Below are 57,671 nucleotides of genomic sequence, written 5' to 3'. Positions count from 1 at the left end.
GCGTGGATGTTCGTGTAAAATCGGAAGTTATCGCAATAGATCCTGAAGAAAAAACCGTCACGGTAAAAGATCTGAAAACGGCAGCCATATATAAGGAAGGATACGATAAGCTGATCCTTTCTACCGGTGCGCAACCCGTAAAACCGGCAATCAGCGGCATAAAGAATGAGAACATCTTCTCGTTGCGCGATGTGCCAGATATGGATCGGATAAAATCCGCAATCACCGGAAAAAAAGCAGCATCGGCGGTGATTGTGGGAGGCGGGTTTATCGGACTTGAAATGGCCGAAAACCTAAAAGAAGCCGGCCTGTCGGTGTCGGTGGTCGAGCAGGCCGATCAGGTGATGGGAACGGTTGACTACCCCATGGCGGCTATGGTGCATCACTATCTCCGTTCACGGAAAATAGACCTTTTCCTCAATGAAAATATTATAGCGTTCGAATCTGATAATGGGCGTGTCAAGGTGCATTTGGCAAGCCAAAAATCCCTTACGGCTGATATGGTTCTCCTGAGTATCGGCGTAACGCCTGAGAACAGCCTGGCCAAGGGCGCCGGACTGGAAATCGGCCGTTTGGGAGGGATCGTGGTGAATGACTATATGCAGACGTCCGACGCGGATATCTATGCGGTGGGCGATGCCGTGGAAGTGAAGAACCCTGTCACCGGGAGTCCCACACTTATCCCGCTTGCCGGCCCGGCGAACAAACAGGCGAGAATCGCCGCTGACAACATCATCACGGGAAACAGCAGGGTTTACAAAGGGACGATCGGAACTTCCGTCGCCAAACTATTCGACATGACCGTCGCTTCCGCCGGAGCTTCGGAAAGATTGCTTTCGCGGGAAGGAATAAAGTATATGACGTCGATCAGCCATGCGGGATCCCATGCCGGCTATTACCCCGGCGCCTTACCGTTGTCGGTCAAAATCAACTTCGCTCCCGACGGGAAACTTCTCGGGGCACAGGTGGTCGGATTCGGCGGGGTGGATAAACGCATTGACCTATTGGCGCAGGTGATCCGTAACGGAGGAACTGTTTACGATTTGCAGGAGATAGAGCATGCTTATGCCCCTCCTTTTTCTTCCGCGAAAGATCCGGTGAATATGGCGGGATTTATTGCCGAGAATATCCTTGCCGGACGGGTAAAGATTGTCCACTGGAATGATATGGACAAGGTGGGAGCAGATACTATGATCCTTGATGTGAGGACCAAGGAGGAATTTGACTCCGGGCATATCGACAAGGCTGTCAACATTCCCCTGGATGAATTGCGGGGCAGGCTTTCCGAAGTTCCCGCCGGTAAACCGATTTATATTTACTGCGCGGTGGGATTGAGGGGCTATATAGCCTCACGCATCCTTTCACAGCACGGATATACGGCGGTTTATAACTTGTCGGGAGGGTATAAAACCTATTCATGCGTTCTTCACGATCAACGGAATAGTACCGGAAGAGAGTGTGATTCCTTTCCTGTGATCCGGGATGACGGTGAAACAAGGGGCTGAATAGTGAGGGATTTGAAGCGTGCGACGGTGGCGGATGGCAATCGTTCGCATCCACGTGGATCAACGCGAAACATTCCTATAGGGAAAGAAAATTTAAGATCCATGCCGTTTTTTCCTTTGTGTAAACCAGTGGTTTTTTATATCTTTGTCTCTGGATCAAATGTAACATATTTCAGCGGATTTTAGTCAGATGAGTATACCTAAATTTCTCTTTGTTTTCGTCACCTGCATTTTTATTGGAGGCTTTGTTGCGAAACAGTCAGTTCTCTTGGCGCAAGAAGCGCCGATGTCGAGTAGCGACAAGGTTTTTGAAGAACCCGATATAATGCCGATATATCCGGGAGGAACTCCGGAAATGCACCGTTTTATTGCGAACACGTTGAAGTATCCGGAAGATGCGAGAGCGCGGAATGCCCAGGGATTGGTGGTATATACCTTTGTGGTGGAGAAAGACGGTACACTTTCCAACTTCAATATTATCCATCGTGCTGACTCGTTGCTGAATCAGGAGGCGCTGCGTATTTTGGAGGCTATGCCGCCCTGGCGTCCAGCCAGGCATAAGGGAGAGATCGTGCGTTCCGAAACCTATGTCCCCATGTATTTCAGGCTCAATCAGCATGCGGTAGCGTCGGGTAACCCAGTCCAGGTTACACGTAATTATTCCAAAACGAACCCTGAGGTAATTGAGAACAACACGATCTACACCATAGTGGATAAGATGCCGCAATATACCTATGGGGAGTCGGGATTGTCTGCGTTTATCGCGCATAATATCCGTTACCCGCGTGAAGCCAGACAGGAAGGTATCGAAGGACGGATCCTCTGTTCGTTCATAGTAGCCAGTGACGGCTCCATCTCAAATATAGAGGTGGTGGAAGGATCGAATAAGTCTCTCAATGAGGAAGCGATCCGCGTGTTGGGTCTTATGCCGAAATGGATACCGGGTGAGAATAACGGTGAAAAGGTACATGTGAAATGTCTCCTACCCATCGACTTTGTGATAGATGAGGATCCTATCCCGGGAATCCCGGGGTAACCCACTTTGGTGGGACAAGCGCGGGGGAGTAAAAAGAACCGGTTTGTTATTGAATAAGCATAGAAATAAGGAAAGCTGCGGATAAAATTCGCAGCTTTTATTTTAATTCCAGCTCAAATATACGAATTCCGGTATAGGTGTTGATAAAAAACCGGAAGGGGACTGGAGAACTCTCTGCCCGCTCCCGCAAGTCCGTGAGAAGGAAAGAAGCATGCATTATCTTGGGATATCCCGGAGGATCATCGTTTGAAGAATGGCTGAAATAGAGATCTACCGATGTGGAAGAATGATCACGGAACAGGGCCACGCTGTGTGATTCTCTAAGGTATTCTATTTCCATGACCAGATTCAGGTAATCTCCGCCGACCCACACACTTTGGATTTTCACCGGATCATCTGAGTAATTTTGCGGGAATCCCTCCGCTTGAATAATACCTGTGAATATATTGGATACAAAATTAATTTTGATGGCGTCTCCCTCCAATGGCGTGTAATTGAGAATGACGCGTTGACCCTCTTTCCCGGAGTAGTCTTTTACTGCTTCGGGAATAAGCAACCTGCCATTGTCGAGTCTAAAACGGTAGTTTGAGTTTTCTTTTACTACCGTGGCAAATTCCACCAGATAGTCGTCCATCCTTCCCCGATCCTTTTCACATGCGGAAAGAAGGAGGATCAGCAGAAATGCCCAAAGAGTAGCCGTAAAACCTCTCATTGCGCATTTATTGTGCTAGCTGATTGTTCTTAACCGTGTTCCCGTACATCCCGATGATTTTCTCACGCAGGAAATCATCGTCTCTGTTGGGGATGTTTATTTTGTCGATCTGCTTCTGCAGATATGTGTTGAAATTCGACAGGTCTTCGTCGGTATATTCCGATGAGAACCGTCCGGTACCGGTCATCAGGTCGTATGCCACGTAATTGAACGGGAAAAAGGTGTAATTGCGATAAATCTCCCGGTCGATAAGGGAAGCCGCTTTTTCGAGTAACTCATTCCTGCCAACGGTTTCGGGAATGTCACCGACTGCCCGGTCGATGCAGGTGCCGAACCTGAATGCGACACGTCCCTTGAAACCCATGATGCCGGTGTACATATTTTCAATGTCGTCGGCCTCGGTTTTTTTGTAGTCCGGATTATCTCGTTTAAGCTGGAACTCTTTGGCCTTGAGATAATCGCATGGATCCAGTTCATAGGAAATGGAAAGGGGAATGATGTGCAGGTCTTGCAATGCCCGCGCCGGATTGGTGCTATCGTGCAGAGTGAGCATTTTAAGGAGGCTTACTTGTGTTTTATCGTTCGAGTCTTTTGCCCGCCCCTCGCATTGTGCAATCCATGCCGGTTGTGCCCTCCGGTTCACCGTGTCATGGATATATTCCGAAAGATGTTTTGACACCTCCAGCTTCTGGCGTACAGACACACTCCGTTTTACGGTGAAGCTTTTGTTAAGGCGTACCAATTCTTCTATCCAGGGGTAAATAAGGAGGTTGTCTCCTATCGCTATCTCTGTGGTAGGTTTATCCTGATCGATCATGAGTATATTCAGGAAAGCGGCATCCAGTACAATATCACGATGGTTGGAGATAAAAAGGTTTCCTGTGCCTTCGGGAATATTTTCCCATCCGGCACCACGCATCTCGGCAGTGGTTTTGGCGATCAGTTGCTTCATGGCCGGATAGATGACGTGACGCTGAAAATCGTTCTTGGTCCTGCATTGACCCATGATTGCCGTAAACTCCTCCCACGGAAGGGGTTTTACAAAGGGTTCGGCCGCGCGCCTGAAATAACTGTTGGCCATGAGCCTCTCAATCGTCTCCGGAACTTTGCTGTCGGGAATGGGACTGATATCGTTGAATCGATTCATTCTTTCTGTCATAATATTGTTACGGGTTAAAAGTATACCTGATTCATTTCTGTTTCTATTATCTCAGAGATAATATTTGTCATGGAGAGTCCGGCAGTATTTACCTGTTGAGGAATAAAACTGGTGGCGGTCATTCCCGGTGTGGTATTCACTTCCAGGAGAACAGGCTCATCGCCTGTCAAGATATAATCGACCCGGATGATCCCTTTCGCACCGATCAGGTGATATATTCTTTCGGTCTGCTGCTGAATAGCCTGGGTGATTTCTGCGGGAAGCCGCGCCGGGGTGATTTCTTCCACCTGGCCATTGTACTTGGCGTCAAAATCGAAAAACTCATTGGTGGTAACTACTTCCGTAACGGGTAACACCGTCATTCCTTTATCGGTCTTGAAGCAGCCGCAGGTCACTTCTCTCCCCTGCAGGAAGCGCTCGACAATCACTTCGGATGCTTCCCTGAAAGCCTCTTCCACAGCTTCTGAGAGTTGAGCGCTCTCCTTTACTTTGGTGGTGGCAAAACTGGAACCGCCCAGATTGGGTTTTACGAAGACGGGTAATCCCAGCCTGGAGATGATCTCATGGGGGTGACAGGGATCATTTTTCCGCAGGAGTATCGAATCGGCCACCCTGATTCCGAAGTTTTTCAGGAAACTGTTACAGGTGAATTTGTTGAACGTCAGCGCTGAGGCCAGCACTCCACAGTTGGAGTAGGGAATAGCCAGCATATCGAAATAACCTTGGAGTGTTCCATCTTCGCCGGGTGTGCCGTGGATGGTGATATAGGCGAAATCGAACAGGACACTTCTGCCGTTGCCATCCCTGTAACTGAAATTATTTTTGTCGACCGGATAAAAACCCTGATCTTCCACTTCCCATGAGGTGCGGTCTATCCTGACCTTGTAGACGTCGTATTTCTCCTTGTCGATAAAGGAGTATATGCCGGCAGCACTCTTTTCGGATATCACTATTTCCGAAGAGTAGCCTCCCCACACAATGGCGACATTTTTTTTCATTATTTCAAGATTCAAAATTTAAGATTTAAAATTCAAGATTTGGCTTACACCGATTGCAAATTGACTCCGTCGATTGTTAATTGACTCCGTCGATTGTTAATTGACTTCGTCGATTGATAATTGACTTCGTAGATTGCTAATTCAGATCCCAAATTCTAAACCGTCAGATTATAAAACTGTTAAATCAACAAACCTTCCCACTTCCCACCTTTCCTTCGAATCATCGGGCCACACTGCCATAGGCTCTCCACTTGTCGATGACCGATTGCATGTCTTCCGGGATATCGCTTTCAAAATAGAGCTCTTCTCCCGTGTTGGGATGTACAAAACCTAATGTTTGCGCGTGTAGACATTGCCGGGGACAGAGCGCGAAGCAATTGAAAACAAACTGCTTGTATTTCGCAAAACGGGTGCCGCGAAGGATTTCATTGCCTCCATAGCGTTCATCATTAAACAATGGATGTCCTATCTGTTTCATGTGAACACGGATCTGGTGTGTGCGCCCTGTCTCTAACCGGCATTGTACGAATGTTACATAACCGAATCGTTCCAGTACGCTGTAGTGGGTGACAGCCGGTTTGCCGTGATCACCGTCGGGGAAGACACGCATACGCATACGGTCGTTCGGGTCACGCCCGATATTACCCTCTATGGTTCCGTGGTCGCCCGCCGGATTCCCCCATACCAAAGCGGCATACATACGTTTTGTCTCTTTCCGGAAAAACTGTCCGCAGAGGTTTGTTTTGGCCTCAGGGGTTTTGGCTACCAGCAGCAGGCCTGACGTATCTTTATCGATCCTGTGCACAAGGCCCAGTCTCGGATCATCCATGTCACGGATATCATCCCGGTTGAGATGATATGCTACGGCGTTGACCAGTGTCCCGGTATAATTTCCGTGACCGGGGTGTACTACCATGCCGGCGGGTTTATTGATCACCATCAGCACATCATCTTCATAGACAATGTCAAGCGGGATGTCTTCAGGTATGATCTCCAGTTCGCGCCTGGGACGATCCATCACGATAGAGATCACATCGAGCGGTTTTACCTTGTAACTCGATTTTACCGGTTGTCCGTTCACCAGGATACAATCAGCGTCGGCTGCTTGCTGAATACGGTTTCTGGAAATCCCTTCTATCCTGACAGACAGAAATTTGTCGATTCGCAGCATAGTTTGTCCCTTATCCGCCACAAACCGATAATGTTCGAATTTCCGATTTTCTTCCCGGGACCCTTCTACTATTCCATCGTCATCCTCAGATAAAAAATCGATGTCGTCCAAATTCTGTTCCGTCACAAGTAATCTGTTAGAAAAATGAATCGTCTATTGCCCCGTCGCTTCCCGATTGAAGGCCATTGCCGTTGCCTCTCCTTGCGGGCGGTACGATGTATTCATTATCGATCCTTAATGAGTCGGCAAGGACTCCGCTGGTGACAACCAGTGTAAGTGCCGAGCCGGCAGGGATCTTTTCTTCGGGGGCCAGTCTTTTACCCCGGTATTCCACGGCTACCACCAGGCCGGAGTATTCTGCCGGTACCTCCTGAATCGATAGCTGGGTGAATCCCAGCGAATTGAGTAGCGCGGAGGCCTGACGGATGGAGTAGTCCGTTAATTCCGGTATGGCGATCATCTGAGGATTCTTGGCGTAGATCGTCAAATAGATGGCGCGTCCCTCCTTCACTTTATTTCCGGCTTTGGGCCTCTGATCAATGATTGCTCCCGGCGCGGCATCACGTTGATAAATGGAGTCCACGATCTCGGCCTGTAGGCCTTTGGCTCTGAGGATAGTAGTTGCTTCTTCTATCTGGAGGCTTTCCAATGAAGGCACAACCACATTTTGTCCGTGTCTTGTATAAACGTTCAGTAATAGCAATGCCAGCACGACAAGCAGTACACCGCATGCTATAATCATCAGCAGGTTTTTTACAATGTTGCTGCTGAGGATGGATTCTTTAGTTTGTCCTTTACTCATAACAATCGAGCGTATAAGTGTATAAGCATATACGGAATACAAAAGTACAAAAAATAATGAGAGTGGGAGAGCAGAGATAGGGAAAAAGAAAAGTGAAAGTGCGGTCAGGGGTGTGCTGGGAAAAACAAAAAACAGGAATGGGCAATGCTATTCCTGTTTTTTTAAAGATAATGTTTTTAATATTCGTCTGACACGGATAATTTAGCCCTGCCTTTTGCGCGACGGGCGGCAAGCACTTTCCTTCCGTTTTTGGAAGCCATTCTGGAACGGAATCCATGTTTGTTTTTTCTCTTTCTGTTAGAGGGTTGAAATGTTCTTTTCATACGATTATTTTATTTTTGTTTCTTATTTTTGTCTTCTGTATTATATATGGAGTAAGTACGGTTAGTTCCAGGTTTTTTGACGCCCGATTCTTGCCGTTCCCCTTACCTTAATAATTTCCCCTTACCTTAATAATTGAAACCTTGTTTTACGGGCTGCAAAATTAGATAAAATATTTGAAAGAACCAATTGGGTATAATATAAAAATAGTTTTTTTCTCTTTTCCAGCCTTTTGAACAGATCTGGGAAGAGAAATGAAAAGAAAAATGAAGAAAATTAAAAGAAAAGTTTTGTGCTTTCAGAAAAACGTTCTATATTTGCACCCGCAATTGAGACAGCAACATTTTTAACAATAGGGTTCACGCCCGAAAGGGCCCATTCGTCTATCGGTTAGGACGCAAGATTTTCATTCTTGAAAGAGGGGTTCGATTCCCCTATGGGCTACAATTTATTTAGAAAAATTTAAACATACGCGTCAACAGAAATGGCAAATCATAAATCATCTGTAAAAAGAATCAGACAAACCAAAGCGCGTCGTCTGGCAAACAGATACGTGTCACGCACTGCCAGAAATAAAGTGCGGGAATTACGTGCGATCACTTCCAAAGAAGAGGCTCAGAAGATGTATCCCGAAGTTTGTTCTATGCTTGACAAGTTGGCCAAGAAGAATGTGATACATCAAAACAAGGCCAATAACCTCAAGTCGAAACTGGCTTCTCATGTGAACAGCCTGAGTTAAGATGATAAAACATCTGGTATTCTTTAAGTTGGCCGGAGAGGCCGAAGGGAATGCTAAAACGGAAAACATTCTCCTGGTTAAGGAAAAGCTGGAAGCGTTAAAAAAGGTGATACCCGTAATCAGAAAGATAGAGGTCTTCGCGAATCATCCTCAGGCTTCCTCCGAAAATTATGATGTTGTGCTCGACAGTGAATTTGATTCACTGGAAGATCTGAAAATGTATGCTGAACACCCCGCGCATATGAAAGTGGGGGAGTTTATCGCCAAAGTAGGCATCGGTAGGGCAGCAATCGATTACGAGTTTTAGACTGCACACTCTACTCTATATCATTATATCACAAAGGCGGACTTATTGTCCGCTTTTGTCGTTTATGGGCTTTTCCCGAAAAACGTAACCGTTTTCAGCTTCACGCGACCCTTTACTAAAGCGAGTCGTTCGCTCGCTGTGGCATATTCAAGCGCCCTTTAGTGGTTTTTTCGCTCAACATAATCAAAACTTGTTTTGCTTCAGTTTTCGCTTATTGAAAACATACGAACCGGTTGGGCTTTCTGCTCATTTGGCTTCAAGCGAACGTTCTAAAAAAACAAAAAGAGGTTGGAAAAGTGACTGTTTTTTCGTATTTTTGTTCAGTTTTGGAAGAATGGGTAAATCCATTATAAGTATTTAATTCACAGGTAGTTTTAATATATATTGAAAGAAATGTCAGAAGAAGAGAAAAAAAATGCAAGCGGAAATTATTCTGCTCAAAATATTCAGGTGCTCGAAGGGCTTGAGGCGGTACGTAAACGTCCGGCGATGTATATCGGTGACGTAAGTGAAAAAGGATTGCATCATTTGGTCTCTGAAGTAGTGGATAACTCGATCGACGAGGCATTGGCCGGTTACTGTACGGAGATAAATGTGACCATCAATGAAGATAATTCAATCACTGTAAAGGATAACGGACGCGGTATCCCGGTCGATTACCACGAGAAGGAGAAGAAGTCGGCCCTTGAGGTGGTGCTTACCGTATTGCATGCCGGGGGAAAGTTCGACAAAGGTACCTATAAAGTGTCGGGTGGGCTTCATGGGGTGGGGGTTTCCTGTGTGAACGCCCTCTCTATCTATCTGAAAGCCGAAATACATAAGGATGGGAAGATTTATGTGCAGGAGTATTCGCAAGGCAAGCCTTACGCCGACGTGAAAATTGTGGGGGAGACCAAAGAAAGCGGCACGATTATCACTTTTAAACCCGACGACACCATTTTCACCACAATGGAATACCGGTACGATATTCTGGCGACCCGTCTTCGCGAACTGGCATACCTGAACGCCGGCGTTACGCTTACTTTGACCGACAAACGGGTGGTGAATGAGGAAGGTGCGTTCAAAACAGAACGTTTTTACTCTGAAACCGGTCTCAAAGAGTTTGTCCGTTATATCGACAAAAACAAGGAATCGCTCATTCAGGATCCTATCCATATTGTCACCGAGAAAAATGGTATCCCTATCGAAATAGCGCTCACCTATAACGATACTTATAACGAGAACATCTACTCTTATGTGAATAATATCAACACCATTGAAGGTGGAGCGCATCTCACGGGTTTCAGGCGCGGCCTTTCGCGTACATTGAAAAAGTATGCCGAAGATTCCAAAATGCTCGATAAGGTGAAAGTGGAAATCAGCGGTGATGATTTCCGCGAAGGTGTTACAGCCGTGCTTTCTGTAAAAGTGGCAGAGCCGCAGTTTGAAGGGCAGACCAAAACAAAACTGGGTAACAGTGAAGTGATAGGAGCCGTGGATCAGGCGATAGGAGAGGCCCTGAGATATTATCTGGAGGAACACCCCAAAGAAGCCAGGGTGATTGTGGAAAAAGTGATCCTGGCAGCCACCGCCCGCCAGGCTGCCCGCAAAGCACGTGAGATGGTGCAGCGCAAGTCTCCCTTATCGGGTGCGGGGTTGCCCGGGAAACTGGCCGACTGCTCCAGCAAAGATCCGGCACAGAGCGAGATATTCTTGGTGGAGGGAGATTCTGCCGGGGGGACTGCCAAGCAGGGACGTAACCGTATGTTCCAGGCTATCTTGCCCTTGCGCGGCAAGATTCTCAATGTTGAAAAAGCGATGCCGCATAAAGTGCTGGAAAGCGATGAAATCAAGAATATATATACTGCTTTAGGTGTTTCCATAGGAACCGAGGAGGATTCCAAAGAACTCAATATCGAGAAACTGAGGTATCATAAAATCATCCTGATGACCGATGCTGATGTGGATGGAAGCCACATCGACACGCTCATTCTTACTTTCTTCTTCCGTTATATGCGTCTGCTGATAGAAAGCGGATATGTCTACATTGCCACTCCACCCCTCTATCTTTGCAAGAAAGGAAAGATTGAAGAGTATTGCTACAACGATCAGCAACGGCAGGCTTTCATCAACAAATATGCCGATGGTAACGAGAATGCTGTTCATACGCAACGTTACAAAGGTCTTGGAGAGATGAACGCCGAACAGCTCTGGGCGACCACAATGAATCCGGAGAACCGCACCCTGAAGCAGGTCACGATTGAGAATGCCGCCGATGCGGATATTATCTTCTCCATGCTGATGGGAGAAGAGGTAGCCCCCCGCCGGGAATTTATTGAAGAGAATGCGACCTATGCCCATATCGATGCATAGAGGGGATAAATTAACAAGATGAAGCGACCGCCGTCACTGCAGTTCAACGATAGAGCCGTCATCCTCTCTCCTGCGGGAAAAATTGACGGATATGTGGTGCGGGACGCGGCCGCTGTCTTGGATAGCTGGGGACTATGTCCGGAAATCAGTGAAAACGCCTTGGGCGACATAGGGCGATTCAGCGGCTCGGTGGCACAGCGACTTTCTGATCTGCAAAAAGCGTTCGATGATCCGGAGGTGAGACTTGTTTTCTGCTCTCGAGGCGGTTATGGCACGGTCCATTTGCTTGGAAAGCTTGACTTTTCGGGGATCAAACGAAATCCGAAGTGGGTTGTCGGTTATAGTGATATAACCCTACTTCATGCCGCGCTGCAAACCTACGGCATAGCTTCCCTTCACGGGCCGATGGCCCAACATTTTTCCGATGAAGGGGCGGAAGATATAGCTGTGCGTCACACAAAAAGTATCTTGGCGGGGCAGCCTGTGAAATACCGGATTCCTGTGGGAGAGAAAAATTCTCATTTGAACAGAAAGGGAGAGGCTACAGGGAGATTGTTCGGGGGAAATCTGTCGGTTTTCTGCGGCCTGTTGGGATCTAAATATGCGAGAATTCCCAATGGAGGCATATTGTTCATCGAGGATATTGGCGAAGTGCCTTATCGTGTGGACCGGATGATACATCAGTTGAAACTTGCCGGAATATTCAGAAGGATCAGTGGCCTGATTGTCGGTCAGTTCACCGGTTATGAAGAGGACAACCAAATGTATTCCCCACTGTCGGAATCTATCAGAGAGGCAGTCAGTGAATATGATTTCCCGCTCTGTTTTAATTTCCCGGTGGGACATGTGAAATTGAACTTCCCGCTGATTATGGGGGGGATAGCCGCATTGAGAATTGAAGAAGATTTTATTTCACTCATACAATAAAACTATCATAAAATGACGATAAGCCCTGAATTATTGTTATTAGTAGGATCTATTCTATTTTTTATAAGCATGCTGATTGGGAAAGCAGGCCATCGTTTTGGTGTTCCCATATTGTTGCTTTTCCTTGTGGTGGGAATGGTTTTCGGATCGGATGGATTCGGTCTGGTTTTTGAGAATGTGCAAACTGCCCAAACGATCGGCACGATCTGTTTGACAGTAATTCTGTTTTCCGGTGGATTGGATACTAAATTCTCTGACATCAAGCCGGTTATCTGGCCCGGAGTGATGCTTGCCACCTTAGGGGTGTTTATTACCGCCCTTCTGACAGGCCTGTTCACCTATTGGTTGTCCGGTCATATGTTTCCGGCCTCGGGAATCAGCCTGGTGGCGGCCATGTTGCTTGCATCCACATTCTCATCGACCGATTCGGCATCGGTATTCGGGATATTGCGCTCAAAAGGACTTTCACTTAAAAATAACCTCCGGCCATTGCTGGAGCTGGAGAGTGGAAGCAACGACCCGATGGCGTATATGCTTACCATTGTGTTTATGGGAATCATCCAGTCCGGAAGCGATCCCGATATCGGCATGGTGATCCTCACCATCGTGATACAACTCTCTGTCGGCGCGGGAATGGGTTATCTGCTGGGGAAGGGATCGGTGATTATCATTAACCGTATTCGTATGGATAACAGTTCTTTTTATCCTATTCTTTTATTGACCCAGGGAATATTTATTTTTGCAGCCACCTACTATCTGAGAGGAAACGGATACCTTGCCGTGTATATTGCCGGACTGGTGATAGGAAATGCCAAGTTCTCGCATAAGCGAACCTCTATGAAATTTATTGATGGAGTGGCCTGGATGAGTCAGATATTGCTCTTCCTTACTCTCGGTTTGCTTGTCAATCCCGGCGAACTGGTTGAAGTAATCGTGCCCGCCTTGATTATCTCCGCTTTCCTGATTTTTATCGGACGTCCGCTCACTGTATTTCTTACATTGATCCCCTTCCGTAAAATAGGTTTCAGGGACAACCTCTATATTTCTTGGGTGGGGCTGAGAGGCGCAGTGCCTATCATTTTCGCTATTTTACCGTTGGCCGCGGGAATTCCCGATGCACGGTGGATTTTTAATATTGTTTTTGTGATTACCATTGTCTCGTTACTTGTGCAGGGTACTTCCCTCCCGATGGTGGCAAGATGGCTCAATCTGGCCGAAAAACCGCAAAAACATAAGGCGTTGGAGGATTTTGATGTGGAATTTGCGGAAGAGATCAAATCGGCCATGACTGAAATACTTATTACAGAACAGACCTTGAATTATGGTAAGAATCTGATAGAGATGCCTTTGCCGGATAAGACGCTGGTCGTTATGGTGAAAAGAGGGGATCAATTTTTCGTGCCGACCGGTCAAACCGAACTGCATGCGGGAGATAAGTTGTTGGTTATCTCCGACAATGAAGAGGCGTTGAGAGAGACTTATCAAAATATAGGGATTTCGAATTTTTCTTATCAGAGGAATCAGTGATAATTCGTGGATTGGAATTGGAAATTGAGAACTTAGAACTTAGAACTTGGAACTGAGAACTTAGAACTGAGAACTTAGAACTGAGAACTTAGAACTGAGAACTGGGAACTTATAACTGAGAACTTGGAACTAAGAACTTAGAACTTGGGACTAAGAACTTAGAACTGGGAAGTAGAGAGGTTGATGATTTCACTAGGCCGATTTTGGCTCCGCCGAACGTTGACCCAATTCAAAATTCTGAATCTGGGATTTTAGAAACTGTTTTGAATTTTACGAGTAATTATTTTACGCATATTTTTCCACTCTTTCATATTGTTTTTGCCCTTTTTCGCGCCTTTGAACTTTCATTTCTTTTAAGTGGCCCGCCACATTTCAATCAATGAAAATCCAAATCCATCAAAAAATGGCTAAAAAACAATGGATGAAAAAATTCAAAACAGCTTCTTAAAATTCAAATCAGCGCAGTCAAATCTTGAAATAAACAAATTATATGCAACGTGCGGGTAGTTTTTTTCTGTTGATCCTGTTAATAGCCGGAGTGCTGTTTTCCATATCATGCAATTCCTGTCAATCCAATAAGAATATGGTACAGCTGGAATTATACCGGCAAATTTCTCCTGAATTCGATGCTGACAGTGCTTATGCGTTTGTGGCGAAACAGGTGGGTTTTGGCCCCAGGGTGCCCGGCTCGCCGGCACATAAAGCCTGTGGTGATTATTTAACGGGAAAACTGGCCGAATTCGGAGCACAGGTGATAGAACAAAAGGCCGATATTACCCACTACGACGGTGAAAATCTGACGATACGCAACATCATAGGGAGTTATTATCCTGAAAAAGAGAAAAGAATTTTACTTTTCGCACACTGGGATTCCCGCCCTTTTGCCGACGAGGAATCGGTGCCTGACAAGCAACGACAACCCATTGCGGGTGCCGACGATGGAGCCAGTGGGGTAGGGGTTCTATTGGAAATTGCCCGCCACCTGCACCGGCTCCCGGTGGAAGTCGGAATCGACATGATCTTTTTCGACCTGGAAGATTGGGGACAACCCTCTTTTGCTGCCGATTGGGTACAGGGGGACTGGTGGTGTCTCGGGTCGCAATACTGGTCTGAACAACCTCATGTGGCACATTACAAAGCCGCCTATGGCATTTTGCTTGATATGGTGGGCGCCGCAAACGCCACCTTCCTGAAAGAGGGATATTCCATGAAATATGCGTCGGAAGTATTGGAAAAGGTATGGGGCGTCGCGGCGAAATTAGGATACGGAAACTACTTCCTCTCGAAAAGCGGAGGTTATATTACCGACGATCATTTGCCGGTCAACCAGCATCACCGGGCGCCGAGTGTCAATATAATCAATCTCAAGACCGATACCCATACCGGATTTGCGCCACACTGGCACACCCATAGAGATGATATGCGCAATATCGACAAGGGCAGCCTCAAGGCAGCCGGACAAACAGTAATGGAAGTGATTTATACAGAAAAAGGAACATGATGCAAACAATAGACAAAGTACAACAGGAAATTATTGATGAGTTCAGCATCTACGATGACTGGATGGATAAGTATGCCATTATTATTGAACACGGAAACGCTCTGCAACCGATCGATGAAAAATATAAAATCCCTGAGAATATTATCGAGGGATGTCAAAGCCGTGTTTGGCTGCAGACCGATTACCGTGACGGAAAGCTCTGGTTCCAGGCCGAAAGTGACGCCATCATAGTCAAGGGATTGCTGGCACTGGTACTACGGGTATTTAACGGGCGTACCCCCGATGAGATTATCAACACCGATTTGCGCTTCATGAAAGAGATCGGACTTACCGAACATCTTTCGCCAACGCGCTCTAACGGTTTACTTTCGGTAATCAAGCAGATCCGTTTTTATGCCATTGCCTACAAAGCCAAAGGGGAGAGAAACTGACCTTTACTTTTGGAATTTATTGATTCCAGTCTCGCATGTAAGTTTGAAATGTGTGCAACTGAAGCGGGGAACTTTCGATGTTTCGTGGGGAACCCATAGCTGGAAATGCGAATAATATGCCCATATCACTGATCAGTCAATAAGGGAAGGCGGACAGGTGGGCAGGTCATTTGGGTTGAACAATGTTCGGCGGAGCCAACATCGACACAGTCATATTTTAAGATGGTGATGAAGAGTGGTTGATCCGACGAAAAAAATGCAGCGGATCTCCCCATTGTCCGTATCCGATTGTCTCTCCCACACTGGCTATACGCGCCTCGAGAGAATTATCGCATAGGAGAGCATCTTCGTCGAGATCCGGTTTGTGCTCGTAAAGGAGGTAGTCTTTCCTCCGGGTGGCAGGGGTGAGGTTGGGCATAATCACATTGGCGCCGAACAGTAATCCCTTTTCCCTGCCGAATTTGTCCAACGCCTGCATGGCTGTGGTGGAGGCGATGTTCACATCCTTTAGCAATATTCTCAAAACGGCTATCATCGTCAGCGTGACCTTCAGCCGTTCTTCCCGTGGGATGGAATAAGCCTCGCTCCGGTAGAACGGGGTCCCCGAATGTTCGACGAAAGGGCCAATCCCCATCATGTCCACTTCCATGTCCCGTAGGAAAAGGATGTCACCCGCGATATCCTCCAACGTCTGGTAAGGTACCCCTACCATACTCCCGGAACCCACCTGAAAACCGATTTTTTTCAGTGATTTCAGACAATTGAGACGCGTCTCAAAACTGTGTTTCCCGTCCCCGGGATGCCATTTCCCGTATAGTTCCGGTGATGAAGTCTCTATGCGAAGCAGATAGCGGTGCGCTCCGCTTGCCAAAAAACGACGGTAGGTATCCTCACTCTGCTCCCCGCAGGATAAGGTGATTCCCAGGTCGTACTTTGACTTGATTTCCTCCACGACCCTGCAAATAAAATCGATATGTTCCTCGCTTTGATTTTCCCCGGACTGGAGCACTAACGAGCCGTAGCGTTTTTCATGCGCAAAGGCGGCGGCTTGCAGGATCTCCTCTTCGCTAAGGCGGAAACGGTTCACCCCTTTGTTCTCTTTCCTCAATCCGCAATAAAAGCAGTTTTTGCGACATAGGTTTGAAAATTCCACAAGCCCGCGGAAATAGACTATCCGGCCAACCCTCTCCTGTTTGATTTGCATTGCCAGGGATTGGAGGATCCGCATCTCTTCTTTGGTGCCCATTTTCAAGATGGGAACAATATCTTCCTTTTTCAACGAAGCAGAAGAGAGCCTGTTCATGATATCATCTTTTGTCTCTGCCTTTTTCATCCCTCAATCTCCGTTTTTAGCCATCTCCACAGACCTGTTTTTGGCGGCATCCAGTATCCCTTCGAAGTGTTTCCCTATTTGGTGAGCGCGGAAGTAATCCAGGCCGGCTTGGGTGGTACCTCCTTTGCTGGTGATATTTTGTATCAACTGCTCGATACTGTGGTTTTTCTGGTTCTGGCTAAAATAGAGGGTAGTCCCCTGTGTGAGTTCTAACAGGAGTTCGTCGAGAAGCGCTCCGGGAAGATTGAACTCTTGCATTTTCTCCTTGAAAATCTGGATAAAGGAGAGGATAAAAGCGGGGCCACTTCCGAAGACTGCGGTGAACAAGTCGAAGCCGCTCTCTTCCAATTGTACCGCTTTCCCCAATTTTTTCAGCAGGTTGAAAATTTCTGTGGCATTCCGGTTCCCGGGCTGATTGGTGGCGAAAGCAGTCACCGATTTACGGTAAGCCATTGCCAGATTGGGCATGATGCGCACGATCAGTTGCCCTTTACCCAGATAACGCTCAATGAAAGCTATATTTCTGCCGGCAACGGGTGAAACGATGGTCTTTCTTATCCGGTTGAGTGGTTTCAGCGCTTCCAGCACAGCGGACAAATCCTGTGGCTTTACCATCAGCCAGACCACATCTGCAAAGGCGACCAGATCGTCCATCCTTTCATAATAGGCTATATCTGTTTCTCTCCGGCTTCTGGCGTAATAGGAGAACTCAATCCCTTCTTCCTCTTTTAAACCCTGATAAACTGCTTTGGCCAGATTGCCGAAGCCTATAAAACCATGTTTCACTTTCATCAATTACCAATTATCAATTATCAATTACTAATTACCAATTACCAATTACCTAATCGGGGCTTCTTTTCCACTTTCTCACTTTTCCACTTTCCCACCTTATTTGCTGAACTTGGTGAAGGGAATGCGGTTGCCCATGGCGTTGATGATGTAATTGGCACGTTGGCCATTCACGATCCACATCTCCACGCTGTGCAACATACATATTTCTGCCGCATGTACTTTGGAAGACATGCCGCCGGTACCGAGTAATGATTCCTTCTCTTCGATATATTCTTTGATGGAATTCAGATCGGATACTTCGGCAATCAATCGCGCATCGGCATGCAGATGAGGATTCCGGTCGAAAATGCCATCGATATCGGAGACAAGGATGAGTAGATCCGCTTCGATGATTGCCGCGACCAAAGCCGAGAGTTTATCGTTGTCGCCCAACACGATCTCCTCGATGGAGACGGTATCGTTCTCATTGACAATAGGAATATAATCGACCTGCCAGAGGCGTTTGATGGTATTTCGGGTGTTCTCGTTGGCTACCGGATTTTCAAAATCACGATAGGTCAGTAATATCTGGGCGATATTCAGTCCGAATGTGCTGAAAATATTGTCGTACAACTCCATCAGTTTGGTCTGTCCGATGGCGGCCAGGGCCTGTTTCGAGTCGACCCGCTTGTTAAAACCATTGATCTCTACAAATTGTCTGGCGGTAGCAATTGCCCCTGACGAGACGATTACGATATCATATTCTTTTTTCAGTTCCACGATCTGTCGCGCCAGGCTTTCGATCACAGCGAATGATATCCGGTTCGTCCCTGCCGTAAGCGTAGAGGTGCCGATTTTTATGATCAGTTTCTTTTTCATCCTATTTACTCGCAGATTTCACTTTTAGTTTTTTATTTTTTTGCTTTTTTTCCTTTTTCACTCCGTGGATTTTCAGTCGTCTCCCGGCATCAGACAAACGTGCTTGCTGCTGCTCTTGCCCTGAGAGAATTCAGGTTGTCTACTCCCTGATCTGCCCGTTCCCATACACGAACCACTTGTTAGTGACCAACTCCTGTGCACCCAATGGCCCACGGAAATGCAGTTTTTGGGTACTAATGGCGATCTCCGCCCCGACGCCGAACTGCCCCCCGTCGGTGAAACGCGATGAAGCATTGTGATAGACTGCGGCACAATCCACCTGTTGCATAAATTCAACGGCTTTTGTGGCATCATTGGTGACTATCACCGCCGTGTGTCCACCGGAGTAGTGGTTGATCATATGGATGGCATCCTGTATCCCGTCCACGAGAGAGGTATATAGTTTCGGCGCCAGATATTCTTCGCAGAGGGTGGCTGCGTTGTTTTCTACCTTTATGCTGTTGTGGAGAGAGGCTATTTCTTTGTTTCCCCACACCTCTATGCCTTTTTCCGCAAGGTTTGTCACCAGATTGGACAGCTTTTCTTCCAATTCATCGATATCTTTGTGGAGCAACACCTTGTCTATGGCGTTGCATACGCTGATACGCTTTTTCCCGTTCACCACCAGCCGGACAGCCATCGCGAAATCGGAGTTATCATCCACATAGAGAAAATTATTGCCCCTGCCGCTCACAATGACCGGTACCGAAGCGTTCTCCTGCACGAACCGGATCAACCCTTCTCCACCGCGGGGAATGATGAGATCCACACGGTGACTGTTTTCCCTGATGAGGCGTTGTGTCTCTTCGCGGGATAAATCGAGATACTGTATATAGTCAGTGCTGGCATTTTGACCGGCCAGTGCCTGCTGCCACAGCCCGGTGAGCAGCAGATTGGTCTGACGCGCTTCTTTCCCCCCTTTCAGCAAAATATGGTTACCGGCCTTGAAAGCCGTTGCCGCCGCTTCGATGGTGACGTCCGGCCGCGATTCGTAAATGATCAGGATGGTTCCGAACGGTACCGTCTGATTGACAATACGTAATCTGTCTTCCCGGACAAATTCATAAAGGGTTTTCCCTTCCGGATCGGGTTGTGAGGCCACTTCCTCCAATGAACGGATCATACCGTCGATCTTCTTCTCATCTACTTTAAGCCGGTCCAGCATGGAGTCGTCCATGCCGGGATATGCGCTGATATCGGCCTCGTTGGCCTTCATAATATTCTCTCTGTTTAACTCCAATAGCTGCCCGAGAGAGAGTAACACGTCGTTTTTTTGTTCATTCTTCATATTGCTGTCAAATCGAGATGGTGAAAAAATCTATTTCGAAAAGCGAGCACAGGGGCAAAACTTGTTTTGACTATGTCTAGCGTAGAAATAGTGCGATAAACGTGAAAACGCCTGATGTAATTGAAAGTATTTTGAGTCCAAAGGTAACAAATTATTCTTAAAAGAACTGCCATGCTACTCAATTTGAATTATGATCGAGATGATTTAAGAAGCTGTTTTGAATTTTTTCATCCATTGTTTTTTAGCCATTTTTGATGGATTTGGATTTTCATTGATTGAAATGTGGCGGGCTACTTAAAAGAAATGAAAGTTCAAAGGCGCGAAAAAGGGCAAAAAACAATAAACACCCGAAGGGAATGATTATTTTGAACATCGAAGGTTCCATATACCGAAATAAAAAAATAAAATAATCATATGAAACGAGCATGATAATCATTATCACACAAGATCATGACTAAAGCGAGTTCCATATGACACCATTGAAAATAAATATTTTAGTCATATGAAAGAGTGGAAAAATAAGCGTGAAATAATTACTCGTAAAATTCAAAACAGTTTCTTAATCCGTATCATAATGTTTCAATTATGCGGTATTATTATCTCCGTTAGATTGATTGAATTGCCACTTTATAAAAGGATAGATAGAATGTTCAATATTTTTTCACATAAATTTTGGATTTATGGTGTGTGTATCACAGCTATTTTGCCGGTTCGTGTTGTTTTCAGAAAAAATCATGTAATTTTGCCAAACGAAGCCGGTAAAAGAGTCAATATAATAGTGGAACGACTCGGTAAATCGGACGATTGAGTAAACAAAAATAAAATAATCGCATGAGACATATTGATTTGGTGATTGTCAGTGTCATTACACTTATGGTCGTATCGTGCAATCCTAAAAAAGAAGAAGTGAAGATTTTGAAACAATCCGATTTTCCCGCTCCTCCGGTGGCGGAGGTGATCCCCGACACGTTTATTAATTTCGGGCGACAGCGTGTGGACAACTATTATTGGTTGAAAGACAAAAACAACCCGAAGGTGATTGATTACCTCAATGCCGAGAATATCTATACAGATAGCATAATGGCCTCCACCAAGGCGCTTCAGCAGATCATTTTCGATGAGATTGTAGGGAGAATGAAAGAGGATGATGAGACTTATCCCTCGTTTAAGGATGGTTATTACTACTATAGCCGCACTGAAAAAGGGAAACAGTACCGTACCTATTGCCGCCGTAAAGGGGCGATGGATGCCCCCGAGGAGATTATTTTCGATGTGAATGCCATGGCCGAGGGGAAACCTGCATTTATTTTCAGAGGCTATTCCATCAGTCCGGATAACAGCAAGGCGGTTTATTTCTATAATGAGACCGGTTCATATGCCGAATTCACCATGAAGGTCAAAGACCTTGCTTCGGGTGAAAATGTGGGATTTTCGATGGAGGGCGTTGCCTCGGTAGCGTGGGCCAATGACAATAAGACGCTTTTCTACAGCCTGATCGACCAGACATTGCGATCTTCGAAAATATACAGGCAGCAACTGGATGCTCCCACAGGAGAGTTAATATATGAAGAGAAGGATGCCCGTTTTGGCACTTACGTCTACGGTAGCAAGACCAAGCAGCATATTTTTATTGCCAGTGCAAGTTCCACCACTTCGGAGGAGAGATATATCTCTGCCGACCGGCCTGCCGATCCGTTCAAAGTGTTCCTTCCCCGCGTGCAGGATGTGGAGTATAGTGTTTATCCGCATAAGGACAAGTTTTTTGTGCGTTATAAAGACAAAGAGAATCTTAACGGTATGATCTACGAGATGCCGCTCACCGGCTATGAAGATCGGGCTACCTGGAAACTGTTTGTGCCCCATGATGAAAATGTCCGTATAGAGTCGATCGATATACTGGAAGGTCATGTGTTGCTCGAGTTAAGGAAAAACGGACTGGCCGAAATTCAGGTCAAACCGGTGTCCGGGGAGGGAGAAACCGAAACGATCGCTTTTCCCGAACCGGTCTATACGGCATCGCTCGGCGGTAATCCCGAATACGATGCCGTCACTTTCCGGTATTCCTATACGTCGCTTAACCGCCCCACTACTTTATACGAATATAACATAGAGACAAAAGAAACCGAAAAGCTGAAAGAACAGGAAGTGCCTTCCGGATTCAACCCTGATGATTATACAGTGGAACGGCTTTGGGCCACCGCCCCCGACGGAGTGCAGGTTCCCATGGCTGTCGTTTACAAGAAAGGATTGAAGAAAGATGGCAGCCATCCCGCGTTGCTCTATTCCTACGGAAGTTACGGCGTAAGTTCCGATGTTTACTTCAGCGCGAGCATGTACAGCCTGGTCGATCGCGGTTTTGTGTACGCCGTGGCCCAGATCCGTGGAGGGAGCGACCTGGGTGAGCAATGGTATGAAGACGGCAAACTGTTGCAAAAGAAGAATACCTTTACCGATTTTATCGCCTGCAGCGAAAAACTGATACAGGATGGTTATACATCTTCCGACAAACTGGCCGCCATGGGCGGAAGCGCGGGAGGATTGCTGATGGGTGCCGTGGCGAATATGCGTCCGGACCTTTACCAGACTATCGTGGCGCAGGTGCCTTTTATCGACGTGGTCAACACTATGCTCGACGATACACTGCCGCTCACCACCGGCGAATATGAAGAGTGGGGGAACCCCAATGAAGAGGAATATTACAACTATATCCTTTCTTACTCGCCCTATGATAATATCTCCGCGCAGGATTATCCCAATATATTGATTACCGGCGGTATCAACGATTCGCAGGTGCTTTTCCACGAACCGGCCAAATATGCGGCTAAACTGCGTGCCATGAAGAGGGATGATAATATCGTGTTACTACACATGAATATGGATTCAGGCCATGGAGGTGCCACGGGGCGGTATGACGGCATCAAAGATACTGCCTTTGAGTTTGCCTTTATCCTGAATCGCGTCGGCATCGATAAATAGACAGCGTTGGGTTATGCATGCACATCAGCACCACCATCGCGATCATCACTACGGTCACACCGATGTGAAGAATATCAGGGCGGCTTTTTTTCTGAATCTCTCTTTCACCATCATTGAGTTGGCCGGTGGTTTGATAACCAACAGTGTGGCAATCCTTTCGGATGCGGTCCATGATCTGGGCGACAGTTTTTCGCTCGGGCTGTCATGGTATTTCCAAAAAGTGGCACAGAGACCCCGGACCAAGGAATATACCTATGGCTACAAACGTTTCTCGTTATTAGGGGCCGTGATCAATTCGGTGGTGCTGCTGGTGGGAAGTATCCTGATCCTGACGCATGCTATTCCCCGTCTGTTGAATCCTCAACATCCCGATGTGAAAGGGATGCTGTTACTTGCCGTGCTGGGAGTGATCATCAACGGGATGGCTGTCCTTCGGCTGAGGAGGGGAAGCTCAATGAACGAAAGGGTGGTGTCGCTACATCTCCTGGAAGATGTGCTGGGGTGGCTGGCGGTGTTGGTCGGTGCGGGAATCATGTATTTTGTCGACGCGCCAATTATCGATCCTCTCCTTTCCATTCTCATTTCTCTCTATATCCTTTATAATGTGTATAGAAATATCCGTCAAAGCCTGCGTGTTATTTTGCAGGGGAGTCCTTCGCATCTTGATATGGAAGAAGTGAAACGGGCGCTACTGGGAATCGGTGGAGTGCAAGACCTGCACGATCTCCATGCTTGGTCGGTAGACGGCGAATACAACGTAATGACCGTTCACGTGGTGCTTCGCGGCCCCCTTCCGATGGAGGCGCAACACCTGCTGAAATTGGAGATCCGGGACAAACTGCTGTCAATGGGGGTACATCACTGTACCATTGAGTTTGAAGTGGCGGACGAGGAATGCGCTTATTCCAGATAGGTGTATCCGTACAACCCCGACCGGTAGTTCGAGAGGAATTCTTTCCCTTCTTCCACCGAGATCTTCCCTTGTTTCACGGAACTCATCACCCAGGTCTCCACGGTGCGAACCAGTTTTTTGGGATTGTACTGCGCATATTCGAGGACTTCTGCCACCGACTCCCCGTCGATCATCTGATCGATCTTGTATCCACTATCGCCTGTGGAGACATGCACCACGTTGGTGTCACCAAACAGGTTATGCAGGTCGCCCAAAATCTCCTGGTAAGCCCCCACCAGGAAGACACCTATATAATAAGGCTCGTCCTTTCTAAGCGAATGGACGGGAAGATAGGTGGATCGGAATCCGTCCTGCGAGGCAAAATTGGATATTTTCCCATCGGAGTCGCAGGTGATATCCTGCAGTGTGGCTGTCCTGTCGGGTTTCTCATCCAGCCGGTGAATAGGTATGATGGGAAACACCTGGTCGATGGCCCAGGAGTCGGGGAGCGATTGGAACAACGAGAAATTACAGAAATATTTGTCGGGCAGCAAAGTCGATAATTGCCGCAACTCTTCGGGCGCGTGCTTGGCCCGGTTGCTGGTGATATTGATTTCGCGCACGATAGAGAAGTAGAGTTGCTCCATCTGTGCCCGGGTTTTCAAATCGAGCATGCCCAAGCTGAACAGGTCGAGCGACTCTTCCCTGATCTGTTGCGCGTCGTGCCATGCTTCCAGCATCCGTGCCTGTGTGAGCGTATCCCAGATATTGTAGAGTTCTTTCACCAATTCGTGGGCATCCTCCTCCAACTCCTGGTCTTCCCGCCATGCCGGTAAGGTAGCCGTTTCCAGCACTTCAAAGATTAATACCGAATGATGTGCCGTAAGCGCGCGTCCCGACTCGGTAATGATGTCGGGGTGGGGCAGTTCGTTTTTGTTGGCGGCATCCACGAAGGCAAACACCGAGTCGTTCACATACTCTTGTATAGAGTAATTGATGCTGTTCTCGGTGAAGGAGGAACGCGTGCCGTCGTAATCGACCCCCAATCCGCCCCCTATGTCTACATACTGGATCTTGAAGCCCAAGGCATGGAGTTGCACGTAGAACTGGGCCGCTTCACGCAATGCGGTCTTGATACGGCGTATTTTTGTGATCTGGCTTCCTATGTGAAAATGGATAAGCTGAAAGCAGTCATCCATTTTGTTTGCCTTGAGCACCTCCAACGCGTCGAGCAGTTCACTTGAATTGAGGCCGAACTTGCTGCCGTCGCCACCCGACTCTTCCCACTTTCCGCTACCGGAGCTGGCCAACTTCACACGAATGCCTATATTGGGTTTTACCTTTAACCGCTTCGCGATCTGGATGGTCAGGTCGAGTTCATTCAGTTTTTCCACCACAATGAACACCTTCTTTCCCATCTTTTGCGCCAGCAACGCCAGTTCAATATAGCTTTCATCTTTGTATCCGTTGCATATGATAAGCGAGTCATTGTCGGTATTGATCGCAAGCACGGCATGCAATTCCGGCTTGGATCCGGCTTCCAGGCCGATGTTGAATCGTTTGCCGCTTGATACGATTTCCTCCACTACTTGCCGCATCTGGTTTACCTTGATAGGGTAGATGATGTAATTCTGGGCATTATATTCATACTCTTTCGATGCGATGGCGAAACTTTGGGATATCTTTTCAATACGGTTGTCCAGTATCTCGGGAAACCGTATCAATACGGGAGCTGAAACATCGCGCAAGTACAATTCACGCATCAGCTCGCTCAGGTCTACGCTATAACCGGCCTGTTTACGTGGAGTTACCTGCACATGACCCTTTTCGTTGACGGAAAAATAACCGTTTCCCCAACCGTTGATATTATACAACTCTTCCGAGTCTTCGATACGCCATCTTCTCATTCCGACAGACAATAATTTAAATGTGGTACATCAATCAGACCGACCAGTGTGAAACCTGATCAATCAGCAGACAAAAATAGGCATTAATTTTATCATTTACAGTGGCCGCGGTCAAAATCTTCATCCATCCTCTCCGGCCATCCCCGGTCCCCCGCACTCCCCCGGTCATCTTTCCCACCTTCCCGCCTACCCATCTTTTCTCCTTTTTATTTTTTTTAACAGTCTTTTTGCAACAATGGGCCGTTTGAAAGCATCATATAAACAAGTAAATGGAAAATGTTCAATTACATTAGACTATTTCCGCGCTCGGCAAAGTAAATAAATTCACTTTGCACTTGCTTAACGAAATAGTTCACTTAAAAATAACTGTTATGCAATCGAAGATCAACTCATCATTATTAATGGTAATGATTACGAGCCTGTTTTGGGCTATGTCTTGTGATAAAAACGGCGCTGATGTGCGGGCCGGCGAACTCCCCGATCCCATCCGGATAGACCTGCGCTCGGAAGAGCGGCAGATGGTACGCGCGGACCAGAGATTTGCGTTCGATTTTTTTGAACACCTGTTTGTGGAAGAATCCCTCGGCGAAGACAATAACTTCATGGTCTCGCCGCTGAGCCTGAGCATGGCTCTTGCCATGACAAGCAACGGTGCTGCCGGCCAAACAAAGGAGGCCATGCAGCAAACGCTGAAAATGGATGGGTTTTCGGATGACGAACTCAATAGTTACTATAAAAAACTCCGTGAGGCGTTATTAAAAACAGATCCTTCCACTAAGTTATCCATTGCCAACGCTATTTTTACCAATCAATCCGTTAAGATCAAGCCCGATTTTGTGAATAGTAATCGCTCGTTCTATGAGGCGACGGTGGAAGCTGTCGATTTCGCTCGTCGTGAAACTGCGGGTATGATCAATAAGTGGGCATCGGATAATACCAACGGCTTGATAGAAAAAGTGATAGAGAGTACCAAGCCGGAAGATCTGATGTATCTGCTCAATGCCATTTATTTTAAAGGCATATGGACTTCGGAATTTGACAAGAAGAACACTTCCGAAAGGCCGTTCACCTGCGAAAATGGCACGCGGAAAAATGTGAAGATGATGAACCAGACCGCAAAGTTTAATTATGCCACTGATGAGCACCTCCAGTTAGTACGACTTCCCTACGGTAACCAGGCTTTCAGTATGATGGTGCTCCTGCCCGCGGAGGGTAAAAAACTACAGGATGTGGTAGCGCTAACCCGTCAGGAGGGATATTGGGAAAATTTGAAGTCGGGTTTACGTGAGGCCGAGGTAGAACTCTCGTTACCGAAATTCAAAACAGAGTATAGTAAAAGGTTGAACGAGGTACTTGCAAAAATGGGGATGGGGATCGCTTTTGGCCATGCGGCCGATTTTTCGCGGATGAGTGACGGACCCGCCAAAATTGGTTTCGTGAAACAAGATACCTATATCAGTACTGATGAGTTGGGCACCGAAGCGGCAGCGGTTACTACAATCGGGATGCTCACCACGGCCCTTCCCTTAAACCCGGAAAAAGTGGTATTCAACGCTAACCGTCCTTTCCTTTATCTCATCCAGGAAAATTCCACCGGACTCATTCTCTTTATGGGAGCGGTGAAAAATTTTTGATCCCTGGATTTACGCATCCTTTATGATCCGGATGACAGGGTAACTTCCGGAAAACCTATCACTCAACAAGTTTCACCTGTTGGGTGATTTTTTTATTCATATTTTCCCTGTTTTTTGTATCATTATTTTTACTTATTTATTAGTTTGAAATTCAGCGAAGTTGTACCAATCGGAAAACTTTTTCTCCCTTTTGAAAAATTAAATAATTGATTATTAAACTTTTGTGATTTATTCTGGAAAACTTTGAGATTTTGTTGATAAAAAAATGGATAAAAATTTTGGATTCTTGGAAAGTTTCCATAAACTTGCAAAACCAAAAAAACCTTGCTTTGAAAAATTGAACGGTCTGTTTTGGAGAATAAGTAACATTTAGACATTTTCGTCACGTAATTCGAACAAGAGGCCAGTTTGCCTGATCAGGTTGCGGGAAATGTCTAAAGGAATTGGAATTTTATTTATTATTTAATTTTTTCCCGATGAAGAAGAAGACATACGCTTTCGACGAAGCCTATAACGCCTCGTTGAGGTATTTCCAGGGCGATGAATTGGCGGCCAAGGTGTGGGTAAGCAAATACGCCCTCAAAGACAGTCATGGCGATATCTATGAAAAGACACCCGAAGATATGCATTGGCGGTTGGCCAAAGAAATAGCCCGGATTGAAAAGAAATATGCCCATCCGTTGAGCGAGAAAGAACTGTTCGATTTGTTCGACCGTTTTCGTTATATCATTCCCCAGGGAAGTCCCATGACCGGTATCGGAAATGATTACCAGGTGGCCTCGTTATCCAATTGCTTTGTGATAGGGATGGATGGCGATGCCGACTCCTATGGCGCCATTATCCGTATCGACGAGGAGCAGGTGCAATTAATGAAACGCCGGGGAGGCGTAGGGCACGACCTCTCCCATATCCGGCCGAAAGGATCGCCCGTAAAGAATTCGGCTCTCACTTCCACCGGCTTGGTCCCTTTCATGGAGCGTTACTCCAATTCCACGCGTGAAGTGGCGCAGGACGGTCGCAGAGGCGCTTTGATGTTGAGCGTATCCATCAAGCATCCTGATTCGGAAGACTTTATCAACGCCAAGTTGGAGCAGGGCAAAGTAACCGGAGCCAATATCTCGGTAAAAATCGATGATGGATTTATGAAAGCCGCATCAGGAGGAAAACCTTATGTGCAGAAGTTTCCTATCGATTCCGACAAACCGAAATATGAGAAAACGATTGATGCCGGGAGGTTGTGGAAAAAGATTGTGCACAATGCCTGGCAATCGGCCGAGCCTGGTGTGCTGTTTTGGGATACCATTATCCGCGAGTCGATTCCCGACTGTTATGCCGACCTGGGTTTCAGAACCGTATCGACCAATCCGTGCGGTGAAATACCGTTGTGTCCTTACGATAGTTGCCGCCTGCTGGCTATCAACCTTTATTCCTATGTGGTGAATCCCTTTAAGGAGGATGCCTATTTCGATTTCGAACTCTTTGGCAAGCATGTGCGGTTGGCCCAACGTATCATGGACGATATCGTGGATCTGGAGTCGGAAAAGATCGATATGATCCTCGAAAAAATAGAAGCTGACCCCGAATCGGAAGAAGTGAAATATTCCGAGCGTAACCTCTGGAAAAAGATCCAGCGTAAAACCCTCCAGGGACGTCGTACCGGTGTAGGTATCACCGCGGAGGGAGATATGCTCGCCGCCTTGGGCATCCGTTATGGAACGGACGAAGGTAATGATTTCTCGGAAAAAGTACACCGTACAGTGGCGCTCAATGCTTATGCCTCATCTGTGGAGATGGCAAAAGAGCGGGGCGCATTCGAGATATTCGATATGGAAAGAGAGAAAAACAATCCCTTTATCAATCGCCTGAAAGAGGCTGATCCTCAGCTGTGTGAGGATATGGTGAAATACGGAAGGCGTAATATAGCCCTCCTCACCATCGCCCCTACAGGAACAACCAGTCTTATGTCGCAGACCACTTCGGGTATCGAGCCGGTCTTTTTGCCTGTTTATACCCGTCGTCGTAAGGTAAACCCCAGTGACAAGGATGTGAAGGTCGACTTCGTGGATGAGAACGGCGATTCGTGGGAAGAATACACGGTATTCCATCATAAATTCGTTACCTGGATGGAAGCCAACGGCTATTCCACCACCAAACGCTACACCAACGCGGAAATCGACGAGATGGTGGCAAAATCACCCTACTATAAAGCCACCTCCAACGATGTGGACTGGCTGCAAAAGGTAAAGATGCAGGGAAGAGTGCAGAAATGGGTGGACCACTCCATCAGCGTGACTATCAACCTGCCGAATGATGCCACCGAGGAACTGGTGGGCCAATTATACATGGAAGCGTGGAAGAGCGGTTGTAAAGGTTGTACGGTCTATCGCGACGGATCGCGGGCCGGCGTGCTTATCTCCAACGGTGACAAAAAAGAAGAGGAAAAAGATGATGATTGTTACGAACTACCGGTGATCGTCACCTCCCGTCCTGTGGAGCTGGAAGCCGATGTGATCAAGTTCCAGAACAATAAGGAGAAATGGATCGCTTTCATCGGCTTACACAATGGCAGGCCATATGAGATTTTCACCGGGATTAACGACGAAGACGATGGGATTATGGTGCCCAAGAATGTCACTTCCGGAAAGATCATCAAAGCGTACGACAATGACGGGCGGAAGCATTACGATTTCCAGTTCCAGAACAGGCGCGGTTACAAGGTGACCATTGAGGGGCTGGATGGTAAGTTCAACCCCGAATACTGGAACTATGCGAAGTTGATTTCCGGCGTACTGCGTTACGGAATGCCCATCGATCAGGTGATCAAGCTGGTATCGGGACTGGAGCTCGACAGCGAGACCATCAACACGTGGAAGAACGGTGTGGAGCGGGCACTGAAGAAATACCTGCCCAACGAGACCGAAGCCAAAGGGCAGAAATGTCCTGTCTGCGGTCAGGAAACATTGGTTTATCAGGAAGGATGCCTCAAGTGCCGTAACTGCGGCGCATCCAAGTGTTAAGGGGATATCTTTCAACCAAGGTTGAGCATATCCTGTATAACTTGTTTACCCGTCATTCCGGTTCGATTACCGGTTTGGCGGGTATGTTTTTGGTGAAGCATTCAAACAACCCTGTCGGCATTATGCCTGTTCCATCCACTTTTACTATATTTGTATAATATATAAGATGCGTCTCGGGCAAGCTCAAACAAGCTTGTCTTGCCTCTCGACTTTCATTATATTTGTGGAATGGACGATACATATAAGACGGTGACCCGACCTGCCGAAGGGTATGTTACCGAAAAAAAGAGTAAATTTATCTCGCATATCTTTCCGGTAAAGAGTGCCGATGAGGTAAAGGCCATCCTGGAGGAGCAGCGTAAAAAATATTACGATGCCCGCCATGTCTGCTGGGCCTATATGCTGGGGTGGGAGAGAAACGATTTCCGTTCAAACGATGATGGTGAACCCTCGGGAACGGCCGGAAGACCTATTCTTGGGCAGATCCTCTCGGCAGGACTGACCGATGTGCTCATCATCGTCGTGCGCTATTTCGGTGGTACCCTCCTGGGGACGGGGGGACTTATCAAGGCATACAAGGAAGCTGCCGCCGATGCTGTGGCCAATGCCGAGATCGTGGAGAGAACAGTGGACGACACCATCGATATTGCTTTCGATTATATTTTACTTAACGAGGTGATGCGTGTGTTAAAACAATTTGACGCCGTACGATGGACACAGGATTTTACCGACATTTGCCGCATGCGCCTGGAAATACGTCGTTCACTCTCATTGCAACTCTCTCAGATACTGACATCGATTCATGGGGTTGCCGTTTCCCATCCGCCAAACAGGCAGGCCGATCCCAAATCCCCATTCCCCGGTTCCACATCAGGAGATAAGCATAAAACACCTTAATAAAGAAGGAATTTCGGGGAAAATTGTTGCTCCTTGCACAAAACTTACTACTTTTGCACCCGAAAAGTAGATTTGTTAAGATCGGATGAGGTGGGACAGAACAAGATTGTTTATAAGACGAGCATTGTTTTTAATAGAATAAATAAGAAGAAAGATCATTTTGAATGGATAAAAACCTGGTTATCGTTGAGTCGCCTGCAAAAGCAAGGACAATTGAGAGGTTTCTCGGAAAGGATTTTCATGTCATGTCCAGCTATGGACATATTCGCGATTTAAAGAAAAAAGATTTTAGCATTGATATCGAGAATGGTTTCACACCGATCTATGAAATTCCATCCGATAAGAAAAAAATTGTCTCCGAACTGAAAGCGGCGGCAAAAAAAGCCGAGACGGTATGGCTGGCTTCCGATGAGGACCGTGAGGGAGAAGCCATCTCATGGCATCTCTTCGACGCGCTGGACCTGAAAGAGGAGAAGACCAAACGTATTGTGTTTCATGAGATCACCAAGGATGCCATTCAGCAAGCGATCAAGAATCCCCGTAACATTGATCGGAACTTGGTAGACGCGCAGCAGGCGCGCAGGGTCCTTGACCGTATCGTGGGGTTTGAACTGTCACCCGTGCTGTGGAGAAAGATAAAACCGGCCCTCTCTGCCGGACGCGTGCAGTCGGTTGCCGTACGCCTTATCGTGGAGCGGGAACGCGATATCCAGAATTTTCAGTCGGAAGCAGCTTACCGTATCGTAGCTCATTTCACGAAAGAGGAAAACGGTCATCGGTATGAGATCAAGGCCGAGTTCAACAAACGGTTAAAGACCAAAGCCGAAGCGCTGGCATTGTTGGAGAAACTCAAGACATCGGCCTTTACCGTGGGGGATGTCCACGTCCGCCCGGCCAGGAAATCACCCGCGCCTCCCTTCACCACCTCCACCCTGCAACAGGAGGCATCACGCAAGTTAGGCTTCTCGGTGGGACAGACGATGATGGTGGCACAACGTCTTTATGAGTCGGGCAAGATCACCTATATGCGTACCGACTCGGTACATCTGTCAGCATTGGCGATCGGAACCGCCAAGACGGAGATTGGCGCGCAATACGGTGAGAAATATATCAAAAGCCGGCAGTATGCTACCCAGTCGAAAGGTGCACAGGAAGCGCACGAAGCCATACGGCCGACCTATATCAGTACGCATGAGATCGATGGTACCGCCCAGGAAAAGCGACTCTATGAACTGATCTGGAAGCGCACCATTGCTTCACAGATGGCCGATGCCGAACTGGAGCGTACCACTGCGGATATCAGCATCTCCAACGACGACGGTAAATTCGTGGCCAACGGTGAGGTGATCAAATTCGACGGTTTCCTGCGCGTGTATCTGGAAGGGACGGATGAGGAGAACGGCGAGAATGAAGAGGGGATGTTGCCTCCCATGAAAAAAGGAGAACAACTTGCCATGCTGGAAACCAATGCTACGGAGCGTTTCACACAGCGCCCCCCAAGATATACCGAAGCGGCATTGGTCAGAAAGATGGAAGAACTGGGTATCGGACGTCCCTCCACCTACGCGCCCACCATCTCCACCATTATGAACCGGGAGTATGTGGAAAAAGGAAATGTGGAAGGAGAAGAGAGAATCTATAATATCCTCACCCTCAAAAAAGGTGTTATCAAAGACACCGACAAGAAAGAAATTGCCGGCGCCGACAAAAACAAATTAATCCCGACCGATATCGGTATGGTTGTGAACGATTTCCTGATGGAATATTTCCCGTCGATCGTCGATTACAATTTCACGGCGAATGTGGAGAAAGATTTCGACAGGATTGCCGAAGGAAAAGCGCAGTGGAATAAGGCAATCGCTGATTTCTATAAGATGTTTCATCCCATTGTGGAGGAGACATCCCAGATGCGGACCGAACATAAGGCGGGGGAACGGGTGTTGGGCACAGATCCCAAGACGGGACGGCAGGTGTCGGTGAAGATCGGCCGTTATGGCGCCATGGCGCAGATCGGTACCCAAGATGAAGAGGAGAAGCCGCTTTTTGCTTCATTGCAGAAATCACAATCCATCGAAACCATTACCCTCGAAGAGACCCTTAAACTCTTCGAGCTGCCCCGCGCACTGGGTGACTTCAGGGGCAAAGAGATAGTGATAGGGGTTGGACGTTTCGGTCCCTATATCCGTCACAACAGTAAGTTTGTCTCTCTGCCCAAAGGAGTCGATCCATTGGAGATCCAACTCAATGAAGCGATCGAACTGATCGAAGCTAAAGAGAAAAAAGATCAGGAAAAGGTCATTAAAACATTTGAGGAAGAACCCGGTCTACAGGTGCTCAACGGGCGTTATGGTCCTTATATCGCCTATAAAAAGTCGAATTATAAAATTCCAAAGGGACGGAAACCTGAGGAGCTCTCATTAGAAGATTGTCAGAAGATCATGGCAGATACCGACAAGGGGAAAGAACCCAAAGCGGAAAAAGGAGCGGGAAAAGCCATCACTGCCAAGGCAACTGCCAAGAAAACCACGGGAAAATCGACCACCAGGAAGGCGACGGCAAAGAAAACATCGGCTAAAAAGGTATAAAAGAGATAAAGAGTCAAGACTCAGCACCATTCAACCGTGGTGCTGTAAATAATTGAAAATGATCACCCGGATACGACCCGCGACCCATGGCGATCTGCCGCAGGTGATGGAAATATACGCCATCGCGCGCGATTTTATGCGCCGCACAGGAAATGCTTCGCAATGGATAGAGGGATATCCTTCCACTGTATATATCACGGAAGAGATTGGTGCCGGACATAGTTTCGTTTGCGAAAACCAGGATGGAGAGTTGGTCGGGACTTTCTGCTTTATGATGGGTGAAGACCCCACTTATAAGAAGATATATGAAGGGGAATGGCTCAATAGTGACCCCTATGGGACAGTGCATCGTCTCGCGTCGGCAGGAAAGGAAAAAGGTGTGGCTGAAGCTTGTTTCCGGTGGTGTTTCGAACAGTGCCCCAACATCCGGGTAGATACCCATCGTGATAACCGGGTGATGCGGCAGATCCTGGATAAACTCCGATTCACCCGTTGCGGTGTCATCTATGTGTCCAACGGAACTGAACGGCTTGCTTATCAGAAAGTGGTATGATGAAAATAAATAGAATAGGACAGAAATTGATATTTGGGAGAGTTGCGGGATTATGGGGCTTGGTATCAGTTCCGTTGCCGGCTGTTGCCGGCGAAGAGATAACCGGCGTCAACCTCAATATAGATATTGACTACACGAACGATCCATTTTATACTGAAAGATGGTTTTTGATCCTGATTGCGGCATTCCTCCTGTTCTTGCTGGTACTACTTATCCGTGGCGGAAAGAGAGCGGGGCGTAGGCAGAAAGCAAGGAAAGCTTTGAAAAAAGCACTAAAAGAGTCAGAGGAATTCCAAAAGGAGGCATTCCATGGGACGAATGAATCCGGGATATCGGAGAAACCGGTTCAGTAAAGAATCAACCCGATCACGCCGGAGAGAAAAATGAGCAGAATGGGGTCTACCTTTTTGATGGATGCCACTAATACCGCTCCGAAAATAATCCAACTTCTATAATCGATAAAATTGTAGGGGGTGACCAGCATAAGTGCCGCGGAGGCAATCAATCCGATAATAGCCGGCTTTAGTATCGAGAGGGCCGACCGCAACCATGGGTTATTCCTGAGGCGGAAGAAAAAGGCGGTGGCAAGTGTCATCAGGATAAGAGAGGGAAGACTTACCGCGAAGGTGCAGATTGCCGAGCCTATCACCCCGTAACCCGACCCAAAGCCCATCTCAGTAACGGCCGAATAGCCTATATAGGCCGCTGAATTGAAGGCTATGGGCCCGGGCGTGGTCTGTGAGATGGCCACAATGTCGGTGAAATCGCTTACCGACATCCATTGATGCGTATCGACGATCTCGTGCTGTATAAGAGGCAGCATGGCATACCCTCCTCCGAAACCGAACAGGCCGATCTTAAAGAATGCTACAAACAATGCCAGATAGAGGTCAAATAGTTCCATTTTACTTATTTATTTTCGTCCTCAAATAAAGAAAATGGGAAATTCCTAAAAGGATAGCCGCCAGTACAACATACATGGGGGAGACGTTTAGCTGCCAGACCACAAGTGCCACGGCTACGGGAATCCACAGGTTTTTCCATCTCACCCCGGCCGATTTGCCCAGGCTCAACAAGGGCGCGGCAATCAGTGCCACCACCGCGGGACGGATACCTTTGAATATACGCTCTACTACCTGGTTATCCTTGAACTGGGTGAACACCATGGCGATAAGCAGGATCACGATAAAGGAGGGTAAAATAACACCCGCCGCGGAAAAGAGGCTGCCTTTAAATCCCCGCCGTTTATGTCCCACGAACAAGGCTGTGTTGAGGGCGATCGGGCCGGGCATCGACTGGGCAATGGCAAGCATATCTATGAATTCGTCATCTTCTATCCACCTCTTTTTGTCGACTACCTCGTTGCGGATAAGGGGAATCATGGCGTAGCCTCCTCCAAAAGTGAAGGCGCCGATCTTAAAGAAGATCAGGAAGAGTTCCCAATATTGTTTTATTGTAGCCATCAAACTAATGTGTCAATGTGTCAATGTGTCAATGTGTCAATGTGTCAATGTGTCAATGTGTCAATGTGTCAATGTGTCAATGTGCCAATGAGACTAATCCCGACAAGTCGGAACATGTAGTGCCAATGAGACTGATAAAACTAATGTGATAATTTTACGATTTGATTACGTCGATTTGCAATTCATAATCTTGAATCTGAATTGAAACAATGTTCGGCAGAGCCAAAATCAGCGTGGCTAAATCTTGAATCATCTTCCATATAAAGTGAAAAGCAGATTGCAATCAGAGAAGATCTTCTTGCTAATCTGCTTTTTATAAAAAAGCCGCATCGGTGGAATAAGACGAAACTCCTTATGACAGGATTTGAGTGTCCCGGTATCTTTGTAATCCGCTGTTCCGGTAAAACCGGAATCCCGGAGGATGCGGCCCGCCATTGATACCAAAAACGAGTCTCGGTTCATAAAATGTAATTGATGAGTTTCCCAATCGACCAATGCGGCAATAACTCATTCAATTCTATTTTCAAAGATAGGGGCTAAAAATGAAACTTCCAAATTATTTATGTTATTTTTTGCCCTTTTTCGTTTGTTTATCCGCAATAGCGCTAATTCTCAATGAGATCAGCACTCAGCTGAATATTTGCGGATATCTTCATCCGACACCTCATGATTCCTCAGGTCACCCGCCAGATATTGGTCGTAAGCGGCCATATCTACCAATCCGTGTCCGGAGAGATTGAAGAGAATGACCTTTTCTTTTCCCTCTTCTTTGGCTTGCAATGCTTCCCGGACGGCGACAGCGATAGCATGGGTCGATTCGGGGGCAGGGATGATACCTTCGGTGCGGGCAAAGAGTATGCCTGCTTCAAAGGTTTCCAGCTGTTTGATGCTTACCGCCTCAATCAACTTGTCTTTCAGCAGTTGGCTCACGATACTGCCTGCCCCGTGATAACGCAATCCTCCGGCATGGATATTGGCCGGTGCGAATTTGTGGCCCAATGTGTACATCGGGATCAGCGGTGTATAACCGGTCTCGTCGCCAAAGTCGTAACGGAACTCCCCTCGCGTCAGCTTGGGACAGGAAGCAGGCTCGGCCGCAATAAACCGGGTGTGGGTTCTTCCGGCAATATTGTGGCGAAGGAAGGGAAAGCTGATGCCGGAAAAGTTGGAGCCACCGCCGAAACAGCCGATGATCACGTCGGGATACTCCTCGGCCATTGCCATCTGTTTCTCTGCCTCCAGACCGATGACCGTCTGGTGCAGTGCCACATGGTTGAGCACACTTCCCAGCGCATATTTGCATTTGGGGGTCTGCATCGCCAGTTCAATGGCTTCGGAAATGGCTGTGCCTAAACTGCCCTGGTAATTGGGATGTTCGGTGATGATCTTCCGTCCTGCTTTAGTCGACATGCTGGGAGAGGGGATCACCTGCGCTCCCCAAGTCTGCATCAGCGAGCGTCGGTAAGGTTTCTGTTCGTAGCTGATCTTTACCATATACACGGCCAGTTCCAGGTCGAATGCTCTGGCGGCGAAGGCCAGCGCGGTACCCCATTGTCCGGCTCCGGTCTCGGTAGTGATATTGGTGATCCCTTCTATCTTATTGTAGTATGCCTGGGGTAGTGCCGAATTGAGTTTATGGGATCCGACCGGGCTCACACTTTCGTTTTTAAAGTAGATATGCGCCGGTGTGTCGAGTGCCTTTTCCAATCCGGTAGCACGTACCAGCGGGCTGGGGCGGTATATCTTGTACTTTTCTCTCACCTCTTCAGGGATATCAATCCATACGTCGGTCTGGTTCATCTCCTGACGCGACAACTCTTCGGCAAAAAGAGGATAAAGATCTTCCGCTTTCAACGGCTGTTTCGTCTGCGGGTTGATCATGGGTTGGGGTTTGGTTTTCATTTCAGCGGTCACATTGTACCACCGTGTGGGGATCTCTTCTTCCGGGAGAATGAATTTTTTTCTTTTTTCCATCATTGCTATATTTGTTTGGGTTTGATTTTCTGTTTGTTTCTCCCTGCAAAACCGTTTTACAGGGTAGTTGCCCGGATTTACATTGCCGGGGTGAGGTGATCTCTTCTATTCTATCCTTGTGAGGTTGTTGGTTTGGATATTTTCCTCCACAATCGCATCGATTACCGCTACGGCTACCATGTGGACTATATCGCGTACCGATGTTTCCACATCGAGGATATGCACCGGTTTATTCAATCCCATCTGGATGGGGCCGATAATGTCGCTTGTCCCTGTCTCCCTCAATAGTTTGTACGCCGAATTGGCCGAGCTGAGGTTAGGAAATACCAGCGTATTCACCTCTTTGCCCTGCAGGCGGGTGAACGGATATTTCTTGTCGCGCAACTCTTTGTTGAGCGCGTAGTTGACCTGCATTTCACCATCGACTACCAGGTCCGGGTATCTTTCGTGCAGCGTCGCCACCACCTTGTGCACGCTGGCGGGACTGCCCACCGAGTCGGCCCCGAAATTGGAATAGGAAATCATGGCGATCACCGGGTCATGCGCGAAGAACTTGACGGTGGCGTTGGCCAGCCGGGCGATATCTATCAACGCTTCGGTGTCGGGGTGGCGGTTGAAAAGGGTATCCGCGAGGAAGAGCACACCTTTTTTAGTATTGACGATATGCATGGCGCCGATATGGTTCAACCCGTCGCGGATGCCGATCACCTCCTTGGCAATATCGGTGGTGTCGGCGTACTTGCTGAAAACCCCTGTGATCATGGCATCGGCATCACCGGTCTCCACCATCATCATGCCGAAATAGTTGCGTTCGAACATCTTTTCCGCTGCCTCATCGAAGGTCATACCCTGCCGTTTCCGCTTCCGCGCGAGAATTTCGGCGTAGCGTAAACGCCGCTCTTCTTCGCGGTCGTGCCGCAGGTTTACAATCTCGATTCCTTCGAGGCTGATCTGGTTTTCTTTCGCCGTTTTGGAGATCTTTTCTTCATTCCCCAGCAAAACAGGGTGGCAGATCCCTTCGGCATACGCCCTCTCGGCTGCCTTGAGCATATTCAGGTGGTTGGTCTCGGAGAAGACCACACGCTTGGGATTCTGGCGCGCCATTTCGAACAGGCGGCGGATCATCTTGTTGTCCAATCCCATCAGGTCGCGCAACTTGTGGTCATATTGTTCCCAGTCGGTGATCGGCTTGCGGGCTACGCCCGATTCCATTGCCGCTTGTGCCACCGCGGGGGCAACGGTGGTCAGCAATCGCGGGTCCAGTGGTTTGGGAATGATATAGTCTCTGCCGAAACTCAGTTTCTTGATGCTATAGGCGGCATTCACCACGTCGGGTACCGCTTTTTTAGTCAGCTCTGCCAGAGCGTGCACCGTGGCGACTTTCATCTCTTCATTGATGCAGGTTGCCTGCACATCGAGCGCTCCGCGGAAAATATAGGGGAATCCCAAGACATTGTTAATCTGGTTGGGATAATCGGAACGCCCTGTCGCGAAAATAATGTCCTCTCTTGAAGCCATGGCCAGCTCGTAAGAAATCTCGGGGTTGGGGTTGGCCAGCGCGAATACGATCGGGTCGGAATTCATTGACCGGAGCATTTCGGGCGTGAGAACATCGGCTACGGAAAGGCCGAGAAACATATCGGCGTCCTTTATAGCTTCCTCTAAAGTAAAGATATGGCGGGTGGTGGCAAATGGTTTTTTGCGGTCGTTCAGGTCAGTCCTCGAAGTGTTGATCACCCCTTTGGAGTCAAGCATCACGATATTTTCCGGTTTTGCTCCCAAAGCGATGTACAACCGTGTGCAAGAGTTGGCAGCGGCTCCCGCACCGTTCACCACGATACGGATATCTCCAATCTTCTTACCGTTTAGTTCCAAAGCATTCAACAATCCGCAGGCCGAGATGATTGCCGTACCATGCTGGTCGTCGTGCATGATGGGCATATCCAGCTCATTTTTCAGGCGTTCCTCGATCTCGAAGCATTCCGGCGCTTTGATATCCTCCAGGTTGATGCCGCCGAAAGTAGGGGAGATAGCCTTCACCACTTCAATAAATTTTTCAGGGTCTTTCTCGTTTACCTCGATATCGAACACATCGATCCCGGCGAATATTTTGAAGAGCAATCCTTTCCCTTCCATCACCGGTTTGCCGGCCATCGCGCCGATATCACCCAGCCCCAGTACGGCGGTGCCGTTGGAGATTACTGCCACTAAATTACCTTTCGACGTGTAATCATAGGCTGTGTGCGGATCTTTTTCGATCTCCAGGCAAGGTTCTGCCACACCGGGAGAGTAGGCGAGTGAGAGATCGCGTTGCGAGCTATGGGGTTTTGTGGGAACGACTTCTATTTTTCCGGGACGCCCTTGCGAATGATAAGCCAGCGCGTCGTCATGTAGTTTATTATTTGCCATTTTGATTGTTATTGTGCGGTAAAAATATAAATGTGTGCAAATTTAGAAAATTATCATCACAAATTATAATTTTTATTGCTTCTCCCCCACAATATCAATAAACATTTTCATACATTTACAGCCATTTTCCGATTTGGTTGATCGCGGGACTCTTCTTCCGGCTTCCCCCTATAGCGGAAGCTTATCCTGGATTTGTCAGCGGCGTGGATAAATATTTTGGCGCTATCCATTGGCCGGTATTGTTTATCCTCCTGCGACTGGTGCTTGGAAATGGGTATGGGTATGCTGCTGGCAGTGACAGGAGCAGGGCCGGCGTTGCGGGCCACAAGGCGCTGCCGCCCGCGCGGAAGCTCCGGGCGCCACACAAATTTATAGGTAAACTATGTTAAAACTTTGGAAACTGATTTGACTTTTCGGGTTTTCCGCTTTACCTTTGCTCCGCTTTTTTAGATAGAAAAATGGAATTAAAGGAACGAATTATAGAAAAAGCAGGTGATCTGTTCCGGCAATACGGTATAAAGAATGTGTCGATGGATGAGATAGCATCCTCTATAGGTATCTCTAAAAGAACATTGTATGAGAATTTCAAAGATAAGGAAGATATTCTGTTGTCGACTCTTCTCTGGTTTGGAGATAGAAGAAAAGAGATGTTTGAAACTCTATTCGCCCAATGCGATAATGTGGTGGAGGTTTTTATCAAAATCATCGAAGTGCATGAGAATACACCTGTTTGGAATGTGAAATTCTTCGAAGACATTCAGAAATATTATCCTCGGGCTGCCAGTCTGATCAGGAGGCATACCGAGATCAATAATGTTGATTTGAGGAATTTCCTGCGGCAGGGGATTGAAGAGGGATATATCCGTGAGGATCTGAATGTGAATGTAGCTGCCTTTCTGGTAGAAGAAAGCACCTACACTTATATCCGCGCCTCCTACCTCGAAAAGCCTCCTTTTTCGTTTAGAGAACTTTTCTACACAATGATGATCAATTTTTTACGGGGTATCATGACCGGCAAAGGGATTCGGATTATAGATGCCCACCTGGAACAACAAAAAAACAAATGAACTATTTCGTTAAGCAAGTGCAAAGTGAATTTATTTACTTTGCCGAGCGCAGAAATAGTCTAATGAAATTGAACTATTTCGTTAAGCAAGTGCAAAGTGAATTTATTTACTTTGCCGAGCGCAGAAATAGTCTAATGTAATTGAACTGTTTCGTTAAGCAATACGAACAGAAAACAAGCTTGCTTGGATTATGTCGTTGCCAGAATTGAAAATCGAGGAGCGAAGGCGACTCAAATAGTCTAATGTAATTGAACTATTAAAACAAGTGATTATAATGAATCTACGAAGCAAAATACTATTATTACTGATGGTGCCGGGCCTTGCCGGCTTATCGAGGGCGACAGCGCGACAAACCGATAGTTTGCGGATCGATTTGAACCGGGCATTGGAGATCGCCTTGAGCGAAAATCCCACAATAAAGGTCGCCGATATGGAGATCACCAAGAAGCAGTATGCGAAGAAATCAGCCTACGGAGCCCTTATGCCTCAGATGGATCTGATCGGGCAGTACCAGCGGGCCATCAAAAGGCAGACGGTATATTTTGATGAAGGTTTCAGCCTGATAGGTGGCGGCATCAATCCCGGAGACTATACCGACAAAGAGTTAGAGGTACTGCAGGTGTTGCAAAAGGTGATGGGTGGTGATACCGAAAGTTCCGGAGAAGGTATCCAGATGGGACGTTTCAATTCCTGGTCGGCGGGGTTGAATGTAAGCCTGCCGTTGGTGGTACCCTCGCTCTGGAAAAATATCCAGATGAGTGAGGTGGATATCCAACTTTCCATGGAGAAAGCGCGCGCGTCGCGCATCGATCTGGTGAACCAGGTGAAGAAATCATTCTTCAGCCTGCTGCTGGCACAGGACAGCCACGACGTATTCAGGAAAACCTACGAGACAGACTCCATTAACCTGGAGGACATCCGTCTCCGATACAATCAGGGGATAGTGGCCGAATATGATGTGATCACCGCCGATGTGCGGCTGAAAAGCCTTATCCCCAGTATACTCCAGTCGGAGAATATGATGAAAATCGCCGAACTGCAACTGAAAATGCTGATGGGCATAGACAGCGATCTGCCGCTGAAAGTGGTGGGTTCGCTGGATGATTATCAGAAGAGTATGTTTGATGCCATTATCCCGGCGGACACTTCGCTCATCAACAACAGCGATATCAGGCAATTCGACCTGCAGGCCGAACAAGCTCTGAAAGCCTATGAACTGCAGAAACTGCAGTATGCTCCCTCACTGGTTACCTCTTTCAACTGGACTTATATGAGCCAGAACAACGATTTCAAGATCAACACTTACCGATGGGATCCTTATTCCATGCTGGGTGTTACGCTTCAGATACCTCTCTTCAGCGGCGGACAACGCTACCACAACTTGAAACAATCGCAGCTACAGCTATGGCAGTTGGATGAACAGCGCAAGGATGTGGAAAGAGGACTCAAGTTGTCGATCAGAAACAATTACGACCTTATCCACAAAAATATCGAACAGGTAGTGGCCGCACAGTCGTCCGTCGAACAGGCGCGTAAAGGACATGAGATCACCCTGAAGCGGTACGAGACGGGGATGGGCACCATCGTGGATGTCAATGCGGCGGCACTGGCCGTGCTCAACGCCGAGTTGCAGTACAGGAACGCCATTTACGATTATCTCTCGGCCAAAGCCGACCTGGAAAAGGTGCTCGGTTATGATATCGCACCGGTGAATTTTGAGTGAAAAGGTGTTATACGACCGGGGGACTGCGGAGATGGTGAGATTTTGAAATCCCAAATTTAAAAATAAAATATATGAATAATTATATGAGACGATACAGTTTATTGAGAATAACTCCTTTGCTGGCAGTCGCATTGCTTGCCTCCTGCGGGGGAGCAGACCGTACCGGAAGCGCTGAAAGTGAAGCTTCACGGAAAACCAAGGTACGTGTGGAAGAGGTGCAGTTAGTGCCGGTGGAGCAGATATCTACCTTTACCGCCACGGTAGAGGCCGATCAGGTGAATAATATTGCTCCCGCCATGGGAGGACGGATCCGCGAGATTAAAGTGGATGTGGGTTCGCAGGTTCGTCGCGGGCAGACCCTGGTAACCATGGATAAGGCAAACCTTTCACAACAACAGACACAGGTGGCCACCTTAAAGAGGGACTATGAACGTTATAAAGAGCTATATGAAGTGGGGGGTATTTCCAAACAGCAGCTCGATCAGGCAAAGACCCAACTCGATGTGGCGGAGTATGCCCTGAATAATCTGGATGAGAATACCACACTGACCAGTCCGGTGAACGGGGTGGTGACTGCCCGTAATTACGATCCGGGTGATGTGGCCGGACAATTACCTATCCTCACCATTGAGAGTATCAATCCGGTGAAGGTGAAAGTCAATATTTCAGAGTCTTATTATAGCCAGGTGGTGAAGGGAATGCCTGTGGAAGTGTCAGTAGACGCCTTGGGCGGTGAAAGATTTCAGGGGAGTGTGTCACTGGTTTACCCCACGCTCGACCCGGTTTCGCACACTTTTACCGTGGAGATATCGGTGCCTAATGGTGATCAGCGGCTGCGTCCCGGCATGTTCGCCCGTGTGAGGATGAATTTCGGCACCAACGAGCGTCCGTTGCTTTCCGACAGGGCTGTCCTCAAGCAGGTCGGCTCAAACGACCGTTATGTGTTCGTGGAAAAAGAGGGAAAGGCTATCTACACTTTGGTACAACCGGGAGTCCGTATCAACGATAAATATGAGATCGTCTCAGGACTGAACGACGGTGACAGGGTAATCGTGGAGGGGAATACAGGCCTGATTGACGGGACTGAGGTGGAAGTTATTGATTAAAATTCAAGATTGATTATTTCGAACCTGGAATATTGAATCTGGAATAAAAAATAAAATAGTATGAAGATATATGAAACCGCGGTAAAAAATCCCGTGGGAACATCATTGATATTTATCGGTGTTGTGCTGATAGGCATTTTGTTCTACAGGCAATTGCCTATAGACCTCTATCCCAATATCGACCTGAATATCGTCTCGGTCATGACCTCCTATGCGGGCGCGGGTGCCGAAGACGTGGAGACCAATGTGACCCGTCCGCTGGAAGATGTCCTGAACTCTACCGAGAAACTGAAAGAGATTACATCACAATCCCGGGACGGTATGTCGATGATCATGCTGGAGTTCGAATTCGGCACAGATATGGATGCCGTGATGAACGATGTGCGGGACAAGGTGGCCCTGGTATCGGGATTCCTTCCCGACGGGACGGAAGACCCCATGATCCTGAAATTCAGCTCCGACATGATACCGGTGGTGGTGCTCTCCGCCACCGCGCAAGAGAGCTCGGGAGCACTCTATAAGATACTCGACGAACAGGTGGCCAACCCGCTCAACCGTATTTCGGGTGTGGGAACCGTTTCTGTCAGTGGTGCCCCCCAAAGGGAGATACAGGTGAATGTGATACCTGAAAAACTGGAGGCATACAATATTTCCCTGGAACAGATCGCACAAGTGATCGCCACTGAAAATGTGAATGTCCCCGCCGGTAATTTCGATATCGGCACGCAGACCTATATGTTACGCCTGGAGGGGGAATTCAAGAACAGCCGCGACCTGAACGATATCATTGTGGGTAACAACCAGGGACGCGCCATCTATCTGCGGGATGTGGCCTCGGTGAAAGACACGCTGGAGTCCCGTATACAGGAGAACTATACCAACGGGCAGCGGAGTGCTTCCATCGTGGTCCAAAAACAGTCGGGTGCCAATACGGCGGCCATTGCCGACGCGGTGAAGGCGCAAATGCCCGAACTGGAGAAGAGCCTTCCGCCCGATATCAAGCTGGTTACGGTAATGGATACTTCTGATTATATCAAGGTGTCGATCAACAGTTTGCTCGAGACGATCCTGCTGGCGCTGGTCATTGTGGGCATCATCGTCCTTCTCTTCCTGGGGCGGTGGCGTGCCACCATCATTATCATGGTGACCATACCTATCTCGCTGATCGGTTCGTTTATTTATCTTTACCTCACCGGGAATAGTATCAATATTATCTCGCTCTCGGCTCTTTCCATTACTATCGGGATGGTGGTGGACGATGCCATTGTGGTGCTGGAGAACATTACCTCCCATATTGAACGGGGAAGCCGTGTCAGACAGGCTGCTGTGTACGGTACGGAAGAAGTATCCCTTTCCGTAATCGCCTCTACACTGACCATTATTGCGGTATTTCTTCCGATGACCATGGTCAGTGGTTTTGCCGGTGTGATGTTCAATCAGTTGGGATGGATGGTAACCATCATCATCTCGCTGTCGCTGATCATAGCCTTGACACTTACTCCGATGATGAGCGCGAAGATGATGCGCTCGAACAAGGATGCCAAGGTGTCCGGTTTCGACAGGTGGTACAATAAAAAGGTATTACCGGTACTCAACAGGATCGACCATGCTTACTCCCGGGTGGTGAATTGGGTGGCCCGCAGGAGACGACTCACCATGTTGGGTGTGTTCGTTGTTTTTATCATAAGTGTGGTGATCAGTGCCATCACGTTGAAAACGGAATTTATGCCGGCATCGGACAACAACCAAATTGCCATTACCGTGGAGATGCCTACCGGAACCCGTATGGAAGTCGCCCGGGAAACCGGCCACAGGATAGCACAGGGAATGCGGGAGAAATATCCGGAGATCCAGATCATCTCTTTCAGTGTGGGGGCCGCCGATGAAGATAACACCTGGGCGGCCATGCAGGATAATGCTTCCAATATCATGACCTATACGATGCGTTTGACGGAGGCCAAGAACAGGAAAAAGACCATCTATGATATATCTGACGAAATACGTCGGGATCTTGCCAATATGCCGGAGTTGCACCGTTTCCAGGTAATGCCGGGCGGAGGCAATATGGGGATGACCGGAGGAAGTAATGTCGCGGTGAATATCTACGGTTATGACCTTGCAACCACCGACCAACTCGCTGCCGAGATGAGAACCAAACTGGAAGGAGTGAAAGGATTGCGCGATATCACGGTATCGAGAAAAGATTACCGGATGGAGTACCAGATACAGTTCGATCGCGAGAAATTAGCGTTGAACGGATTGAACATGAGTACGGCGGCCAATGCTATCCGAAACAGGATCAACGGTCTTGTCATGTCACGTTTCCGTGAAGAAGGAGAAGAGTATGATATCCGGGTGCGGTATGAAGAACAATACCGGCAGTCTATCGAAGATGTCGAAAACATACTGATATACAACACGATGGGAGCCGGTGTGCGGGTGCGCGATCTGGGAACAGTGATAGAAACTTCCACATTGCCGCAGATCGACCGGCAGGATCGCCAGCGTATTGCGACGGTGACCGGTACCATTTACGGACGTGCCCTCAGTGAGGTGGTGGCCGATGTAAATACCATTATGTCCCAAGCCGATCTGCCGGCAGGCGTGCAGATGGAGATAGGTGGGTCTCTGGAAGACCAGCAGGAATCATTTTCACAGTTGGGACTTCTTCTTATGATCGTTTCTCTGCTGGTATATATTGTATTGGCATCGCAGTTCGAGTCGCTCTCCTATCCGTTTATGATCATCCTGACCGTGCCGTTTGCTTTTACCGGTTCAATCCTCTTCCTTGCCCTCACGGGTGAACCGCTCGGTATTATGGGATTTGTCGGGTTGATCATGCTTGTGGGAATGGTGGTGAAAAACTCTATCGTGTTGATCGACTATATCAACCTGAACCGGGAGAGGGGCATGTCCATCATCACGGCGGTGGTGCATGGAGGCCGTTCGAGGTTGCGCCCCGTATTGATGACCACCCTTACTACTATCCTGGGTATGATTCCCCTGGCAATTGGCACAGGTCAGGGATCGGAGATGTGGAAATCTCTGGGGATCTCCATTATAGGAGGTATGACCTTCTCCACCATCATTACCCTCATACTGATCCCGGCGCTCTATTCCATGATGGCTGGCTACGGTGTGCGCAGAAGGCGCAGGAAACACCGCGCTGAATTGATAGTTGATAATGGACAATGGACAACGGATAATTGGTAATGGGAATTTGTTAATTCCTCACTTCTAATTTCTTAGTTCTCACTTCTAATTTTTAAAAAAATGAAAGCAGTAATGATAACTTTGGACCAGGCGCATTACGATGAGATCGTGGCCAACCTGAGTTCGCTCAATATACGCGGGTTCACTTCATGGAAAGAGATCCACGGACGGGGAAGCAAGACCGGAGAGCCGCATTACGGCTCCCACGCCTGGCCTTCGGTGAACAAGGCCATCCTCACCATTGTGGAGGATGACAGGGTGAAGCTGTTGCTCGACTATCTGAGGGAACTCGATGAGGAATCGCCCAACTTGGGCCTGCGCGCCTTTGTCTGGAATATTGAAGATATGATGTGATTCTTTGGTCCGGATGATCAATTTCGGAAAGGCGTTGCTCAAAAAATGGCGCCTTTCTTTTTTTGATTTTCCGTCGTACATGTTTCAGTCGGCCACATTTGGGTGCCGGTTTTGTACAGTTGGGTAACCAAAACATTCGTTTCGGTAAGTTTGTGAAAAAAGGCGGGGAACTCTACCATAACTTTGTATTACGAAAAATAGGAGGGTAATCAATTTTATCATCCAATAAAACGAGGATTAGAAATAGCAATGGTCTCTACCGTATCCGTAATGGTGTGCTCGATGAGGAGTTTTACAGGAATGATCTTATTGGGAAGGCAAATCATAAATAAATCTTGAGTAAATGAATATGAGCAATGGTCACTCTTTTTATTTCAAACCCTGGCATTTTTTGCTGGCAATTGTAATATTCTTCGTGCTGACCGGAGTTATAGCCGAAAAAAAAGTCAACCATATCCCTTTGTCGGAGAACACCAATTCCATTCTCACGGAAGTGGATGAGATTAGTCTGGACAAAGAGGGCATAACCTTTCTGTTTTTCTATAGGAAAGATTCCGAATTGTGCCAAAAGATGCGCCACAATATAGAACAGTTGGATGCGGAAAATCTTCAAGGTATTCATTTTTATGCCATGGACATTGAAGGGCATGCCGAATATTATTATAAATACAATGTCTCGGGTATTCCCAATTTATTAATATTTAATGGGGATGTTGAAACAAAACGAGTCATGGGGGTCGTATCTGCCGGCAATTTAGAGAAAATAGTGAATAAGATGCATCATTAAGAATGTTCCATCAGCCGTTATCGTTATGAAGACATTTTTTTTATTTTTCAGGAAAAACAGGGCCTCTTTCCTTGGAATGATGCTGGGATCGATTGCCGGATATTTTTACTGGCAATATTATGGGATCTATGACGGTACCTTTGGTTTTTCGTCGGAATGGTGGGCTAATTGCATCTATGGCTTATTGCTTGGAGGATTGATAGGCAGCTTCATGAGGAAGTAAATCTTTCCGTTCCTTTTTAGCCTTCATGTTTTTTACCATCGGTTTACAATCTCCCGGTTTTTTCGATTCGTTTAAAAAGAATGGGAAAAATCTGTTGATGATGGCAAAAACCGATTTCACCGGTCTCCAACTCATTGAAAATCAATAGTCGTTTTGAGGGAAATTTGGGTAAAAAAGACTTTTCGGAGGGGACTCAAGAATAAAAAGAGAGGTGAACCGGATTTGGGTTTGAGATGTTGTATTATTCAACTACAATGGTCATTTTGAGTCGCCTTCGCTCCTCTATTTTCAATTGAGTCGCCTTCGCTTCTCAAGGGTTAATTGAGTCGCAGGCTCCTCTAAATTTGCGCTGCCCTCGCTTGACGCAAACGATCAATAAATTGAATCAAAAGAGATATGGCAATTATGAAGAGTATCCTCGATACCGATCTTTATAAGTTTACCACCGGTTATGCCTATTCGAAGCTCTTTCCAAGGGCTTACGGCGAGTTTGAATTCATCGACCGGAGTAATGGTGATTATCCGGAAGGATTTGACCGACTGCTGAGAAAAGAACTGGAGAAGATGTCGAACCTCGCGCTCACCAAAGAGGAAGAGGCATTTGTAAGGAGGCAAATGCCTTATTTGCCGCCCATTTATATCGATTTCCTGAAAGGATTCCGGTTCGATCCCTCGGAAGTGGAGATCGGCATGGTGGGGAGCAAGTTGCATATAAAGGCGATCGGTCTCCTTTACCGTGTCACTCTCTGGGAAACGCCTATCCTGGCCACCGTATCGGAGCTTTTTTTCCGTGAGACTGGCCGCTATCCCGACCTGAAATATATGGAAGCGGTCACTGTGGAGAAAGCGAAGAAAATGCGGGAACACAATCTTTCCGTTTCCCTTTTCGGAATGAGGCGGCGGTTCAGCGCCGACGTGGAAGACCGGGTGACCGGGCTGTTGAAGCAACATGCCGGCACCAGTCTCTATGGGACGAGCAATGTCTATATGGCATTTAAGCATAACCTGAACGTATCGGGTACCCATCCGCACGAATGGGTGCAGTTCCACGGGTCGATCTACGGTTACAAGATGGCCAATTATATGTCGATGGAGAATTGGATCAATGTTTACGACGGAGACTTGGGTACTGTGCTGACCGATACTTATACCACCGATGTTTTTCTGCGTAACTTCAGTAAAAAACACGCGTCGCTCTTCACCAGCCTGCGTCACGATAGCGGTGATCCGTTCTTGTTTACCGACAAGGTGATCCGGCGGTATGAGGAGTTACGTGTAAATCCTAAACTCAAATACCTGGTTTTTTCCGACAGCCTGAATGTGGACAAGGCTATTCAAATCAAAGAATATTGCGGTGACCGCATCGGCGCCACTTTCGGGATTGGCACAAATCTGACAGCCGATGTAGGGAACGATATCAAAGGGATGAATATCGTGATGAAGCTTTTCCGCTGCAAGATGACTCCCCGCGAGGAGTGGCAGGAGTGTGTCAAACTATCGGATGTAGAGGGTAAGCATACCGGCAGCGAGCGGGAGATAGCGATTGCCCAGGCGGTACTGGGGTTGTGATTAATAAAAGAAATTGTAGGTATACTCGCTTCGGTTGCCTGTCCCGTCAACAACAGTAAAGACCAATACCTGCTGTTGGCCTTTTGTCAGCCGGCTGTCATCAAACCGGTAGGTATAGATCGATGATTTGCTGTCGTGTGTGAACAATACATAGTCGCCGTTGATCTCTCCCCTGAATGAGGCGATACCGCTCTTGTCATCCCTGAGCCGGATGCGGATGCGTTTTTGATTTACCCAGGTGGCTGGTTCCAGAGGTGTTATCACGGGAGCGATAGTATCGGCCGATATGGCGTACCGATCACCCAGCTCGCGGATGCTGGCTTTGACACCTCCCCGGACATACTCTCCCCCGACCCAACTTTCCGATCCGTTGCCGTTGATCCTGACGATCCCGTAATTTTTTTTGTTCGGCAATGTGTCGGTATGCATGCCGATCCACATGTCTGCACCGTTGTGCAGTGGGACAGGGGTGTCATTTACCCGGTGCAGGTCGGAATAATGGTGGGGGCTTTTGGTGGAGGAGTGGAAGAAGCAGATATCATCATACAGGTTTCCTTTTGGAATTTGTAATTGAAACCCCATCTCCATAAAAGAGTTATGGAGGTTCCAGGCCATCCAGTTGTTACAATCCGGTCTTTGGGGGATAGGCTGGGATTTTCCGTCGACGGTGAAATTGTAGGTCAGCCTGTTCCCGTAATGATCTTCCAGTTCATACCGGAATCGGTAGGGCCTCTCTTCGTCAATATGGATATATCCGTTGTTTTCGGCTTCATAGAATGGAAGGGTGTTGCCCGGCTCAATAAATGATTTCATAAAGAATGACCGTTGCCTTCTCCAATCTTCAAAATCGATGAAACTGTTCAGCATACGTGTCTCCGCGAATGAGAACCGGTGTATGCCACTGCTGAATATTTGACGGTCATCCACGAAAAGACGGATATGTTTTACCCCGTAGATGTTATTTTGGCCGTCCATCCGGTCGTATGCCTTCACACCCACGCCAATGCGTCCCCACGCCTCAATGTTTTTTCCCAGTGGTGACGGATTTCCCGCTTTATCTTTGCTGATATCCAGTCTGACCGGATTGGCGCTACCGTTAACTACCCCTTTTTCAAGGATGGGGTAAAAGGTGATTCCCTGAATATCCGGTTTTTGTGAATCGGGTATCTTCGCCAGAAATTCCAATGCGTCCAGCGGCTCTTCCGTGTGGCTATCGCGTATCTCAAAATGGAGATGGGGCCCGCCCGAACTGCCGGTGTTGCCGCTCAACGCAATTTGTTCTCCTTTCTTTACCGGCAACATGCCCGGCTCCGGATAAAGAATGACACTGAATCGCTCCTGCCGGTATTGTTGTTCCTTTACCCATTCGGCGATCTCTCTGGAGAAGCTGTTGAGATGCGCGTAGACACTGGTATGGCCGGTAGAAGGATGATCTACATAGAGTGCCAACCCGTAGCCCCCGGGGGAGACACTGACGCGGGAAACATACCCGTCCTCGATGGCGACGATGGGCTTGTCGACCATCTGTTGTGTCTTGAAATCGATCCCCGAATGGAAATGATTATTCCTTAATTCACCGAAGTTGGCGCTAAGAGCCGGCGAAATGGTGACGGGATTTCTATATTGTTGCGGATAAGACAGGAGGGTACCGGTGAAAAACAAGAAAAGTATAAGTTGTGATTTATGTAGTCGCATTATATCGTTAAGAGTGAAAAATGAAAAATGAAAAGTGAAAAGTGAAAAGTGAAGAGTGAAGATCAGAGCCGAGAGAGGAATTAAAAACAGTTTCTAAGATTGATGACGGAACCAAGACTTTAGATTCCGGGTCTCGGATCTTGGGTCTCGGATCTTGGATCTTGGGTCTCGGATCTCGGGTGTCGGCTCTCGGATTTGGATATTGGAGACTGCTGATTTCAAATTATCAATCACCAAAAACCGTGTCAATAATATCTTTTGCCACTTCCTTCTTTGATTTCAGCGAGAACGATTGTTTTTCGCCGTCGCGGGAAAGGATCGTCACTCGGTTCGTGTCGTGTCCGAAGCCTGCTCCCCGGTCATTCAGTGAGTTGAGCACAATGTAGTCGAAGTTTTTTTCTTCTACCTTTTTTATCGCATTCGATTCTTCGTCGTTGGTCTCCAGGGCAAAACCGATACTCAATTGCCCCGGTTTTTTTATTTTTCCGAGCGAAGCTGCGATATCGGGATTGGGAACAAGAGAGAGTGACAAGTGCTCATTTGCCGACCGTTTAATTTTCTCCTCACTCATTCGCTCCGGACGGTAATCGGCTACTGCTGCCGAGAGGATGGCTGCATCCATTTGCGGGAAAATCTTGAGTGCGGCGTCATACATCTCGACGGCTGACTCCACATTCACCCTTAATATATTGGGATGTGAAACTGATAACGCGGAGGGGCCTGTGATCAGGATCACCTCAGCACCCCTTGAGGCGCATTCTTCCGCCAAAGCGAATCCCATCTTCCCGGAAGAGAAATTGCCGATGAAACGTACCGGATCGATCCGTTCATAAGTCGGCCCCGCGGTGATCATGATCTTTTTCTTGTCAAGATCATTTCCGGTAGCCAAGAACCGTTCCAGAACGGAGACAATATTTTCCGGCTCTTCCATCCTGCCTTTCCCTTCAAGATGGCTGGCCAGCTCCCCGTCGGTCGCATCGATGATCTGCACTCCGTCGCTTTTCAGTTTCTCGATATTGCGTTGGGTGGAAATATGCCTGTACATGTCGAGATCCATGGCCGGCGCCACAAAGACAGGCGCTTTCATGGAAAGATAGGTGGTGATAAGCATATTGTCGGCCACCCCGTTGGCCATCTTGCCGAGGGTGGCCGCCGTTGCCGGAGCCACAATCATCACGTCGGCCCACAATCCCAGATCCACATGGCTGTGCCAGGTACCATCGCCCGAGGCGAAAAAATCACTGATCACCGGCCGGCCCGAAAGCGCGGAGAGCGTCACCGGCGTGATGAACTCCTTCCCGGCCGGGGTGATCACGATCTGTACTTCCGCTCCCTTTTTTATCAACAGCCGGGTGAGAATAGCCGATTTATAGGCTGCGATGCTGCCTGTGATACCTAATACAATATGTTTTCCCTGAAGCGACATACATGTTCATTTGATGATCCCGACAAGTCGGGACAAGTTATGTTACTTTGATGATCCCGGCAAGTCGGGGCAAGTTATGTTATTTTGATAATCCCGATAAATCGGGGGACTACTTGTCCCGATCTCCCGGGACGTTGTCACGATTGATGTGCAAAAGTAACAAGAATCAAACTCTATACAGTCCCATTCAGACCACATTCGTCACTTTTAATGTTAAATAAAATTAATACCGGGAAAATATTTGGTACTTTGTATTGCATAATACCTTGCTTTGGGTATCTTTGCGATACAAAATGATACAGAGATGAATATTGAAAATACGCAAAGCCAGATGCGAAAGGGAGTACTGGAATATTGCATTCTTTCCATCATCAGAAGGGGCGAGGCCTATCCCGGCGATATTATCGACGAGATGAAGAATGCCGGATTGCAACTTTTGGAGGGAACCCTTTATCCTTTGCTCAACCGTTTGAAGAATGCCGGAATACTTACCTACCAGTGGGTGGAAAGTACTTCGGGGCCTCCGCGCAAATATTTCCGTCTGACGGAAAAGGGAGACGAGTTTTACATCCTCCTGCAAGCCACCTGGAATGAGTTAGCGACGGGAGTTGAGACCCTCACGCAAAAGAGGGGCGAGTCACATGAAAATCAATCAGAATAGCATCCATATGAAGAAAGTAATCAACATTAATTTTCAGGGTCAGGTGATTGCCATCGAGGAGAGTGCTTACGAAATGCTGAAGCAGTATATTGGTAGTCTCAAGACCTATTTTTCCCGCGAAGAGGGCGGCGATGAGATTGTGAACGACATAGAATGTCGTATCGCCGAATTGTTTGGCAACCGTTTGAAGCATGGCATCCATTGCATCACTGATGAAGATGTGAAAGCTGTTATCGACAGTATCGGCAGGCCGCAGGAATTTGATTCGGATTACGAGGAGGTTGCGGGCGCAGGGCAGGAATCCCAAACATCTCAACCCGGTACGGGAAATTCCGGTACCCCCAAAAGTGAGACTTGGTCAACCGGGAGCGAACGCCAAAGTTTACACCGGAATGCCGGCGACCGGATCATTGGAGGTGTTTGTGGCGGGTTAGCGCACTATTTCAAAACCGACCCCGTATGGATAAGACTTCTCTTTGTGTTGTTCTTCGGATTTCTTTTTTGGATATACATTGTATTATGGATCGTGTTAAAACCGAAAGTGTTGGAATCGAATGTTTCCAAGCGGCTTTACCGCAACCCCAACGACCGTTTTATCGGTGGGGTGTGCGGCGGTATTGCTGCCTATTTCCGCATCGATTCATGGATACCCCGTCTCCTGTTCCTTACACCGCTTGCATTGAATATGATCGGGATGATCTCCGTTTTTCCGTTGAACCGGATCTTTGACAATGTGAGTTTCAACTGGAATATCAACTCGAGTCTGGTGGTAGTCTATGTTGTCCTTTGGGCGATTATTCCCGTGGCAAAGACCGTGAAACAGAAGCTGGAAATGATGGGTGAAGAGGATTATATCCGTTCGATCAGGGAAAAGGTGACCGACAATGTGGCAAGTTCGCGGAGCCGTACCTCCCATGAGGGAAACTTTCGCCCTTCGGTAGGAAAAAAAGAGGCTTTCCTTGCCGCGGATCCGGGAGTGAAGGGTGATGAGGATGGAGAAGGTGAAGCCGGCCGGATGGAGCAGATGCCGCCCGAACCGCCTCTGTATGAGCTCCGTGGAGCGACAGTATCCCCGCCTGAACGCTCCGGCTGTCTGAATGCATTGGTGATCTTTCTGAAAATCATCTTCTTCTCTGTCGTGGGAATCTTCTTGTTGGTGTTGATCGGTCTGTTTGTCGGATTATTAGCCACCGGAACAAATCTCTCGCCATTGAAGTCGCTGTTTATCGATCCCGGTTATGAGACCAGTTTGCTTTTTATTGCACTGGGATTGATCTTCCTCGTACCTATCATAGCTGTCGTTGCATGGTTCATACGTCGTGCCATGAAAGCCAAATCGCGTCCGGCTATCGGGATTGTCGCCTCTCTGTTTTGGATGGCAGGCCTGGTGGTTTCCGGCATACTGGGCGCACGGGTAGCCGACAAGTTCAGCGTGGAAAGCTCCAGCGAAAGAACCGTCTCCATCGCGCCGGTTCATTCGGGCAAGATGTATGTGGAGATGCAACCCTATAGTGAAGATTATGCTGAATTCAAGACAGGATACGGGCCGGGCACTAAAATCAACGAACTGCCTTATACCACGATCAATGAAGATTCGCTCCTTTTTGATAACATTAACCTTCAGATAGGTAAAAGCGGCGACTCGTTGTTCCATGTGCGGGTCATATCTGCCATACATGGCAAAGATCTTCGTTCCGCCAAAGCCGATATCGCGCAGTTTTCTTATGAGATTGTACAGAAAGACTCCCTGTTGTTACTTCCGGAATTCTTTTCGGTACCGGTGGAGCAGGGATTCCGAAACCAGAGCATCACCGTGGAAATATCGGTGCCGGCGGGCAAAACCATTGAGATGAGTGAAGCTCTGCGTGATTATAAAGACAACAGGCCTCCGGCCGTCGTGCGCAAGAGGATCAGGAATTACTCCCGCAATACCAATTATCTGCCTGTGGATATTTCTGGAGAGGGGGAAGTTTTTATGACACTTTCCACTGACTCGATATAAATAACTGTTTTATTCTACTCTACTTGACTTTTCATTGTGAACAGGAAGGCCGTTCCCCCGGGGAGCGGTTTTCCCTTTTTTGTATGACGGGCATGATGTACATCTGTGGTGAAAGTCCACACGGGGCGTAGTCACCGACGAACCCAATAGCTGGAGAAATACTTCGACAACGTTCCACAAGACAAGCTGATGAGCTACGTTGGCAGGGTAATCCGAGACCCGTACACCGAGAGCCTGATACGCAAGTGTCTGAAATCGGGAGTAATGGAAAACGGGATATATTCGGCTACCGAAGTAGGCACACCGCAAGGGGGAAATTTGTCGTCCTTGTTGAGCAACATGATGCTCAACGAACTTGACAAAAGAAATCCTGCTGCGCAGGGGCTTAGTCAGTGTGCTGGACTACTATGAGATTAGACATTCTTTGAAAACAAATTAAACCGCCGTATGCCGAACGGCACGTCCGGTGGTGTGAGAGGGCGGGGGAGTAATCCCCCTACCTACTCGATAAGAAAATCTGTATTTTTATTGAAAATAATCAGGAATTTATTTGCATATGTACGCAAATATGCGTATTTTCGTAGTGTTGATTGTAAAAACAAAGCGATCTATGAAACTTTTGCTTTTACAACAAAAGCTTAGAGCTTTAGGCTGCGAATTTCAACGGCAAGGCGGTAACCACGAGATATGGAGTTATGAAAATGGACGAAATTTTCCACTTCCAAGACATAAGGATATCGATGAGAGGTTAGCCAAGTCGATGATTGAAAAAGCCAAAAAGGACAGGAGGGGTTAATCCTCCTGTTCTTAATCAACATTCATACAATAACATAATAATAAATGGGTATGAAAAAATTAAAAGTAACGATTACAATTACAAAAAATGGACCTGAAGGATATATCTGCACATGTGATTATCCTTTCGAACATTTTGATTTGGGTGGGGCCGGTTCTACCGTAGAAGAAGCAAAAAAGGATTGCTTTGCATTTTACGATGAAATGAAAGAAGAGTATCCGGACGAATCTTTCCCCGAATTGGAAGTGGATTGGGTATTTGATTTCCCCAGCTTCTTCAATCATTTCGATTTTTTAAATGTTACCAAGGCTGCAAAATATATGGGGATGAGCCCGTCTAACTTCCGGCATTATGCTGCAGGTTCGAAAAATATGTCGCAAAAGCAATTTCAGAAAGTAAAAGAGGCGTTCAACAGAATGGCGGATGAGTTGAAAGAATCTACCCTTACAATGTAACGCTATAAGAGCCTTTGTTTTTTAATCAACGATTGGCCTCCGGTTTTCCGGGGGCTTTTTTGTATGACGGGCATGATATACATCTGTGGTGAAAGCCCACACGTGGCGTAGTCACCGACGAGCCCAATAGCTGGAGAAATACTTCGACAACGTTCCACAAGACAAGCTGATGAGCTACGTTGGCAGGGTAATCCGAGACCCGGACACCGAGAGCCTGATACGCAAGTGTCTGAAATCGGGAGTAATGGAAAACGGGATATATTCGGCTGCCGAAGTAGGCACACCGCAAGGGGGAAATTTGTCGCCCTTGTTGAGCAACGTGATGCTCAACGAACTTGACAAAAGAAATCCTGCTGCGCAGGGGCTTAGTCAGTGTGCTGGACTACTATGAGATTAGACATTCTTTGAAAACAAATTAAACCGCCGTATGCCGAACGGCACGTCCGGTGGTGTGAGAGGGCGGGGGAGTAATCCCCCTACCTACTCGAT

The 57,671-nt window shown here is 47.6% G+C and carries 49 protein-coding genes, 1 tRNA gene and 1 pseudogene (1 of these 51 running past the window's edge); 33 read left to right on the top strand and 18 right to left on the bottom strand.

What is annotated here, in order from left to right:
• Window positions 1–1,418: pseudogene (locus D7D25_RS11805) on the top strand (FAD-dependent oxidoreductase) (its annotated part extends 211 nt beyond the left edge of the window); the annotation flags it as partial.
• A gap of 355 nt (window positions 1,419–1,773) precedes the next feature.
• Complete coding sequence (locus tag D7D25_RS11800; protein ID WP_158602605.1) at window positions 1,774–2,541, top strand: energy transducer TonB; 768 nt, start codon at window positions 1,774–1,776, stop codon at window positions 2,539–2,541.
• Window positions 2,542–2,638: 97 nt separating this feature from the next.
• Here the strand turns inward: D7D25_RS11800 and D7D25_RS11795 are convergent, their stop codons facing one another.
• From D7D25_RS11795 to rpmH, 6 genes are all read right to left on the bottom strand, one after another.
• Complete coding sequence (locus D7D25_RS11795; RefSeq protein WP_122969152.1) at window positions 2,639–3,253, bottom strand: NigD-like C-terminal domain-containing protein; 615 nt, start codon at window positions 3,251–3,253, stop codon at window positions 2,639–2,641.
• A 7-nt stretch (window positions 3,254–3,260) separates the two neighbouring features.
• Window positions 3,261–4,412, bottom strand: a complete 1,152-nt coding sequence (locus D7D25_RS11790; protein ID WP_255417284.1) for a 1-acyl-sn-glycerol-3-phosphate acyltransferase — start codon at window positions 4,410–4,412, stop codon at window positions 3,261–3,263.
• Window positions 4,413–4,426: 14 nt separating this feature from the next.
• Entirely contained in the window at window positions 4,427–5,410 is a 984-nt protein-coding gene (locus D7D25_RS11785; protein WP_122969150.1) for a D-alanine--D-alanine ligase, read from the bottom strand.
• A gap of 220 nt (window positions 5,411–5,630) precedes the next feature.
• Entirely contained in the window at window positions 5,631–6,707 is a 1,077-nt protein-coding gene (locus tag D7D25_RS11780) for an RluA family pseudouridine synthase (protein ID WP_122969149.1), read from the bottom strand.
• Between the two features lie 10 nt (window positions 6,708–6,717).
• Complete coding sequence (locus D7D25_RS11775) at window positions 6,718–7,383, bottom strand: PASTA domain-containing protein (protein ID WP_255417283.1); 666 nt, start codon at window positions 7,381–7,383, stop codon at window positions 6,718–6,720.
• 176 nt (window positions 7,384–7,559) lie between these two features.
• Window positions 7,560–7,706 carry a 50S ribosomal protein L34 gene (gene rpmH / locus D7D25_RS11770; protein ID WP_019539052.1) on the bottom strand — a complete coding sequence of 49 codons (147 nt, stop codon included), beginning with the start codon at window positions 7,704–7,706 and terminating at the stop codon, window positions 7,560–7,562.
• 370 nt (window positions 7,707–8,076) lie between these two features.
• Between rpmH and D7D25_RS11765 the strand changes: the two genes are divergently transcribed.
• From D7D25_RS11765 to D7D25_RS11730, 8 genes are all read left to right on the top strand, one after another.
• Window positions 8,077–8,148 (top strand) — tRNA-Glu (locus D7D25_RS11765).
• 40 nt (window positions 8,149–8,188) lie between these two features.
• Entirely contained in the window at window positions 8,189–8,443 is a 255-nt protein-coding gene (gene rpsT / locus D7D25_RS11760; RefSeq protein WP_122969147.1) for a 30S ribosomal protein S20, read from the top strand.
• A gap of 1 nt (window position 8,444) precedes the next feature.
• Window positions 8,445–8,750 carry a Dabb family protein gene (locus tag D7D25_RS11755; protein WP_122969146.1) on the top strand — a complete coding sequence of 102 codons (306 nt, stop codon included), beginning with the start codon at window positions 8,445–8,447 and terminating at the stop codon, window positions 8,748–8,750.
• 393 nt (window positions 8,751–9,143) lie between these two features.
• Entirely contained in the window at window positions 9,144–11,102 is a 1,959-nt protein-coding gene (gene gyrB / locus D7D25_RS11750) for a DNA topoisomerase (ATP-hydrolyzing) subunit B (RefSeq protein WP_122969145.1), read from the top strand.
• Between the two features lie 18 nt (window positions 11,103–11,120).
• Complete coding sequence (locus D7D25_RS11745; RefSeq protein ID WP_122969144.1) at window positions 11,121–12,029, top strand: LD-carboxypeptidase; 909 nt, start codon at window positions 11,121–11,123, stop codon at window positions 12,027–12,029.
• Window positions 12,030–12,041: 12 nt separating this feature from the next.
• Entirely contained in the window at window positions 12,042–13,556 is a 1,515-nt protein-coding gene (locus tag D7D25_RS11740) for a potassium/proton antiporter (protein WP_122969143.1), read from the top strand.
• A 490-nt stretch (window positions 13,557–14,046) separates the two neighbouring features.
• Entirely contained in the window at window positions 14,047–15,057 is a 1,011-nt protein-coding gene (locus D7D25_RS11735; RefSeq protein WP_122969142.1) for a M28 family peptidase, read from the top strand.
• Window positions 15,057–15,488 carry a SufE family protein gene (locus D7D25_RS11730; RefSeq protein ID WP_122969186.1) on the top strand — a complete coding sequence of 144 codons (432 nt, stop codon included), beginning with the start codon at window positions 15,057–15,059 and terminating at the stop codon, window positions 15,486–15,488. The genes D7D25_RS11735 and D7D25_RS11730 overlap by 1 nt, the downstream gene beginning before the upstream one ends.
• A gap of 217 nt (window positions 15,489–15,705) precedes the next feature.
• On the opposite strand, the gene hydE is transcribed toward D7D25_RS11730, so the two are convergent.
• The 4 genes from hydE to D7D25_RS11710 form a co-directional block, all read right to left on the bottom strand.
• The gene (hydE, locus tag D7D25_RS11725; RefSeq protein ID WP_255417282.1) at window positions 15,706–16,821 is read right to left on the bottom strand and encodes a [FeFe] hydrogenase H-cluster radical SAM maturase HydE; all 1,116 of its coding nucleotides are present in this window, start codon (window positions 16,819–16,821) and stop codon (window positions 15,706–15,708) included.
• 3 nt (window positions 16,822–16,824) lie between these two features.
• Window positions 16,825–17,613, bottom strand: coding sequence for a pyrroline-5-carboxylate reductase (locus tag D7D25_RS11720; protein WP_122969141.1), 789 nt, complete (start codon window positions 17,611–17,613; stop codon window positions 16,825–16,827).
• 96 nt (window positions 17,614–17,709) lie between these two features.
• On the bottom strand, window positions 17,710–18,471 hold the full coding sequence (proB, locus tag D7D25_RS11715) for a glutamate 5-kinase (protein WP_122969140.1): 762 nt from the start codon (window positions 18,469–18,471) through the stop codon (window positions 17,710–17,712).
• Window positions 18,472–18,610: 139 nt separating this feature from the next.
• Entirely contained in the window at window positions 18,611–19,798 is a 1,188-nt protein-coding gene (locus D7D25_RS11710; protein ID WP_122969139.1) for a glutamate-5-semialdehyde dehydrogenase, read from the bottom strand.
• Between the two features lie 502 nt (window positions 19,799–20,300).
• Between D7D25_RS11710 and D7D25_RS11705 the strand changes: the two genes are divergently transcribed.
• The 3 genes from D7D25_RS11705 to D7D25_RS11695 are packed head-to-tail and all read left to right on the top strand — an operon-like array spanning window position 20,301 to window position 23,687.
• Complete coding sequence (locus D7D25_RS11705) at window positions 20,301–20,606, top strand: hypothetical protein (RefSeq protein ID WP_122969138.1); 306 nt, start codon at window positions 20,301–20,303, stop codon at window positions 20,604–20,606.
• A gap of 23 nt (window positions 20,607–20,629) precedes the next feature.
• On the top strand, window positions 20,630–22,774 hold the full coding sequence (locus D7D25_RS11700; RefSeq protein WP_221408004.1) for a S9 family peptidase: 2,145 nt from the start codon (window positions 20,630–20,632) through the stop codon (window positions 22,772–22,774).
• A gap of 13 nt (window positions 22,775–22,787) precedes the next feature.
• Window positions 22,788–23,687 (top strand): cation diffusion facilitator family transporter, encoded by a 900-nt coding sequence (locus D7D25_RS11695; RefSeq protein ID WP_122969137.1) that lies wholly within the window; start codon window positions 22,788–22,790, stop codon window positions 23,685–23,687.
• Here the strand turns inward: D7D25_RS11695 and speA are convergent.
• Window positions 23,675–25,573: a biosynthetic arginine decarboxylase gene (gene speA / locus D7D25_RS11690; RefSeq protein ID WP_122969136.1), complete on the bottom strand. Its 1,899-nt coding sequence runs from the start codon at window positions 25,571–25,573 to the stop codon at window positions 23,675–23,677. The genes D7D25_RS11695 and speA overlap by 13 nt on opposite strands.
• Before the next feature lie 371 nt (window positions 25,574–25,944).
• Between speA and D7D25_RS11685 the strand changes: the two genes are divergently transcribed.
• The 6 genes from D7D25_RS11685 to D7D25_RS11660 all read left to right on the top strand — a co-directional run bounded on the left by D7D25_RS11685 (window position 25,945) and on the right by D7D25_RS11660 (window position 34,612).
• The gene (locus tag D7D25_RS11685) at window positions 25,945–27,207 is read left to right on the top strand and encodes a serpin family protein (protein ID WP_122969135.1); all 1,263 of its coding nucleotides are present in this window, start codon (window positions 25,945–25,947) and stop codon (window positions 27,205–27,207) included.
• A 476-nt stretch (window positions 27,208–27,683) separates the two neighbouring features.
• Window positions 27,684–30,224: an adenosylcobalamin-dependent ribonucleoside-diphosphate reductase gene (locus D7D25_RS11680; RefSeq protein ID WP_122969183.1), complete on the top strand. Its 2,541-nt coding sequence runs from the start codon at window positions 27,684–27,686 to the stop codon at window positions 30,222–30,224.
• A gap of 228 nt (window positions 30,225–30,452) precedes the next feature.
• Window positions 30,453–31,121: a YigZ family protein gene (locus D7D25_RS11675; protein WP_122969134.1), complete on the top strand. Its 669-nt coding sequence runs from the start codon at window positions 30,453–30,455 to the stop codon at window positions 31,119–31,121.
• Window positions 31,122–31,285: 164 nt separating this feature from the next.
• Window positions 31,286–33,706, top strand: a complete 2,421-nt coding sequence (gene topA, locus D7D25_RS11670; RefSeq protein ID WP_122969133.1) for a type I DNA topoisomerase — start codon at window positions 31,286–31,288, stop codon at window positions 33,704–33,706.
• 58 nt (window positions 33,707–33,764) lie between these two features.
• Window positions 33,765–34,259 (top strand): GNAT family N-acetyltransferase, encoded by a 495-nt coding sequence (locus tag D7D25_RS11665; protein WP_122969132.1) that lies wholly within the window; start codon window positions 33,765–33,767, stop codon window positions 34,257–34,259.
• Window positions 34,256–34,612, top strand: a complete 357-nt coding sequence (locus D7D25_RS11660) for a hypothetical protein (RefSeq protein ID WP_148038920.1) — start codon at window positions 34,256–34,258, stop codon at window positions 34,610–34,612. Before D7D25_RS11665 ends, D7D25_RS11660 begins: the two co-directional genes overlap by 4 nt.
• On the opposite strand, the gene D7D25_RS11655 is transcribed toward D7D25_RS11660, so the two are convergent.
• The 5 genes from D7D25_RS11655 to D7D25_RS17870 form a co-directional block, all read right to left on the bottom strand.
• The gene (locus D7D25_RS11655) at window positions 34,606–35,163 is read right to left on the bottom strand and encodes a chromate transporter (RefSeq protein WP_122969130.1); all 558 of its coding nucleotides are present in this window, start codon (window positions 35,161–35,163) and stop codon (window positions 34,606–34,608) included. The genes D7D25_RS11660 and D7D25_RS11655 overlap by 7 nt on opposite strands.
• Before the next feature lies 1 nt (window position 35,164).
• Window positions 35,165–35,713: a chromate transporter gene (locus D7D25_RS11650; RefSeq protein ID WP_185140256.1), complete on the bottom strand. Its 549-nt coding sequence runs from the start codon at window positions 35,711–35,713 to the stop codon at window positions 35,165–35,167.
• A gap of 630 nt (window positions 35,714–36,343) precedes the next feature.
• The gene (locus tag D7D25_RS11640) at window positions 36,344–37,699 is read right to left on the bottom strand and encodes a TrpB-like pyridoxal phosphate-dependent enzyme (RefSeq protein ID WP_122969127.1); all 1,356 of its coding nucleotides are present in this window, start codon (window positions 37,697–37,699) and stop codon (window positions 36,344–36,346) included.
• 102 nt (window positions 37,700–37,801) lie between these two features.
• Window positions 37,802–40,105 carry an NADP-dependent malic enzyme gene (locus D7D25_RS11635; RefSeq protein WP_122969126.1) on the bottom strand — a complete coding sequence of 768 codons (2,304 nt, stop codon included), beginning with the start codon at window positions 40,103–40,105 and terminating at the stop codon, window positions 37,802–37,804.
• Between the two features lie 107 nt (window positions 40,106–40,212).
• Window positions 40,213–40,470 (bottom strand): hypothetical protein, encoded by a 258-nt coding sequence (locus D7D25_RS17870; RefSeq protein ID WP_148038919.1) that lies wholly within the window; start codon window positions 40,468–40,470, stop codon window positions 40,213–40,215.
• Window positions 40,471–40,563: 93 nt separating this feature from the next.
• On the opposite strand from D7D25_RS17870, the gene D7D25_RS11625 reads away from it, so the two are divergent.
• From D7D25_RS11625 to pncB, 8 genes are all read left to right on the top strand, one after another.
• The gene (locus D7D25_RS11625) at window positions 40,564–41,172 is read left to right on the top strand and encodes a TetR/AcrR family transcriptional regulator (protein ID WP_122969124.1); all 609 of its coding nucleotides are present in this window, start codon (window positions 40,564–40,566) and stop codon (window positions 41,170–41,172) included.
• A 274-nt stretch (window positions 41,173–41,446) separates the two neighbouring features.
• A complete protein-coding gene (locus D7D25_RS11620) occupies window positions 41,447–42,895 on the top strand; it encodes a TolC family protein (RefSeq protein WP_255417281.1) in 1,449 nt (482 codons plus the stop codon).
• An 83-nt stretch (window positions 42,896–42,978) separates the two neighbouring features.
• Window positions 42,979–44,001: an efflux RND transporter periplasmic adaptor subunit gene (locus tag D7D25_RS11615; protein ID WP_122969182.1), complete on the top strand. Its 1,023-nt coding sequence runs from the start codon at window positions 42,979–42,981 to the stop codon at window positions 43,999–44,001.
• Window positions 44,002–44,061: 60 nt separating this feature from the next.
• A complete protein-coding gene (locus tag D7D25_RS11610) occupies window positions 44,062–47,214 on the top strand; it encodes an efflux RND transporter permease subunit (protein ID WP_122969122.1) in 3,153 nt (1,050 codons plus the stop codon).
• A 60-nt stretch (window positions 47,215–47,274) separates the two neighbouring features.
• Window positions 47,275–47,568: a PG0541 family transporter-associated protein gene (locus D7D25_RS11605; RefSeq protein ID WP_122969121.1), complete on the top strand. Its 294-nt coding sequence runs from the start codon at window positions 47,275–47,277 to the stop codon at window positions 47,566–47,568.
• A gap of 391 nt (window positions 47,569–47,959) precedes the next feature.
• Entirely contained in the window at window positions 47,960–48,355 is a 396-nt protein-coding gene (locus D7D25_RS11600; RefSeq protein ID WP_158602604.1) for a co-chaperone YbbN, read from the top strand.
• A gap of 25 nt (window positions 48,356–48,380) precedes the next feature.
• On the top strand, window positions 48,381–48,578 hold the full coding sequence (locus tag D7D25_RS11595) for a hypothetical protein (protein WP_122969119.1): 198 nt from the start codon (window positions 48,381–48,383) through the stop codon (window positions 48,576–48,578).
• A gap of 396 nt (window positions 48,579–48,974) precedes the next feature.
• Window positions 48,975–50,147 carry a nicotinate phosphoribosyltransferase gene (gene pncB / locus D7D25_RS11590; protein WP_122969118.1) on the top strand — a complete coding sequence of 391 codons (1,173 nt, stop codon included), beginning with the start codon at window positions 48,975–48,977 and terminating at the stop codon, window positions 50,145–50,147.
• Here the strand turns inward: pncB and D7D25_RS11585 are convergent, their stop codons facing one another.
• On the bottom strand, window positions 50,148–51,842 hold the full coding sequence (locus tag D7D25_RS11585; RefSeq protein ID WP_122969117.1) for a M23 family metallopeptidase: 1,695 nt from the start codon (window positions 51,840–51,842) through the stop codon (window positions 50,148–50,150).
• Between the two features lie 226 nt (window positions 51,843–52,068).
• Window positions 52,069–53,268: a bifunctional phosphopantothenoylcysteine decarboxylase/phosphopantothenate--cysteine ligase CoaBC gene (gene coaBC / locus D7D25_RS11580; RefSeq protein ID WP_122969116.1), complete on the bottom strand. Its 1,200-nt coding sequence runs from the start codon at window positions 53,266–53,268 to the stop codon at window positions 52,069–52,071.
• Window positions 53,269–53,572: 304 nt separating this feature from the next.
• Here coaBC and D7D25_RS11575 point away from each other — a divergent pair, with 304 nt between their 5' ends.
• The 6 genes from D7D25_RS11575 (at window position 53,573) to D7D25_RS11550 (ending at window position 57,573) form a co-directional block, all read left to right on the top strand.
• Window positions 53,573–53,929, top strand: coding sequence for a PadR family transcriptional regulator (locus tag D7D25_RS11575; protein WP_122969181.1), 357 nt, complete (start codon window positions 53,573–53,575; stop codon window positions 53,927–53,929).
• Between the two features lie 7 nt (window positions 53,930–53,936).
• A complete protein-coding gene (locus tag D7D25_RS11570) occupies window positions 53,937–55,931 on the top strand; it encodes a PspC domain-containing protein (protein WP_158602603.1) in 1,995 nt (664 codons plus the stop codon).
• Window positions 55,932–56,081: 150 nt separating this feature from the next.
• Window positions 56,082–56,342: a reverse transcriptase domain-containing protein gene (locus D7D25_RS11565; RefSeq protein ID WP_370453854.1), complete on the top strand. Its 261-nt coding sequence runs from the start codon at window positions 56,082–56,084 to the stop codon at window positions 56,340–56,342.
• 199 nt (window positions 56,343–56,541) lie between these two features.
• On the top strand, window positions 56,542–56,727 hold the full coding sequence (locus tag D7D25_RS11560) for a type II toxin-antitoxin system HicA family toxin (RefSeq protein WP_122969180.1): 186 nt from the start codon (window positions 56,542–56,544) through the stop codon (window positions 56,725–56,727).
• Window positions 56,728–56,777: 50 nt separating this feature from the next.
• On the top strand, window positions 56,778–57,182 hold the full coding sequence (locus tag D7D25_RS11555) for a hypothetical protein (RefSeq protein WP_148038918.1): 405 nt from the start codon (window positions 56,778–56,780) through the stop codon (window positions 57,180–57,182).
• 130 nt (window positions 57,183–57,312) lie between these two features.
• Window positions 57,313–57,573 (top strand): reverse transcriptase domain-containing protein, encoded by a 261-nt coding sequence (locus D7D25_RS11550; RefSeq protein ID WP_370453853.1) that lies wholly within the window; start codon window positions 57,313–57,315, stop codon window positions 57,571–57,573.
• Window positions 57,574–57,671: the final 98 nt, after the last annotated feature.

This window comes from Proteiniphilum sp. X52, from assembly GCF_003712195.1.
Classification (GTDB): domain Bacteria; phylum Bacteroidota; class Bacteroidia; order Bacteroidales; family Dysgonomonadaceae; genus Proteiniphilum.
This window is presented reverse-complemented; position numbering and strand designations above follow the sequence as displayed.

What these genes read in the sequence shown, in the direction of transcription:
- D7D25_RS11795 (WP_122969152.1), bottom strand. Translation starts at nt 3,253, where the DNA reads ATGAGAGGTTTTACGGCTACTCTTTGGGCATTTCTGCTGATCCTCCTT.
- D7D25_RS11790 (WP_255417284.1), bottom strand. Translation starts at nt 4,412, where the DNA reads ATGACAGAAAGAATGAATCGATTCAACGATATCAGTCCCATTCCCGAC.
- D7D25_RS11785 (WP_122969150.1), bottom strand. Translation starts at nt 5,410, where the DNA reads ATGAAAAAAAATGTCGCCATTGTGTGGGGAGGCTACTCTTCGGAAATA.
- D7D25_RS11775 (WP_255417283.1), bottom strand. Translation starts at nt 7,383, where the DNA reads ATGAGTAAAGGACAAACTAAAGAATCCATCCTCAGCAGCAACATTGTA.
- rpmH (WP_019539052.1), bottom strand. Translation starts at nt 7,706, where the DNA reads ATGAAAAGAACATTTCAACCCTCTAACAGAAAGAGAAAAAACAAACAT.
- rpsT (WP_122969147.1), top strand. Translation starts at nt 8,189, where the DNA reads ATGGCAAATCATAAATCATCTGTAAAAAGAATCAGACAAACCAAAGCG.
- D7D25_RS11755 (WP_122969146.1), top strand. Translation starts at nt 8,445, where the DNA reads ATGATAAAACATCTGGTATTCTTTAAGTTGGCCGGAGAGGCCGAAGGG.
- gyrB (WP_122969145.1), top strand. Translation starts at nt 9,144, where the DNA reads ATGTCAGAAGAAGAGAAAAAAAATGCAAGCGGAAATTATTCTGCTCAA.
- D7D25_RS11745 (WP_122969144.1), top strand. Translation starts at nt 11,121, where the DNA reads ATGAAGCGACCGCCGTCACTGCAGTTCAACGATAGAGCCGTCATCCTC.
- D7D25_RS11740 (WP_122969143.1), top strand. Translation starts at nt 12,042, where the DNA reads ATGACGATAAGCCCTGAATTATTGTTATTAGTAGGATCTATTCTATTT.
- D7D25_RS11735 (WP_122969142.1), top strand. Translation starts at nt 14,047, where the DNA reads ATGCAACGTGCGGGTAGTTTTTTTCTGTTGATCCTGTTAATAGCCGGA.
- D7D25_RS11730 (WP_122969186.1), top strand. Translation starts at nt 15,057, where the DNA reads ATGCAAACAATAGACAAAGTACAACAGGAAATTATTGATGAGTTCAGC.
- hydE (WP_255417282.1), bottom strand. Translation starts at nt 16,821, where the DNA reads ATGAAAAAGGCAGAGACAAAAGATGATATCATGAACAGGCTCTCTTCT.
- D7D25_RS11720 (WP_122969141.1), bottom strand. Translation starts at nt 17,613, where the DNA reads ATGAAAGTGAAACATGGTTTTATAGGCTTCGGCAATCTGGCCAAAGCA.
- proB (WP_122969140.1), bottom strand. Translation starts at nt 18,471, where the DNA reads ATGAAAAAGAAACTGATCATAAAAATCGGCACCTCTACGCTTACGGCA.
- D7D25_RS11710 (WP_122969139.1), bottom strand. Translation starts at nt 19,798, where the DNA reads ATGAAGAATGAACAAAAAAACGACGTGTTACTCTCTCTCGGGCAGCTA.
- D7D25_RS11705 (WP_122969138.1), top strand. Translation starts at nt 20,301, where the DNA reads ATGAAAGAGTGGAAAAATAAGCGTGAAATAATTACTCGTAAAATTCAA.
- D7D25_RS11700 (WP_221408004.1), top strand. Translation starts at nt 20,630, where the DNA reads ATGAGACATATTGATTTGGTGATTGTCAGTGTCATTACACTTATGGTC.
- D7D25_RS11695 (WP_122969137.1), top strand. Translation starts at nt 22,788, where the DNA reads ATGCATGCACATCAGCACCACCATCGCGATCATCACTACGGTCACACC.
- speA (WP_122969136.1), bottom strand. Translation starts at nt 25,573, where the DNA reads ATGAGAAGATGGCGTATCGAAGACTCGGAAGAGTTGTATAATATCAAC.
- D7D25_RS11685 (WP_122969135.1), top strand. Translation starts at nt 25,945, where the DNA reads ATGCAATCGAAGATCAACTCATCATTATTAATGGTAATGATTACGAGC.
- D7D25_RS11680 (WP_122969183.1), top strand. Translation starts at nt 27,684, where the DNA reads ATGAAGAAGAAGACATACGCTTTCGACGAAGCCTATAACGCCTCGTTG.
- D7D25_RS11675 (WP_122969134.1), top strand. Translation starts at nt 30,453, where the DNA reads ATGGACGATACATATAAGACGGTGACCCGACCTGCCGAAGGGTATGTT.
- topA (WP_122969133.1), top strand. Translation starts at nt 31,286, where the DNA reads ATGGATAAAAACCTGGTTATCGTTGAGTCGCCTGCAAAAGCAAGGACA.
- D7D25_RS11665 (WP_122969132.1), top strand. Translation starts at nt 33,765, where the DNA reads ATGATCACCCGGATACGACCCGCGACCCATGGCGATCTGCCGCAGGTG.
- D7D25_RS11660 (WP_148038920.1), top strand. Translation starts at nt 34,256, where the DNA reads ATGATGAAAATAAATAGAATAGGACAGAAATTGATATTTGGGAGAGTT.
- D7D25_RS11655 (WP_122969130.1), bottom strand. Translation starts at nt 35,163, where the DNA reads ATGGAACTATTTGACCTCTATCTGGCATTGTTTGTAGCATTCTTTAAG.
- D7D25_RS11640 (WP_122969127.1), bottom strand. Translation starts at nt 37,699, where the DNA reads ATGATGGAAAAAAGAAAAAAATTCATTCTCCCGGAAGAAGAGATCCCC.
- D7D25_RS11635 (WP_122969126.1), bottom strand. Translation starts at nt 40,105, where the DNA reads ATGGCAAATAATAAACTACATGACGACGCGCTGGCTTATCATTCGCAA.
- D7D25_RS11625 (WP_122969124.1), top strand. Translation starts at nt 40,564, where the DNA reads ATGGAATTAAAGGAACGAATTATAGAAAAAGCAGGTGATCTGTTCCGG.
- D7D25_RS11620 (WP_255417281.1), top strand. Translation starts at nt 41,447, where the DNA reads ATGAATCTACGAAGCAAAATACTATTATTACTGATGGTGCCGGGCCTT.
- D7D25_RS11615 (WP_122969182.1), top strand. Translation starts at nt 42,979, where the DNA reads ATGAGACGATACAGTTTATTGAGAATAACTCCTTTGCTGGCAGTCGCA.
- D7D25_RS11610 (WP_122969122.1), top strand. Translation starts at nt 44,062, where the DNA reads ATGAAGATATATGAAACCGCGGTAAAAAATCCCGTGGGAACATCATTG.
- D7D25_RS11605 (WP_122969121.1), top strand. Translation starts at nt 47,275, where the DNA reads ATGAAAGCAGTAATGATAACTTTGGACCAGGCGCATTACGATGAGATC.
- D7D25_RS11595 (WP_122969119.1), top strand. Translation starts at nt 48,381, where the DNA reads ATGAAGACATTTTTTTTATTTTTCAGGAAAAACAGGGCCTCTTTCCTT.
- pncB (WP_122969118.1), top strand. Translation starts at nt 48,975, where the DNA reads ATGGCAATTATGAAGAGTATCCTCGATACCGATCTTTATAAGTTTACC.
- D7D25_RS11585 (WP_122969117.1), bottom strand. Translation starts at nt 51,842, where the DNA reads ATGCGACTACATAAATCACAACTTATACTTTTCTTGTTTTTCACCGGT.
- coaBC (WP_122969116.1), bottom strand. Translation starts at nt 53,268, where the DNA reads ATGTCGCTTCAGGGAAAACATATTGTATTAGGTATCACAGGCAGCATC.
- D7D25_RS11575 (WP_122969181.1), top strand. Translation starts at nt 53,573, where the DNA reads ATGAATATTGAAAATACGCAAAGCCAGATGCGAAAGGGAGTACTGGAA.
- D7D25_RS11570 (WP_158602603.1), top strand. Translation starts at nt 53,937, where the DNA reads ATGAAGAAAGTAATCAACATTAATTTTCAGGGTCAGGTGATTGCCATC.
- D7D25_RS11560 (WP_122969180.1), top strand. Translation starts at nt 56,542, where the DNA reads ATGAAACTTTTGCTTTTACAACAAAAGCTTAGAGCTTTAGGCTGCGAA.
- D7D25_RS11555 (WP_148038918.1), top strand. Translation starts at nt 56,778, where the DNA reads ATGAAAAAATTAAAAGTAACGATTACAATTACAAAAAATGGACCTGAA.